The sequence below is a fragment of the Pseudomonas sp. TS_SC_3 genome, from assembly GCF_056156225.1.
The window spans coordinates 3,781,476-3,838,211 of sequence record NZ_CM149586.1 but is presented as its reverse complement, the minus strand read 5'-3'; the positions used below and the strand labels follow the sequence as shown (position 1 = coordinate 3,838,211).

The following is a 56,736-nucleotide window of genomic DNA, read 5'->3' as shown; positions in this document are numbered from 1 at the left end:
CCGCGCCGAGATACGGATACCAACTCACCTACCCGGGTGCCCGCGAGCAGCACTTCGACCGAGGTCACGTTCTTCACTTGCGCCCCCGGGCTCGCCCGCTCTGCTTGAGTTCAGCCAGAGAAACGGGCTGCGCCTGCGTAAACAACCCAGACAGTTGCTGAGCCACTCCCAGAGACGAGGCCAACAGCACCAACGCATCGAGGGTGATTTGCCCTGTCGTTTCAAAACGCTTGATGGTCGATTCTGAAATACCGGCACGCTCGGCCAGCGTCTTGCGCGAGAGATTCTGCGCCAAACGCAGCGCACGCGCGTTCTCACCAATCTGCTGGACCAGTTCACGTGGAGAGAAAAGCGTGTGGGTTAGCGCCATCGTGGATGCCTTGCTGAATAGAGCCAAACATGACCATTACAATAGATCATATTTAGCCTATTAATTACTTAAATCAAGATTAAAAGGTCTTTTATGACCCTTAATCTTCATCTTACGCAACCACCTCCATCCGACGCCCGTAGAACTCCACCCAATCCACGTCACCAAACTCCTTCTGCAGCAGCCCCTTCAGAAAGGCATGCCAGCCCTGGAGCGCTACATCCTTTTCGTCGAAGTAGGCATAGCGGTCATAGATCGCATCCACCGACAGATCTTTGTGGTTGAGGATACGACTACGCACATCCTTGCCCAACCCCTGCTTAGACATGTGCGTGGTCGCCGTACGGCGCAAGTCATGCACGGTGGGTCGCGGGTAGCCATCCGCGACGCGCAGCAAGCCCTCTTGCTCAACGCGGTCGTTGTCTTTCACATAGGTGTCGTAGAAGCGGCGCATCGCGCGGTTAAGCGAGGGCTGCGTTTGCGGCTTGGCGGGCCAACGACCCGGAAACACATAGTGTCCCGGACTGGGTCGCGTTTTGCTGCCAGCCCAACGCGCAGGGTCTGCCGCCATCACTTTCTGAATTTGCCGTTCGCGTAGGTAATTCAGAATGCTCAACGCATCATCCGAGAGCGGAATGGCAATCGGATTGTTGTTTTTCTCGAACTTGCCACTGCGATCCCAGATCCGCTCATTGAGGTCAAAGTCGACCCAGCGCATGGCCACGATGCGCCCGGAGCGCTGGGCCAGCATCAGACTCAGCAACAGGGAAAAACGCGTGTTCTGACTGAGCGAGGCGCCGGCCAATTGGTGAAGAAACCACACCAGCTCGTGGCGATTGAGGCTGCGCTCACGCGGCGTTTCCTTGGCCACCTTTTTGATCTGCACCAGGGGTGTGGCATCGAGAATCTCGCGTTCTACGCAGAAATTGAACATCTTGCGGATCACCGCCAACAGGCGGTTGGCCTGCACCGGGGCGGTCTTGGCCTTTTCATCGAGCAACGCCATGACCTGTTTACGCCTGACATCACCGATCTTGGTACGCCCGAGATGAGGCACAAACTCAGTGCGCAGCATGCGCTCATCTTCACGCCAGGATTTCTTGTTCTTTTCGGCCCAATCTAAGTAGCTGACAACAGCCTCTTCAAACGTCGGACTGGTGCGGTATTCGACCAACTCGACAATTTTCTTCTGCCCGGGATCGACCCCCTGTTTGAGCAGTTCAACGGCCTGCATGGCTTTTGCGCGCGCTTCTGCGAGAGACAAATCGGGGTAAGTGCCAAGGGTCAGGCGGCGCGGATGGTTATGAAAGCTGTAGAGCAAGATGAAACTTTTGCATGTTTTGTTGACCCGCACGCCGAACGTGCCGTGTCCGGGCATCGGGGGGTCGAGGAATTCGACACGGCCTTTCGCGGGGTCATATTTGAGCCGCTTGAGGGTGTGTTCGTTCATGGCCGTGCGCGTCGTCATACCGAAATCCTGACCGTTTCTGGGGTAGGTTTGGGGTAGGGATTATAGCGCTTGGGGTAGGGTTGGGGTAGGGGTTTGACTAAATAGTGATCAACGCCTATATTCAGCTCTGAAAGCCAGTAAATACGTTAAAAACCTTGTTATTCAGTTATTTACAAAGTGTAAATCTTGTCAATTTTCGCTATATGACCTGTGGATAAAAGGCTTTTGTTATTGTCTTTTAATCAGTAGGTCCCGGGTTCGATTTCTGGTGCCGGCACCACACAAAACGATTTAGGCTCACCGCAAGGTGGGCCTTTTTCGTTTCTGGTTCCCGATTTTCCCGCTCCCTTCGCGTTTCACTATCCCTACTCCACTTTCGTCGCTCGCCTACCACCAGACATCAGTCTTGTGCGCCACGAGCCAGTTGACCTGGGTGAATCGCCGCTAGCTTCGTAGACACCCTTAGCGCCCGCTAATCGCCGAAAGCGGCCTGTTAATACGTAAAAGAATTCTGTATGCGGGCCTAGGTTAAGCCTAACCCAGCCCCGCATACCTCAGATTACCCGCTTGATAGCGATGTAATCGCCCTCAGTGTGCAGCGTAACGGTCACAGGTTTGCTTGTGCGGTTACGCCAGAACCAGCCGTGGTTACCGTCGAAAGCTGGCTCCAGTACGCCCTGATCCTCAGGTGTGGAACGCCCCTTGATAGCCATGGTAGAACTCACGCGGTGCGTTGTATGGGTCACCGTGAGTGTCGTAATTCACCACGCCGCCATTGGCTGTCCAAAAGTAGTTCACCTGGGTGCCCTTGAGCATCTCCACCTTAATCTCGGCGCCCTGGCCGGGGGCTAGGAGAAAGCTTATTTCATGCTTCTGCACCTTCGCCTCAGACTCTACTGATGCGGCAACTGCGGGAGCTAACACGACAGGTTCAGGAGCAATCTCCACGGCAGCAGGCGTAACAGGCGGAGCGGCAGCGACAGGCGCTGCTGCATCAGCAGCAGCTTCGTCGGCCAGTTGCAGCTTGACCTCGGCCATCTGGGTTAAGCCCAACAGACGGCCGGCTCCTGTGGGGTCGATGCCGTATTCAGCCGGCATAACCACGGTTACCAGCAGCACGATGGCGGCGATCAGAGCAAGTAAGGTTGAGCGCAGCAGTTGGCGGCTGGTCGGCAACTCGCTCTGGGTTGGAAGTTGGCTATTGAACATGTTGAGAATTCCTTACTGAGAAACGATCAGGCCGGTGAGCTGGTAACCCATCAAGAGGAAACCGGCGCTCATCATGGCGACGTTGGCGGTGTAGGCATGACGCCAAAAGCTGGCGGTGCGTCGCCAGTAGCCCATGACAATCAGAATGGCGCTCAAGGCCAGCAACTGACCGATTTCTACGCCGACATTAAAGGCAATCAGGTTGGTGATCAGGCCGTCTGCCGAGATCTCGTATTCCTGGATCTTGGTCGCCAGACCAAAGCCATGCAGCAAGCCGAAGATCAGCGTGGCCCCTTTGGTATTGGGCTGATAGCCAAACCAGCGCTTGAACGCGCCCAGGTTATCCAGCGCCTTGTACACCACCGAGAAGCCGATGATGGCGTCGATCACATAGGCGCTGATGCTGATTTCTGCCAGCACGCCGAACAGTAGCGTCACGGTGTGGCCCACGGCGAACAGCGTGACGTAGAGGCCTACGTCTTTCAGGCGGTAGAGAAAGAAGATCACCCCGAAGAGGAACAGCAGGTGGTCGTAGCCGGTGACCATGTGCTTGGCGCCCATGTAGATGAACGGCAGCACCATCACCCCGGAGCTTTCCTGGATGAAGCCCTTGTCGCCTTCGGCAACTGCGTGGGCCAGCGCGTCGGGCATGCCGAGAAACAGCAATGCCGCAAGCAGCAGCAACAGTAGTAGTAGCGCGCGATTTGGGCGCACGGCAGATGCGTCCATTGCGCCCATAGATAGCGAATGCATAGTGGTGTCCTAAATTTCGGTGGTCTTGGGCCGCAAGGCGGCCTGTGTCAGAGCACGAATGGAGAGCGTGGTGGTCGCTCGATCAGAAAGATCGGACGTGGGGGAAGGGAGTAACGAAGGGCTTCTATCGGCTGCGCACGCTCTGGCAGTGTGCCGATGTTTAGCAGCGTGGTCAGGTGCGGTGTTTCATGCACATGCTCGGCTGCAAGTGAGGAATGGTAGTGGTCAGCACACGCCGCGCAGACAAATGCGCCATCGCCGTGAGCATGCGAATGTGCGCCGCCGCTGCCATTCCAGGCTGACTGACTCGACCCCATGAAGAGCGCAGACGTGTGCCCGGCCCAAGCCAACAAAATGGCGAGAGCAAGGGCAACAATCACCATGGCGCTGATGGGCTTGCTGAGCATGTCGTGATTCTTTCAATGCTTAAGCGGTTATCTTTTCTGGAGGAGTCGCTGGTTTGACCACATCCCCCCCAGGGGGATAGCATGCGAGCGTAATTCATCGACGTACGAGACTCAAGGCATGGGCGATCACGAACACGGCCACCAGCACCAAAGTCATGGCGACATCATCAAAAGGTTGAAGCGTGCGGAGGGTCATCTGCGCAGCATCGTCACCATGATCGAAGACAGTAGAGCCTGCGTTGACATCGCTCAGCAACTGCATGCCGTAGAGAAAGCGGTCTGCCAAGCCAAGCGCGTGCTTATCCAAGACCATATCGACCACTGCCTTGAGCACACAGCCGAAGCACTTGCGATGGGCGAGCGCGTATCACTCGAAGATTTCAAGCAAATCACCAAGTATCTCTAGCCCCCTCTCATGCCGCGCTTCACCGAACAGCTATAACAGGAAGTTAGTCGGCTATTTCAGGCTAAGCCTCACCGTTTTGTATGCTGCCACGCTGCTGCCTATGCAGTCGGAGACAGTGCGCGTCGGGTTACTGCTGATCGACAGCCACGCAGACTAAACATACTGGTAAGCGCTTTGCCGTTTGCGAAGACAAGCCCGTGACGCTGAATCGCCCCTAGTTTCGTAGACACCTCCAGGCCTCATAATACGGCCCATTAGGAGGTGCCATGAGCAACCCGCGTTATCCCGAAGAATTCAAAATCGAAGCAGTCAAACAGGTGACCGAGCGAGGTCTGCCGGTGGCTGAGGTAGCTGCTCGTTTGGGCATGTCTACACACAGCCTGTATGCCTGGGTGAAGCGCTACAGCAAGCCCCAAGAGCAGCGAGCGCAAGAGGACGACCAGCAAGCTGAGCTACGTCGTCTGCGTGCTGAACTCAAGCGCGTGACCGAAGAGCGAGACATCCTAAAAAAGGCCGCCGCGTACTTTGCCAAGGAGTGCGGCTGAAGTACGCCTTCATCAATCAGCTATCCGCAGACTATTCGGTTCGTCGTCTGTGCCTGACTCTGAAAGTACATGCCAGCGGTTACTACGCCTGGCTGGCTGAACCGAAGTCAGCACGAGCCAAGGATGATCAACGTCTGCTTGGTCTGATCAAGCACTCGTGGCTAGAGAGCGGTGGTGTGTACGGCTACCGCAAAATCCATGACGATCTGCGTGAGCTTGGAGAACAGTGCGGAAGGCATCGCGTTGCTCGGCTAATGCGCCAGGAAGGGCTGCGTTCGCAGACGGGGTATCGGCGGCGTCCGGGACGTTATGGTGGCAAGCCACCAGTGGCCTCGCCGAATCATCTTGAGCGTCGATTCAATGTCACCGAACCCAACAAAGTCTGGGTCACGGACATAACATACATCCGCACCTATGAGGGCTGGTTGTATTTGGCGGTGGTGCTAGACCTGTTTTCGCGGCAGGTAATCGGTTGGTCAATGAAACCGCAGATGACCTGCGACCTGGCTATTGATGCCTTGCTGATGGCGGTTTGGCGACGCAAGCCAAAGCAGGAAGTGATGATTCACTCAGACCAGGGCAGCCAGTTCAGCAGCGGCGACTGGCAGAGTTTCCTGAAAGCCAACAACTTGCTTGGCAGCATGAGTCGACGTGGCAACTGCCATGACAACGCGGTAGCAGAAAGTTTTTTCCAGCTGCTGAAGCGGGAGCGGATCAGGCGGAAGATCTACAGCACCAGGCAGGATGCCAGAGCCGATGTGTTCGATTACATCGAGATGTTCTACAACCCAAAACGCCGGCATGGTTTCAACAACCAGCTGTCACCGGTAGAGTTTGAGAAGCGACATTTACTGAGCCTGGAAAGTGTCTAGGGAATCCGGGGCGATTCACGCCTCAGCAGGTTTATCATCGTTTCGCGCAGTGGCAGCGGCTCTGTTGAGTGCCGGTTGCTAGTGAGCCGCTTACCCAGTTAACCGATGCTTTGTGCGAACCCTTCTGGAGTTTTCTGTTGATCGTTACGATGGCCAACTACTCACTGCTGGCTACGCTGCCGCTTGGGTGGCTCGGATGAGCCCGCATGTACGCGACGCTAATCTGGATCTGATCAAGTGGCTGGCGATGCTGACCATGCTGCTGGATCACCTGCGCCATCTCTGGCCTGAAGCCCATTGGCTATTCATCATCGGACGTTTAGCTTTTCCGCTGTTCTGTATAGGCATCGCAGCCAACGTCGCGCGCTCAAAATCCGGTGCGCTGTACAGCGACGGCAACACGCGTTATCTGGGTTGGATGGTCGCCTTCGCGCTCATCTCGGAGCTGCCTTATCGCCTACTGTCCAGCGACAGCAGCACGCTCAACGTCATGCCTTCGCTGTTGCTCGGTCTGCTAATCGCATGGGGCGTGCACGGCTGTGCTGATGCAGGAACGCCTAATGTATGGGATTTTCGGTGCGCTGCTGCCGGCAGCATTGTTACTCGCGATACAGCGCCCTGGTATCGCGTGGCTATTACCTGCGGCACTTTGCATGCTGGCCAACAGCCGCAACCGCTGGTACGCAGAATGGGACTTGCAGCCCAAGACCCTGCTGATTCTGCTCACTGCATTCGCAGCCCCCCTACTCGGGCTATGGCTACTGCGTCGAGCGAGCTATTTCAAAATCTGGCCCGTCACTCGCTGGGGCTATTGGTTCTACCCCGGTCATCTAGCAGCGCTGCACCTGCTTCGCACGCTCGTCTAGTACAGGTTTCTCGACTTAACGTCCGCTAGATGTTTGAAGCGCAACGGCGCTCGTACTTGAGTAATCAAGTGCCCTGTCGACGCCCCACATTTGCATACGGCTTGACCACAAGTCACAGCGATCACCCATGGCTGAATGACCCCAATAAGCCATTCCGGTCATTCAGCCCAGCTCCGAGATAACCCGTGAGCAGTGTTAATTCCTAACCAACTGCTTAACGTGATGCGTGTGATCAGCAACCGTACAGGGAAGCGCCCCATATTGAGTGCGCGCCGCTAGGCAGTGGAGGCCGCTGGGAGCACTCTTTTGAGGATGTCGGCCAGCGTTACAACACCAAGCAAGCGATCAGCGCTCACGACTAACGCAAGCTGAACGCTCGATTTGCGCATGCGTGAAAGTGCTTCATAAACCGGTGTTTTCGCGTCCAGCACAAAAGCCTCTCGCGCAAGCTCGTGCGCAGGCCGAGTCTCCGACTCAAGCAAGGTATCGCGGACGTGAACCACCGAGGGTTGGATGCCCTCGGTGCCCAACACAAGAATGCGCAGGTGCCCGGACTCAATGGCCGCAGCGCGCACATCCGCCACCGTTGCATCGCGCGTAACGTGAACCAGTGCCTCACCCTCAACCAGCAGCGCTTCGACGGGCAACGTGCCGAGGTCGATCAAGCCTGAAATCTGCTGCTGCATCTGCGGCATCAGCGTGCCGACTTTCGCCGAATGCTCAACCAGCTGGCGGATGGTCTCAATATCCTGACCACCCACAGCAGCACTTTCGACGGGCTCAACACCTGAGGCCTTGACCAAGCGGTTAGCAATTCGATTGACCCAACTCAGCAGCGGACGCAGCGGCCAGATATAAATACGCGAGACGATGCCAATCGCCAGCGCCGATCTTTCCGGGTGGGCAATGGCCCAGGATTTGGGTGCCATTTCGCCGACAACCAGGTGCAGGAACGTCACCAGGAAAAGCGCGAAACCGAACGCAGCACCACCCGCAGCCCACTCCGGCATGCCCCACGCGGTGAACACCGGGCCGAGCCAAAAGTCGACGGCAGGTTTTGTCACCGCCCCCAGGGCAAAGGTACACAGGGTGATACCCAACTGAGCGCCGGCAAGCATGAGCGTCAAATCATTCATGCCACGCAGGGCAGCACGAGCGGACGAACTGTTAACAGCCAGCTCTTCTAGGCGGTGCCGGCGAGCACCGAGCAATGCGAACTCGATGACAACAAACAGGCCGCTTAAGGCGATGAGCGCGATTGTCGCAAGTGAGACTATCAGCGGATCATTCATTGGCCTTCCTCCGCCATAGGCACTTTGACCAGCCGCACGCGAACCTCAGTCGGTACGTGCCGCTCAATACGCAATACATCCACTTCGAGTCGATACCTCACCGGCTCGTCGGAGATCAGCTCGGCAGCATCAATAGGCAGGTCAACGGTGACCGTCTCGCCTTCCGCTGGCAGTGCACCAAGCTCAGCGATCAGCATGCCGGCCACCGTCTCAACATCAACGCGCGGCAGGTCGTGACCAATAATACGCCTAACCTCGTCCAGGTGAACGTCGCCCTCCATTGTCCAAGTGTTTTCACCCTCAGACACGACGGCATCGCCGCCTTCCGCATCATGCTCATCGGTAATCTCACCGACGATTTCCATGGCGAGATCTTCAATCGTGAGCACCCCGGCGAAACCGCCGTACTCATCGATGACGCAAGCTAGCTGGTTGGTTGTTTGCACCAACTGATCAAGCGCATCGGGCAGCAGCATCAATGTCGGCAGCACCTTGGCGGGGCGCATCAACGACGCAACGGTCTCACTCCCGTTCCCCAAGTCGAGACGCGCTAGCACGTCAGCCAGGTGAACAACGCCCACAGGGGCGTCATCGTCATCAATCACCGGGTAACGGGTGTGGGCACGGGCCATCAGCCCTCGCAGCTCTTCGAGTGTCGTATCGGGTTCCACCCAGTCCACTTGAGAACGGGGCACCATCGCGTGCTCAACGTTGCGTTGGGGGAAGTCGAGGATGCGATCCATCATGAGCGAAAGCTCACGTGGCAAGTCGCCACTGTCACGCGAGTCCGCGATGATGTGCGGCAGATCGGTCGCCGAAGCGCTCACATCGAGGTCATGAATCGGCTCGATACGCAGTAACTTCAGGAGCAAGTTAGCGGACTTGTCGAAGAAACTAATTAGCCAGCCAAAAGCCGACATATAAAAGAGCGTAGAGCGGGCAAGCCCGAGCGACAGCGGCTCTGGGTTAGCAATGGCAAGGTTCTTCGGATAAAGCTCACCGACGATCATTTGGATAATCGTCGCGGCAACCAGCGCCAGCCCGGTGCCGACGGCTACCCTGGCGTCAACCGGAATACCGGTTCCTGCGAGCAGAACGCCCAGTGACTCACCGACCAAAGGCTCTGCGACGTAACCCACAAGCAGGCCTGTGACGGTAATGCCCAGTTGGGCACCCGACAGCATAAAGCTTGTACGGTTCGTGACCGCTAATGCGCGCTTTGCCGATGGATCACCCGCAGCAGCCAATGCTGCAAGCCGGGTACGGTCAACCGCCATATAGGCGAATTCTTGCGCAACAAAATAGCCATTCACCGCGATGATCGCCAGGATGACCAGGATGCCAAGAAGAAGAGTAAGGATAGGTTCGATCATTTGGCGGCACGCCAAAACTGAGAATCAGGACGGCGGCTGAGTGTAGCGGGGCTGGGGTCCACGAAGGAGTCCATGCTGATAAGGGATCGAGAGAATACGGGCGTTTGCTCCGTGTCGTCTAGCCAGAGAACCTTTTCCGTTTATGAATACCAATTCCAATCGACCGATGGTTTAGAAACTGGAAAAGCGCGGCTGGCTGCATACCAGCACAACTGCAGAACAACGCCTGTTGCTACTCGACAACGACTGCAGGAGCGTTCAAGGCTACTTGTTCCGCCAACCAGTGCCACGGGAGGAATTCGAAGAACGCGGCCATTTTTACGCCGCGTCCACATGCCGGATCATGCGAATCCCTAAAACCGCTTGTGAAGGAACGTGCGGGGCTGTTCGGCATTTGCTCGCGTTATGTTTTAAAATCACCCGTTGCCGAAAGAACCGTCATGGCCATAGCCATGAAGGGCTTTCATCATTTCCAAATACGTGTGGTGAAGATGAACAAGCCTTTCATTTCGCTGTGCCCTGAAATTACTCGGGCACACGCGCTGACGCTGATGGATTGGTTGGAGGATGAGCGCGTTACCTGCTACCTCAGCGATTCGCGTCATGTCTCTCGCTCCATCGAGCAAGCCATTGATCGGACTCAATTGCCGATCCTGACCCATCTATTCAACCGGGGAGGCCGATTCTTCATGGCCTATGATCGGCATGACGCTCCGGTGGGCTTTGTCCGCCTCATCAAAACAGGCTCGAATTGCGAGATAGTCCTGGCCATCGGAGACAGCGCCAAATGGGGCCAAAACCTTGGTGCCCGCACGATCCGCGAAGGCATGAAACTGGCCTTCCTCGACATGCGGGCCGAGAAGCTCATCGCCAAGATCCACCCAGACAATGTGCGTTCACTTAAAGCTTTCTTGCGCAGCGGCTTTCTGCTTGAGAGCGAAACGCCGACATTGAAGGCATTTTCCATGACGGCGGGGCGCTATCTCAAGTGCTTGCGCGAAGGGGCTGTTGCCGACGCCACTGGGATCTACATCACTGAAATCGACAAGGCCAGGCTTGAGAGTCTGATCGCGCTTGAGCAAGGCCCAGCCGTTGTTGAACTCGAACATGAGCTTGAGCGAGCCATTGTCGTCAAGCCGCAGCAGGTGGCGCGCAATGTCGTCACGATGAACTCTAGAGCCCTGCTGCAGTTGGACGACGAAGAGATCGAAGTGGCGTTGGTCTACCCTGAAGACGCGGACAGCAGCGTCGGCAAGCATTCCGTGTGTTCCGACATCGGCGCCGCCATCCTGGGCTATCAGGAAGGTGACGCTATCGACTGGCGAATTTCTGATCGGACCCGCCGGATTGAGATCAGGAAAGTGCTTTACCAACCGGAGGCCGCGGGCGATTTCCACCTGTAATGGCGCCTTAAACTCAGTGTTCGTTTATCAGGCGCAAAGTCCGCAAAGGACAGGGCTGCGCTTGCTGAAACCCATGAACATTTTCGACATAGCCCACGATTCACATCATGGCGAACCGGCACTTTTACCGACTTACTGGGCCCGCTCACCTAGAGAGAAAAGCGTGTGGGTTAGCGCCGTCGATGCGGGGGCTTTTTATATTCATATTGTAAAAAGCTGGTAGCTTGCCGCGTCAGATTCAGCTTGAAACACTGCAGGATAAAACCTACCGACCGTTTCGCTTAAAGAGGTGTAGGCCCGTGCGCATTTTTATCACCGGCGGTGCCGGTTTTATCGGCTCCGCGCTGATTCGTCATTTGCTGAATAACACCGAGCATCAGGTGCTCAACTTCGACAAGCTGACCTATGCCGGCAACCTCGAGTCGTTGGCCGGTGTTGCCGATCATCCGAGTTACCGTTTTCTCCAGGCCGACATTGCCGACAGCACCGCTGTTAGCCAGGCGCTGACAGAATTTCAACCGGACGCGATCATGCACCTGGCGGCGGAGTCGCATGTGGATCGCTCCATCGACGGCCCGGCGGCGTTTATCCAGACCAATATCGTCGGCACCTATGCGCTGCTCGAAGCGACCCGCAGCTACTGGTCGCAGCTTGATCCAGCGCGCAAGGCAGCGTTTCGCTTTCATCATATTTCCACTGACGAGGTGTATGGCGATTTGCATGGCGTGAAGGACTTGTTCACCGAGACCACGCCTTACGCACCCAGCTCGCCCTACTCAGCGAGCAAGGCCGCGTCGGATCATCTGGTCCGCGCCTGGCAGCGCACCTATGGCCTGCCGGTGCTCATTACTAACTGCTCGAACAATTACGGCCCCTACCACTTCCCGGAAAAGCTGATTCCGCTGGTAATTCTCAATGCTCTGGATGGCAAGCCGCTACCGGTGTACGGCAATGGCCAACAAGTGCGTGACTGGCTGTATGTAGCAGATCATGCCCGCGCGCTGTTAAAGGTTGTGAGCGAAGGAAAAGTCGGCGAAACCTACAATATTGGCGGGCACAACGAGCAGAAGAACCTGTACGTAGTAGAAAGCATCTGCGCGCTACTGGATGAGCTGAACCCACGCCAGAGCGGCTCGTATAAACAGCAGATCAGCTTCGTCAGCGACCGCCCAGGCCATGACCTGCGCTACGCCATCGATGCCAGCAAGATCGAGCGCGAACTGGGCTGGAAACCTGAAGAAACCTTCACCAGCGGACTGCGCAAAACCGTGACGTGGTATCTGGCCAACCTCGACTGGTGTCGCCGCGTACAGGATGGCAGTTACCAACGCGAACGCCTCGGCGCACTTTAAGGAGCAGCATAATGAAAGGCATCATTCTCGCAGGCGGCTCCGGCAGTCGCCTGCACCCCATCACTCTGGGCGTGTCCAAGCAACTCCTGCCGATCTATGACAAGCCGATGATCTACTACCCGATCTCGGTGCTGATGCTCGCAGGCGTGCGTGAGATCCTAATCATTTCCACTCCGCAGGACTTGCCGAACTTTCGCAAGATGCTCGGTGATGGCTGCCAGTTTGGTGTGCGTTTCGACTACATCGAACAACCCTCACCCGATGGCCTGGCCCAGGCCTTTATCCTGGGCGAAGACTTTATTGGCACGGACTCGGTGTGCCTGATCCTCGGCGACAATATCTTCCACGGCCAACACTTCACCGAGAAACTTCTGCGCGCAGCTGCCGAACCGTCTGGCGCAACGGTCTTCGGTTACTGGGTCAATGATCCGCAACGTTTCGGCGTGGTCGAGTTCGATACCCAAGGCAAAGCCATCTCCATTGAGGAGAAGCCGACAGTTCCGAAATCCAGTTACGCAGTGACCGGCCTGTACTTCTACGACAACGATGTGATTGAGATCGCCAAAGCGGTCAAACCTTCACCGCGTGGCGAGCTGGAAATCACCGATGTTAACAATGCGTACCTGCAGCGCGGCGACTTGCGTGTCGAACGCTTTGGCCGTGGTTTTGCCTGGCTCGATACCGGTACCCATGACAGCCTGCTGGAAGCCTCGCAGTACGTACAAACCATCGAACACCGCCAGGGCCTGAAAGTCGCCTGCCTGGAAGAAATCGCCTACCAACAGGGCTGGATTGATCGCCAGCAATTACTCGCACAAGCCAAGGCCTTCGGCAAAACCGGCTATGGCCAGTACCTGTTTAAACTGGCCGAGGAATAAGCATGCGCGCTATTCGCACTGATCTACCCGGCGTGATCATCCTCGAACCTAAGGTGTTTGGTGATGAGCGCGGTTTTTTCTTCGAAAGCTTCAATGCCCGCCGCTTCGCCGAGGCCACCGGCCTGCAGCATGAGTTCGTTCAGGACAACCATTCACGCTCGCAGCGCGGCGTATTACGCGGTTTGCATTACCAGGTGCAGCAGGCGCAGGGCAAACTGGTGCGGGTCACCGCTGGTGAAGTCTATGACGTAGCCGTAGACCTGCGCCGTAGTTCGCCTACTTTCGGCCGCTGGGTCGGCATGCACCTGTCTGCGGAAAACAAACGCCAGTTGTGGGTGCCGGAAGGATTTGCCCATGGTTTTGTGGTGCTTAGCGAGTTCGCCGAGTTCCTCTACAAAACCACCGACTACTACACCCCCGAACATGAGCGTTGCATACGCTGGGATGACCCCACGCTGGCCATCGATTGGCCCCTGAAAGACGCGCCACAGCTATCGACTAAAGATCAAAATGGCCTGAACTTTGTCGATGCGCAGGTTTTCCCGTGAAGATCCTCGTGCTCGGCCAGCACGGCCAAGTCAGCCAAGAACTACAGCGTAGGCTTAGCGGCACAGACGAACTGACGATACTCGGCAGCGACCAGCTGGATCTCGCCAAACCCGAGCGAATTCGCCAACACGTCCTGGCGCAGCGTCCGGAGCTGATCATCAATGCCGCGGCGCACACTGCTGTGGATCAAGCCGAGAGCGAACCGGAACGGGCCTTCGCCATCAACGCCGCAGCGCCCGGCATCCTCGCCGAAACAGCCGCTGAGCTGGGCGCTCCGCTGATCCACTACTCCACCGATTACGTATTCGATGGCAACCACGCACAGCCTTACCGAGAAAGCGACGCCACTAACCCGCTGAGCGTATACGGGCGCAGCAAACTGGCCGGCGAGCAGGCGATTCAGGCCGTAGGCGGCATGCACTTGATTCTGCGTACCAGCTGGGTCTATTCGCAGCACGGCCGTAACTTTCTGCTGACCATGCAACGCCTGCTGCAGGAACGCGAAAGCCTTTCCATCGTGGCCGATCAGATCGGCGCACCCACCTGGGCGGGCACGATTGCGCAGACCACGGCGCAGCTGATTGAACAGTGGCGCTGCGACCGTTCCGGAGCGTGGGGCGTTTATCACCTCACGGCCCTCGGTGAAACCAGCTGGTTCGGTTTTGCGAGCGCCATTGCTGCGCACCTACAAAGCCAGGGCAAACGCGTAGCGACGCTGCAAGCGATCCCCAGCAGCGCCTACCCGACCCCAGCGCAGCGCCCGCTCAACTCGCGCCTGAACTGCGAGCGCTTACAGCAGGACTGGCAGGTGCAACTGCCAGACTGGCAAACCGCGCTGGATGAGTGCCTAAACCCCACCCGCTAAACACGAAACCGCTGAATCTGCTGCTGCAAACCGGTGGCCAGTTGCGCCAGATCGCGACTGGCTAACGAGCTCTGTTCCGCACCACTGACCACCTCACCAATGCTGTCATTGAGGCTGCTGATGTTTTGGCTGATCTCATTGGCCACTGCTGTCTGCTCCTCGGTGGCAGCAGAAATTTGCACATTGCCGTCGGCGATCCCCTCAATCGCATGCGCAATGTGGTTCAGCACTTCACCCGCCTCGCGGGCATGGCTGACGCTGTTCTGCGCCTGATCACGCGATAACTGCATGGCGCTCACCGCACTTCGGGCGCCCCCTTGCAACGCATCGATCATGCCGCGAATCGACTCGGTGGCTTTCTGCGTATTGCTGGCCAGGCTGCGCACCTCATCAGCCACCACCGCAAAGCCGCGACCCGCCTCACCGGCACGCGCCGCTTCGATAGCCGCATTAAGCGCCAGCAAGTTGGTCTGCTCGGCAATGCTCTGAATAACCCCCAGCACCTTGCTGATTTCATCGCTCTGGTTGTGCAGGGTGTCGATCACTTCGCCAGCTTTTTCCACCGACACGGATAGGCTCTGAATCGATTTGAGATTGGCCTGCACCAGCTCACTGCCCTGACGCGCCTCCTTGTTGGCGTCGGCTGCATTGCCGGCGGTGGACTGCGCATTACGCGCGACCTCTTGCACCGCCACACTCATCTGATGCACGGCAGTGGCGACCATATTGGTCTGGTCGCCCTGAGCGGTGGCGGCATGGCTGACTTGAGCACTGATCGCGCTCATTTCCTCGGATGCCGCCGCCAGCTGAGTGGCAGTGTCAGTGAGGTGGCGAATCAGCGCTTGCTGGTGCTCCAGCATGGTGTTGAAAGCCCGCGCCGTATCGGACACCTCATCACGGCCGCTGACATCGGCGCGCAAGGTCAGGTTGGATGACTGCTGCACCTCGCTGATCAAGCTGCGCAAACCGGCCAGCGGGCGAATGATCGACAGACCGATCAACACCGCCGCGACCAGCACAAGAATCAGCGCCACCGCACCGATCAGCAAAAAAGTATTACGGATCGCTTGATACTGCGCCGTGGTCTGAACATTGAGTTGCTCACCCTCACTCAACTGCAGGCTGATCAGGCCCTCTAGCTCACCGCCCAACGGGTCGAACGTGTCATACAACGTACGATTGAATGGTCCCGCCTCGGCTGCCAGCAACTGACCGTTACCCAACTGCCCGAGGTATTCGTCAGCCAGTTGCTGCACGCGTTGTAGATGCGGCTTGGCACGCTCAACCCGATTGCTCTCATCCGCGCTAAGGCGTGTCGCAATGTACTTGGCCCACGCGTTGTCACCACTGCTGCGGGCGTCGCTAAAGGCCTTGCGCAGCGCAGGCTCATCGATCACGCCAGCGCGGTATTTGTGCAGCGCATCAACCATGGCCACCGCGTAGGCATCGGAAACCGTCTTGAGCTGGCTAATCGGCCGCATGCGGTCATTAAATAGCTCATCGAAACTGTGGTTAATTTTGCTGGCGTTGGACAACGCCATGCCGATGACTGCAATCAGTACCAACAGCGGCACCACTGCCAAAAGCAGTAAGCGCGCTTTTACCGTCAATTGAGCCAGCATTGGGATATCTCCGGACTAAAGCGCAGACGTCCCTGCAAGGCGCAAGCGGGACGGCACCATTACTCCAGGGTGATGCCGGGAGTTTCAGTATTGACCCACATTGGCAAGCTTGCCCACTTATTGCATAACCGCCACTCTGAACCTATCGCCCTGCCCGAGTACGCGCATGTCTACCCCCCTGCCTCACCCTCGCCGCCCACGCTGGCGCAGCCTGGCGATACTTGCCCTGCTGCTGACACCGCTGCTGTGGCCGCTGCAACAGCTGGCCGAGCGTTATTACAGTGGCGTACTGGTCGAGCAAAACCGCCAAACCCTTGATCTCTACGTGGCCAACCTGCTCGGCATCTTGCGCCGTTACGAGGTGCTGCCGCCGATTCTCGGTGACCTGCCGGCCCTGCGCCTGGTGCTGCAGCAACCCGGCGAGCCCAGCGCGCGGCACAGCGCCAACCGCCTGCTGGAACAGGTCAGCGAGCAAACGGGGGCAGATGTGATTTACCTGATGGACCCCGACGGCAACACCCTGGCAGCCTCCAACTGGGAGCAAGACGACTCCTTCGTTGACCGTAACTTCGCCTTTCGCCCCTATTTTCGCGAAGCCATCGCCGGCCGGCCTGGGCGCTTCTTCGGCTTGGGCACCACCTCGGGCAAGCGTGGCTACTACTTTGCCGCCGCCGTGCGCGATGGCGAGCGCAACCTTGGCGCACTGGTGGTGAAGGTTGACTTCGACCACACCGAAACGTTGTGGGGCAACACCCCAGAACAACTGCTGGTGACTGACGCCAACGGCGTGGTGATCCTCACCTCCAACAGCCAATGGCGGTTTACCGCCAGCCGTCCGCTGGACACCGCCGAGCGCGCCGCCATTGCCGCCAACCTGCCCTACCCGACACAAGCGCCGCCGCCAATTAAACTGGATGCGCAGAACTGGATTCGTCAGGACCGGGAAATGAAAGAGACCGGCTGGACGGTGAGCATCCTTGCCCCGCGCAGCCTGCTCGACCGCCCTGTGCGCACCGCCCTGGTCGCCGGCGGCGGCATGCTGCTGCTGCTGATGCTGCTGCTCAGCCTGTTGATGCAGCGCCGCCGTCATTACCTGGAGCGCATTGCCCTCGACACCCAAGCCCGTCAACAGCTGGAACTCAGGGTGCAAGAGCGCACCCAAGACCTGGAGCGGCTCAACAGCCGACTCAAGCAGGAAGTTCTTGAGCGCGAACAGGCGCAGCAGGAGCTGGTACAAGCGCAGGACGAACTGGTGCAGGCCAGCAAGCTCTCGGCCTTGGGCACCATGAGCGCGAGCATCAGCCATGAACTCAACCAACCGCTGGCAGCCATCCGCAGCTATGCCGACAACGCCTGCGTGCTGCTCGATCATCAGCGCAGCGAAGACGCCCGCGCCAACCTCAAGCTGATCAGCCAACTCACCGAGCGCATGGCCTCAATCATTGCGCACCTGCGCGCATTCGCCCGCCGTGACCGCCACGCCCCGGAAAGCGTGGCCCTGCAACCGGCCATTGATGATGCCCTGACACTGCTGGCCAAGCGCCGCCAGGCCATGCACGTTGAGCTGACCCGTGACCTACCGGGGGCGACGCTGTGGGTTCAGGCCGGGGAAACCCGCCTGCGCCAAGTGCTCGGTAACCTACTGGCCAACGCCCTCGACGCCTTAAGCGAAGTACCGCCGCCACGCCGCTTGTGGCTGAGCGCCGAGGTCACAGCCAATGGCGTCAACCTGTACCTGCGTGACAACGGCCCCGGTTTTAGCCAAGAAGCCGTGCAACGCGCCCGTGAACCCTTCTTCACCACCAAGACCAGCGCCCAGGGCCTTGGGCTCGGGCTGGCCATTTGCGATACCCTAATGCGCGCCCTGGGCGGCGAACTGCTGTTCGCCAACCACCCTGACGGCGGCGCCCTGTTAACCCTGCGCCTGTGCGCCGCGGACCAAGGCATCAAACCCCAGACGCCAGAGGACTTTGTCGTATGAGCATGATCGACTCTCGCACCCAGGTACTGCTGATCGACGACGACCCCCACCTGCGTCAGGCGCTGAGCCAAACCCTCGACCTGGCCGGCCTCAAAGTCAGCAGCCTGGCCGATGCCCATGGCGTCGCCGCGCGCATCGAGCGTGACTGGCCGGGCGTGGTGGTCAGCGATATCCGCATGCCGGGCATCGACGGCCTGCAATTGCTGCAGCAGTTACAGGAACAGGACCCAGAACTGCCGGTGCTGCTGATCACCGGCCACGGCGATGTGCCGCTGGCCGTGCAAGCCATGCGCGCCGGCGCTTATGACTTTCTGGAAAAACCCTTCGCCAGCGACGACCTGCTCGACAGCGTGCGCCGCGCCCTGGCCGTGCGCCGCCTGGTGCTGGATAACCGCAGCCTGCGCATGGCCCTGGCCGACCGCAATACGTTGTCGGCACGTTTAGTCGGCCAATCACCGGCGATGCTGCGCTTGCGTGAGCAGATCGGCGCCCTGGCCGGGATTAACAGCGATGTGCTGATCCTTGGCGAAACGGGTGCCGGCAAGGAAGTGGTGGCGCGTGCGCTACACGACCTGTCAAGCCGACGCGACGGCCCCTTTGTGGCAATCAACACCGGCGCCCTGGCCGAATCGGTGGTGGAAAGCGAGCTGTTCGGCCATGAACAAGGCGCCTTTACCGGCGCGCAAAAGCGCCGCATCGGCAAGTTCGAATTCGCCAATGGCGGCACGTTGTTTCTTGATGAAATCGAAAGCATGAGCCTGGAAGTCCAGGTCAAACTGCTGCGCCTGCTGCAAGAGCGGGTGGTTGAGCGCCTCGGTGGCAACCAGCTGATCCCCCTGGATATCCGGGTGATCGCGGCGACCAAGGAAGACCTGCGCCAAGCCGCCGACCAGGGACGCTTCCGCGCCGACCTGTATTACCGCCTAAACGTTGCACCGCTGCGCATCCCCGCTCTACGCGAGCGCGACGATGATGTTCTGCTGCTGTTCCAGCACTTTGCTGCCGCCGCCAGCAGCCGCTACGCATTGCCCGAGCGTCACCTGCAGCCTGGCCAGCGCGCGGCCTTGCTGCGCCACGCCTGGCCAGGCAACGTACGCGAATTGCAAAACGCCGCCGAGCGTTTTGCCCTCGGCCTGGAACTGGACCTCGACCTGCAAACTCAGGCCCCCCCGGCCCTCGACGAAGAAGGCAACGGCGGTGGTCTGAATGCTCAGGTGGAAGCCTTCGAGCGCAGCCTGATCAGCGCCGAACTAAGCCGTCCGCACAGCTCACTGCGCAGCCTGGCCGAAGCCCTGGGTGTGCCGCGCAAAACCCTGCACGACAAACTGCGTAAACATGGGCTGAGCGTGGCAGACACTGGCGGAAGCTCGCCAGACAGCCCTGACTGACTGGCGGTTTTCCGCCAAAAACAGCGCACACCCCAGCAGCAGCGACCGCCCCAACCTACCGCCCAAAGCCGCCAGGCCCTGCTAACACTGGGTTACAGCGCGCTAAAAGCCAGCACACCAGAGCCTGGCATGGCGGTTGCTCTAGCCTTGCCCAGGCGACTCACCCACGCACAACGCCAGGCTATTGCTGCCCAGCCCCGTCATTTTCTGACAGGCCGCCTAGACTTGAGCGTGTTCGCCCGACTTGCCGCGCTGCGGCGCATCACGTGATACAAAAACAAGAGGAAAGACTCCATGTTCAAACTGACTGCCAAGGCGCTCGCATGCGCCCTGTCGCTGAGCATCGCCGGTATGGCCCACGCGGCCGATCCGATCGTGATCAAATTCTCCCACGTGGTCGCCGACCACACCCCTAAAGGTCAGGGTGCCGCGCTGTTCAAGAAGCTCGCCGAAGAGCGTCTGGGCGACAAGATCAAGGTTGAGGTTTACCCGAACTCCTCACTGTTCGGTGATGGCAAGGAAATGGAAGCGCTGTTGCTCGGTGACGTGCAGCTGATCGCCCCATCGCTGGCCAAGTTCGAGCATTACACCAAGCAAATCCAGATTTTCGACCTACCGTTCCTGTTCAACGACATGGCCGCCGTTGACCGCTTCCAGCTGAGCCCGGAAGGTCAGGCGCTGCTGAAATCCATGGAAGAGAAAAACATCACCGGCCTGGCCTACTGGCACAACGGCCTCAAGCAGCTGTCCGCCAACAAGGCGCTGCGTGAGCCGAAAGACGCCCGCGGCCTGAAATTCCGCGTACAGGCTTCTGCCGTACTGGAAGAGCAGTTCAAGGCTGTGCGCGCCAACCCGCGCAAAATGAGCTTCGCCGAGGTTTACCAAGGCCTGCAGACTGGCGTGGTCAACGGTGCCGAGAACCCCTACTCGAACATCTACAGCCAGAAGATGCATGAAGTGCAGAAGTTCATCACCGAATCCAACCACGGTGTTCTGGACTACATGCTGATCACCAACACCAAGTTCTGGAACGGCCTGCCTGCCGATGTTCGCAGCGAGCTGGACAAGATCATCGTGGAAGTGACCGCCGAAGTGAACAAGCAGGCTGACGCCCTCAACGAAGGCGACAAGCAGCGCATCCTCGAAGCCAAAACCACCGAGATCATTACCCTGACCCCAGAGCAGCGTAATGAATGGCGCGATGCCATGAAGCCGGTGTGGAGCAAGTTCGAAGCGGAAATCGGTGCCGACCTGATCAAGGCCGCTGACGCAGCCAACCAGTAAGGCGGAGCAGGCCGCGGCCTGCACCCAACTACAGCGCAGCCCTGCCGCTGCGCGATTGGCCGAATACCCAGGCAACCCTCGCAGGTAGCCTGGGTACGCCGCCCCTTAACCACTGGAGACTTTATCGATGAACGCCTTGCGGCGCGTCTGGGAGCACTTCGAAGAAGGCTTTATCGCCTTTCTGCTGGCTGCCATGACGCTGATCACGTTCGTCTACGTGATCCTCAACAACTTCTACACCCTGTTCTATTGGCTGGGTGACTACTTCGGTGGCAACGAGGCCCTGCTCGCCATTGGCGACTTCATCCTCGAACTCGCCCAAGCGATGACTTGGAGCAACGCCCTGACCAAGGCCTTGTTCGGCTGGTTAATCTTCTTCGGCCTGGCTTATGGCGTGCGCACCGCTGGGCATATCGGTGTCGATGCGCTGGTGAAGCTGGCCAGCAAACCCGTACAACGCCTGATTGGCATCATTGCCTGCCTGGCCTGCCTGGGCTACGCAGGGCTGATTGCCGTCGCCAGTTTCGACTGGGTACACACCCTATTCAATGCCGGTATCGGCGCGGAAGACCTCGGCCACTTCGGGATTATGCAGTGGCACATCACCCTAATCGTACCGTTCGGCTACGCCATGGTATTTGTCCGCTTCTTTGAAATCTTCGTCCGTATTCTGCGCAACCAGCAGACCGGCCTAGGCCTGGCTGATGAAGCGGCCGACGCGCTGAAGATCAACGAACACGAGGAGCGTAAGTAATGACCATTTTGTTCCTCTTTATTCTGCTGTTCCTGCTGATGTTTATCGGCGTGCCGATTGCCGCCTCGCTGGGCCTGGCCGGCTCGGTGACCATCATGCTGTTCAGCCCGGATTCGGTGCGCTCGCTGGCGATTAAGCTGTTCGAAACCTCTGAGCACTACACCCTGCTGGCCATTCCATTCTTCTTGCTGTCCGGTGCGTTTATGACCACTGGCGGCGTGGCCAAGCGCCTGATCGATTTTGCCAACGCCTGCGTCGGCCATATCCGTGGTGGTCTGGCGATTTCGGCGGTGTTGGCGTGCATGCTGTTCGCCGCGCTGTCCGGCTCATCCCCTGCTACCGTCGCCGCCGTTGGCTCGATTGCCATCGCTGGCATGGTGCGCTCGGGTTATCCGCAGGCGTTCGGCGCCGGCATCGTCTGTAACGCCGGCACCCTGGGCATCCTGATTCCACCGTCGATCGTGATGGTGGTCTACGCCGCCGCAACCGAGCAGTCAGTGGGCAAGCTGTTTATGGCCGGCGTGATACCAGGCCTGATGCTGGGCGTGGCGCTGATGGTGGCGATCTATATCGTCGCCCGGAAGATGAACCTGCCGGCCATGCCGCGCGCCACCTTCCGCGAGTTCATCAGCGCTGCCCGCAAAGCCGTGTGGGGCCTGTTGCTGATGGTGATCATCCTCGGCGGCATCTACACCGGCATGTTCACCCCGACTGAAGCGGCCGCTGTGGCGGCGGTCTATGCCGGCTTCGTCGCGCTGTTCGTGTACAAGGACCTGACGATCCGCGAGTGCCCGAAGGTGCTGCTGGATTCCGGCAAGCTGACCATCATGCTGATGTTCATCATCGCCAACGCCATGCTCTTCGCCCACGTGCTGACCACTGAGCAGATCCCGCAAACGATCACCGCATGGGTAATCGAGATGGGCCTGCAGCCTTGGCAGTTCCTGTTGGTGGTGAACATCGTGCTGCTGGTGGCCGGCGCCTTTATGGAACCGTCTGCGATCATCCTGATCCTCGCGCCGATCCTGTTCCCGATTGCCGTGCAGCTGGGCATCGACCCGATCCACCTGGGCATCATCATGGTGGTGAACATGGAAATCGGACTGATCACCCCGCCCGTGGGGCTCAACCTGTTTGTCACCTCAGCGGTGACCGGCATGCCGCTCACCGCCGTGGTCAAGGCCGCCTGGCCGTGGCTGATGCTGCTGCTTGGCTTCCTGATGGTCATCACCTACGTGCCGGCCGTTTCCATGGCGCTGCCGAACTGGCTGGGCATGACCTGATAGCGACTCTGCGTGTATTGACCTGCACACAGTTAGCCCGGCCTTAGCGCCGGGCTTTTTTGCATGTGGATTTATAGGGTGAGTTGGCCGCGCACCACCATTGCCAGCCAGTACGCCACACGGGACGCGGCGTGACCCCACCCTAGGCGTAAGGCCCATCACTGGGTTAGACCGTTAAACCCGCGCCAACTCTGGCAGGTCACCGGACAAGCCTAACGCCTGACGCACGAACAGCGCCTTGGCTTCAGGCAGGCTATTGACCCAATTCAACCCGCTGTTACGCAGCAAACGCAGCGGCAATGGGTCGGCCTGGAACAAGCGCTCAAAACCCTCCATGGCCGCCATCATCGCCAGGTTGTGCGGCATACGCCGGCGCTCGTAACGGCTGAGCACCTTGGCATCACTCAGGCGCTCACCGCGTTGCGCGGCGTGCAGCAACACCTCAGCCAATACCGCGACATCAAGAAAACCCAGGTTGACGCCCTGCCCGGCCAGCGGATGGATGCTGTGGGCGGCATCGCCGATCAGCGCCAGGCCGTCTTCGACATAACGCTTGGCGTGGCGCTGACGCAGTGGAATGCACAAGCGCGCATCCGCGTGCAGCACCTCGCCCAAGCGATGCTCGAAGGCAAAGCCCAGGGCGCGGCAGAACCCGGCATCGTCCAACGCCATCAACCGCTCAGCCTCCGTGGGCGTGGTGGACCAAACAATCGAGCACCAGTACTCGCCCGCCGGGCCGGCCAGCGGCAGAAAGGCCAACGGGCCATCGTCGGTAAAGCGCTGCCAAGCGGTGGCCTGGTGCGGCTGGCTGCAACGCACACTGGTGACAATGGCGTGGTGCAGATAATCCCATTCGCGGGTGGCGCAACCGGCCAAGCGCCGCACCGCCGAGTTGGCCCCGTCGGCGGCAATCAGCAGCGGTGCACGCAGCTCACGACCGTCATTCAAGCTCAGTAACCAGCCATCACCGGAGCGGCGCAGCTGTTCGACTCGGGCATTGGCCAGCAAGCCAACCGAACTGTCGTGCAGGCGTTCGAGCAGCGCATCCTGCACCACGCGGTTCTCAACGATGTGGCCTAGCGACTCAGCATGCACGCTGGCCGCACTGAAATGAATCTGCCCGGTGCCGGAGCCATCCCACACCTGCATCTCGCCATAGGGACAGGCGCGCCGCGCGGCGATGCCGTCCCACACGCCAAGGCGGTCAAGAATGCGCTGGCTGGCAACTGACAATGCACTAACTCGCGGTTCGAAGGCGACTTGCGGGTCAAAGGGTTTGACGCTCAGCGGACCGCCATCGACCAGCAGAATTTCCAGCCCCTGATCCTGCAGGGCCAGCGCCAGGGCGCTGCCCACCATGCCTGCGCCAACAATGATCAGATCCGCTTGCATCACATATTCCTTGTTCAGGCTGCCTGCCGAGCGCGCGGTTTCAACCGCACATAAAGCGTTTTGTGCACCCGCGCCACCAGCGTGCCACTGCCATCGCGCACTTCTACGTGCAACTCTGGGTGGTATTTTTCACCCTCTGCCGTGTGCTGGCGAATGTCGCTGAGCAGTTGCTCGTCGATGCTGAAATCGGCGTACACCGGGCCTTTACCCGGGGCGATAAAGTCGATGCGCGCGGCCTTATCCCAGACGATAAATTCACGCCCGAGGTTTTCCATGATCATCAGCATGAAGAACGGGTCGGTCATCGAATACAGGCTGCCGCCGAACTGGGTGCCCACATAGTTGCGGTTATACCAGCCCAGACCCATCTTGACCTGCACCTGGCGGAAGTCCGCGCTGATCTGCCGCACCCGCACGCCAGCACCCAGATAGGGCGGATACAGGTTCATCGCCCAGCGCAGCAGCCGCGCCTTGCGCGCCAATTTTTTAGCCGACATACCTCAGTGCTCCGCGCGCGTGCCCAGGCCCATGGCCTGGCGCGCAAACCAGCGTTTCGCTGGAGGCAATAGATCCAGGCCGAGCAGGCCAAGATTACGCCCAGCAGCCAACAGCGGCTGGCCGGTGCTGAACAGCCGGGTGACTTGGTCGGAAAAGCCGACGGTCAACTGCTGGTCCAGCTGCTGACTACTCAGATAACGCTGCAAGGTCGCCAGATCGCCCAATGGCGTGCGACTGGCCAGCAGGGTTTCGGCCAGCACCGCTGTATCGCGCAGGGATAAGTTGTAGCCCTGCCCAGCAATCGGATGCAGGCTATGGGCGGCATTGCCGAGCACCACCAGATGCTGGCGCACCTGCTCCTTGGCGGAGGTCAGCGCCAGCGGATAAAGATGTCGCGCACCGACCTGATGTAGGCTGCCCAAGCGATAGCCGAAGGCCAGCTGCAGCTCGGCGAGAAACGCCGCATCATCCAGTGCCGATAAGCGTTCGGCTTCCAGGGTGGCGCGAGTCCAAACCAGCGCGCAACGATTGTCCCCCAGCGGCAACATGGCCATCGGCCCTTCTTCGGTGAAGCGCTCGAAAGCCAGACCGTTGTGCGCCTCCTGCGGGCTGACGTTAGCAATCAGTGCGCTCTGGCCATAAGGCAGGCTGCTGACGGCAATACCCAGTTGCTCGCGCAAACCGGAGCGGCCGCCCTCGGCGAGAATCGCCAGGTTGCATTCAAGCTCACTGCCATCGTCCAGGCTCAAGCGGTAGCCATCGGCCAGGGCCTGCATGCGCATCACTTGCGCCGGGCTGCGCCAGCTCACCACTTGCTGGTCCAGCGCGTGCCACAGGCACTCGCCAAGCCAGGCGTTTTCCACCACATAACCGAGCGCCGGTACGCCTTCATCTTCGGCGCTTAGGCGCGCAGCGGCGAAACGGCCACGGTCGGAGACATGAATCTGCTTGATCGACTCGGCGCGCTGGCTAATTGATTGCCACAGGCCGAGACGCTGATAAATCTGCTGCGAACCAAACGACAGCGCAGTCGAACGTGCGTCGTAGCTAGGCTGATAACCGTTGCCCGGGGTGAACGGCTCGATCAGGCAAATGCGCCAGCCGCGCTGCTTGGCTTCGGCCTGCAAGGCCACGGCCAAGCTGGCACCGACCAGGCCGCCGCCGATAATTGCGATGTCGACGCGTGACATGCTCTACGCAGCCACGCTGCGCGCGGCAGTCATCAACGCTTCGATCTCGGCGACGGTTTTTGGTACGCCGCTGGTGAGAATCTCGCAACCGGTCTTGGTCACCACCACGTCGTCCTCAATGCGCACACCAATGCCGCGCCACTTCTTGGCCACGTCCTGATTGTCTACGGCGATGTAGATACCCGGTTCAACGGTCATGGCCATGCCCACTTCCAGCTCGCGCCATTCGCCGCCGACCTTGTACTCGCCAACGTCGTGCACATCCATGCCCAGCCAGTGGCCGGCGCGGTGCATATAGAAAGGCTTGTAAGCCTCAGTGGCGATCAGCTCGGCCACATCACCCTGCAGCAGACCGAGCTCCACCAAGCCAGCAGTGATGACTTGCACCGTGGCTTCATGGGCCTGATTCCAGTGTTTACCTGGGCCGATTTCCTTGAACGCAGCTTCCTGGGAAGCCAGCACCAGCTCGTAGATGGCCTTCTGTTCGGGGGAGAATTTGCCGCTAACCGGAAAGGTGCGGGTGATGTCACTGGCGTAGCAGTCGATTTCACAGCCGGCGTCGATCAACACCAAGTCGCCGTCTTTGAGCAGCGCGTCGTTCTCGCGGTAATGCAGGATGCAGGCATTCTTGCCCGCCGCGACGATGCTGCCGTAGGCCGGCATCTTCGCACCGCCCTTGCGGAACTCGTAATCCAGCTCGGCTTCCAGGTGGTACTCGAACAACCCGGCGCGGCTGGCCTGCATGGCGCGCACATGGGCGCGGCTGGAGATGTCCGCCGCTTCCTTCATGACTTTGACTTCGGCCGCCGACTTGTATAAGCGCAGGTCATGCAGCAAGTGTTCAAGGGTGACGAACTCATTGGGCGGCGTGGCGCCTTGGCGCGCCTTGGAGCGGATCACGTTGATCCACTCCATCAGCTGGCGGTCGAACTCATGGTTAGTGCCCATGGAGGAATAAACCCGGTCACGGCCCTCGATCAGCCCCGGCAGGATGTCGTCGATGTCACCAATCGGGAAGGCGTCATCGGCGCCGTACTGGCTGATTGCTCCGTCCTGGCCGGCGCGCAGGCCGTCCCACAGCTCACGCAGTGGATCACGCTCGCGGCAGAACAAGACGTACTCGCCATGCTCGCGCCCCGGAATCAGCGCGATTACCGCCTCCGGCTCGGGGAAGCCAGAGAGGTACTGGAAGTCGCTGTCCTGACGGTAGATATGCTCAACATCGCGGTTGCGGATATACACCGGCGCCGCCGGCAGAATCGCAATGCTGTTGGGTTCCATCTGCGCCATCAGCGCCTTGCGCCGACGGGCGTATTCCGACTTGGGGATGCTGATCATGGGCAGATTGAGTCCACTTCTGGTTACCTGAAAACAGGTGACATGAAAATCAATGCAGCGACGGTTTGGCCGCAGCAACCACTGGCTTGGCGCACTCGCTGAACAGCAGCAGCGGCGCCACGCGCAGGTACTCCATCACTTCCATGTAATCGTTCTCGCCATCATCGGATTCCTCCAGAGCATTTTGCACCTGGGCAATGGCCGAGAGGTCCTGCAGCACTTCCATGGCTTCGGCGCTCAGGGCGCTGTCGCGGGCGGTCAAACCGAAGCCGCCGAGGAAGCCTTGGCACCATTGTCCCAGAGCGACAGCGCGCTCGCTAAGCGGCGCATCGTCGCTAGGCAATAACAGCACCACGGTGACATCGTTGCTGGTCAGCTCATTTTTGACCATTTCCTGCAGGCCGATCAGCGCTTGGCGCACGGTATCTTCCGGCGCGCTGCCGAGCAGCTCGGCGGCATCCACCAGCCAGGAGTCGATCTCAAAGCCTGCACCCGCGCAGCTGCGGCCAAGCAACAGGCCATGCAATTCGGCAGGGGAAACAGTGTGGCCGCTGCTGGTAAGTAGCGCGGCAAAAGCGGAATACGGCGAATTTGAAGTTGGCATAGATAACTAGGCGCAAAGCTGCGCAATCACTAGAATGGAGGCCCTGTATCCTAGCACCGGCAAGCGTACCAAGACTATGCGAGCGGCTCGACGGAGCACGCATCCGTCCGCACGAACCATGGCGAGAATAAACGCGCCCTACACCGCCGGTGAAACACATCAACCCCTGGCGTGCCCATCTGCCCCACACTGGCAACCGTGTAACCACAGCACCGCGTATCACCCGGCATTGTTGAAGGTGCCACTAAGACGCTATTTTTCACCTGCCAGCCCACTCACCCAGTACGAGTAGAGAACCATGGAAGACGTCGACCTGCAGGCTCTTGCGACCAAGTTGGACTTGCTGATCCAGCGTGTCGAGCAGCTTAAGGTGCAAAACCGACACCTTCTGGCGAGCGAAAAAGCCTGGCGCGAAGAGCGTGCCCATCTAATCGAAAAGAACGAAATGGCCCGGCATAAGGTCGAATCCATGATTTCACGCCTTAAAGCCCTGGAGCAGGATTAATGACCCAGCCAACTACCTTGACCGTCCAAATTCTCGACAAAGAATATTGCATCGCCTGCCCGACCGATGAACGCAGCAATCTGGAGAGCGCCGCGCGCTACCTCGATGGCAAGATGCGGGATATCCGCGCAAGCGGCAAAGTGATCGGTGCCGACCGCGTAGCCGTGATGGCCGCGCTGAACATCGCCCACGACCTGCTACACAAACAGCAACGCCACGATCAGCAGGCTTCAAGCAACCGTGAACAGATGCGCACCCTACTTGAGCGCGCTAACAGCGCGTTAGCCAAAGACAACGATGAGCAAGGCAGCTGATTGCGCGCCGGCAGTTTCGGGTATACTGGCCACCGCTCCCTGGAGTGTGCGCCAGTTGGTGATGTCCCTGAGCCGATTCGCACAACCCCGGAGGTTGCACGTTGAGACCGGTGTGCATGTCCGCTTGACGGAAAGCCTTAACGTCTCCTGCAACATCCACCTTGAACTTTCGGGTTCAAGGGCTAAGCCGACAGCGGCACGTCGGGGAGTCTTTTTTTCCAGCCGGTTGCCCGTCCGCGGCAACCGCTCCAGTTTCAGCCCATGCTCGACACCACAGCCCTAAGCCGCGCCCAGCTACGTCGCCACTTGCGCATGCAGCGCCGCGCACTCAGCCGCCATGCCCAGCGGCAAGCGGCCCAAGACTTGTACAAACAGCTGGCGCAACGTCCACAGTTCCGCCGCGCCCAGCATGTTGCGTTGTACTTGCCCAACGACGGTGAAATTGACCCACGGCCATTACTGCGCGCCGCGCAAAAACGCGGCAAAGCGACCTACCTGCCTGTGCTCAGCCCCTGGCCCCGCAGCAAAATGGTGTTCCAGCGCATCCGTGCCGGCGAACCGATGCGCAAAAATCGCTTCGGCATTTACGAGCCACGGCGCAACAGCAAACTGCAACGTAAACTCTGGGCACTGGATCTCGTATTGCTGCCGCTGGTGGGTTTCGACCGCCATGGCGCACGCCTGGGTATGGGTGGCGGCTTTTATGACCGCAGCCTGGCCTACCGCAGCCTGCGCAAAAATTGGCACAAACCGACCTTGCTCGGCCTGGCGCATGAATGTCAGCGGGTTGAACGGCTGGCCGTAGCCAACTGGGACGTGCCACTGCAAGGCACAGTGACAGACAAGGCATGGTATTAACGGATAAGCGGGTACCGCATCCCTGCGGTTATAACCTGTCAGCCAACCACGCTAGGCTGCGTAACCGGCTCAGGCTGGCGCTCCCACAGGCTCTGGGTGTAACCCGTGGTGACCACGCCCAGGCTGAACAGAATCACCAATAGCCACAATACATCGGGTTTACGTTTCATTCGGGCCTCCCCCTCAAGGCACAGCCGGCGGTGTAACCGCGGCATTTATTCTTATCGATCCAGCAACGACCACCGTCCGCGCAGCTGGTGTGATTACAAACACTCAGCCGACCGCCGATGACCGTTAAAGGACTGAAACGCAGGAGCAAAGTTCATGCCTTATTGGCTGATGAAATCAGAACCCGACGAACTCTCCATCCATGACCTGCAGCGCCTGGAACAAACGCGCTGGGATGGCGTGCGCAATTACCAGGCGCGCAATTTCCTGCGCAGCATGCAGCCGGGGGATCTGTTCTTTTTCTATCACTCCAGCTGCCCGGAGCCCGGCATTGCCGGCATTGCCCGCATCGTCTGCGCGGCCTACCCGGACCCCACGGCGCTGGAACCTGACAGCCCTTATTTCGATGCCAAAGCCAGCGCCGCCAAGAACCCTTGGAGCGCAGTTGACGTGGCATTCGTCGAGGCGTTCAAGCGCGTCATCCCCCTGGCACAACTGAAAACCCAGAGTGCCATGCTGGAGTTACCTCTGGTGCAAAAGGGCAGCCGCCTTTCGGTAATGCCGGTCAGCGCCGAGCACTGGGCTGCGATTCTCGCCCTGCGCTAAAACGGTGCATTTAACTTCTGTGCAAGCCTGCTGTCCAAGTCGTACGCCGAAAAACCCGCGATACAAAGCCTTTTGACTCACATCAAAAGCCTCTACTCAGCCAGACCGCACAATGGCTCGGTCTGATCCGCCGGGCCCAGTCGACAGCGCCGCAACCGGTGGAGCAAGACCGCTCACCGATATCACATTCTCTGCACCCATGGATGAACCGCCAATGAGCAAAAAGTGGCTGTACCCGACCCTCGGCATTGCAGCCGTGGCGATCATTGCCGGCATGCTCTGGTACACCCTGCGCCCCAGCGGGCTTGGCGAAGGCTTCGCCAGTGGCAACGGGCGCATTGAAGCTACCGACGTCGACGTGGCCAGCAAGTTACCCGGGCGCATTGCCAGCATCGAGGTCGAAGAAGGCCAATTCGTCCAGCCGGGGCAAATCATTGCGCGCATGGACACCCAAGGCCTTGAGGCTCAGCTAGCCCAGGCACAAGCGCAGATGCGTCAGGCGCAGAACAGCCAGCTCACCGCCAGCGCCCAAGTCCGCCTACGCGAAAGCGAAAAAACCACCGCCCAAGCCATCGTCCGCCAGCGCCAGGCGGAAGTGTCTGCCGCGCAAAAGCGCCATGCTCGCAGCGCCATCTTGGTCAAACGTAACGCCATGGCTCAACAGCAGTTGGACGACGACCTCGCTCGGCTGCAAAGCACCCAGGCCGCTTTGGCTGCAGCGCAGTCGCAAGTGATCTCAGCCGAAGCAGGGATTGCAGCGGGGCAGTCGCAGGTTATTGAGGCGCAGTCCGCCGTGGAAGCGACCCAAGCCAGCGTCGAGCGCTTGCAGATCGACATTGAAGACAGCCAACTTAAAGCCCCTCGCACCGGGCGCGTGCAATACCGCGTGGCCGAGCCCGGCGAGGTGATCGGCGCAGGCGGCAAGGTGCTCAACCTGGTTGACCTGAGCGATGTGTACATGACCTTCTTCCTGCCCGAGCAGCAGGTAGGTCGGGTTGCCCTGGGCGCCGAGGTGCGCCTGGTGATAGATGCCGTGCCGCAGTATGTGATCCCGGCCAAGGTCAGCTATGTGGCCAGCGTCGCCCAGTTCACGCCAAAAACCGTGGAAACCGCCAGCGAGCGGACCAAGCTGATGTTCCGGGTCAAAGCACGGATTGACCCGCAATTGCTGCAGCGCCACCTGACCCAAGTGAAAACCGGTGTGCCCGGCGTCGCTTACCTGCGCCTAGACCCTCAGGCCGAATGGCCTGAACACTTGGCGATCAAGGTTCCGCAGTGAGCGCGGCCGCCGCAGCTGTCGCGCAGCTGCATGGGGTCAGCCTGCAGTACGGCAAAACCTGCGCGCTTGACGCGATCAACCTGGAAATCCCGGCGCAGCGCATGGTCGGGTTGATTGGCCCGGACGGCGTTGGTAAATCGAGCCTGCTGGCGCTGATTGCCGGCGCCCGCAAAATCCAGAGCGGTGAGGTCGAGGTACTCGGCGGTGACATGGCCAGCCGCGAACACCGCCGCCAGGTCTGTCCGCACATTGCCTACATGCCCCAAGGGCTGGGTAAGAACCTCTACCCGACGCTCTCGGTGATCGAGAATCTGGATTTCTTCGCCCGCCTGTTCGGCCAGGAGCAGGCCGAACGCAAAACGCGGATTGACGAGTTACTGCGCAGCACCGGTCTCAGCGCATTTGGCGAGCGCCCTGCGGGCAAACTCTCCGGCGGCATGAAGCAGAAACTCGGGCTGTGTTGCGCGCTGATCCACGACCCTGACCTGCTGATCCTTGACGAACCCACTACCGGCGTCGACCCGCTCTCACGCAACCAGTTCTGGGAGCTGATTGAGCGCATTCGCGTCCAGCGCCCACAAATGAGTGTGCTGGTGGCCACCGCATACATGGAAGAAGCCGAGCGTTTCGATCACTTGATTGCCATGGATGATGGCGCCGTACTGGCCACCGGCAGCCCGGCCGAGCTGCTGGCACAGACTGCATGCACTAACCTGGAGCAGGCCTTTATTGCGCTCTTGCCGCCGGCAAAGCGCAGCGGCCACAACGCGCTGGTGATGACCCCACGAGCAAGCGGCCACGAAGAAATCGCCATCGAGGCGCGCGGCCTGACCATGCGCTTTGGCGATTTTGTGGCGGTTGACCACGTCGACTTTCGCATCGAGCGCGGGGAAATCTTTGGTTTTCTTGGCTCCAATGGCTGCGGCAAAACCACCACCATGAAAATGCTCACCGGCCTGATGCCAGCCAGCTCGGGAGAAGCCCTGCTGTTCGGTCAAACGGTGGACGCCAAGGACATGGCGACACGCAAGCGCGTCGGCTACATGTCACAGTCCTTCTCGCTGTACGCCGAATTGAGCGTGCGGCAGAACCTGGTGTTACACGCGCAGCTCTTTCACGTACCCGCCACGGAAATACAGGCGCGGGTGACGGCAATGGCCGAGCGTTTCAACCTGGGCAGCGTGATGGAAGAGTTGCCCGAGCGCCTGCCGCTGGGCATTCGCCAGCGCCTATCATTGGCCGTGGCGATGATCCATAAGCCGGAAATCCTTATCCTCGATGAGCCCACCTCAGGCGTCGACCCGATTGCCCGCGATGTGTTCTGGCAGCTGATGCTGGACCTGTCACGCCAGGACGGCGTGACCATTTTCATCTCCACCCATTTTATGAACGAGGCACAGCGCTGCGACCGCATCTCCTTGATGCATGCCGGTAAGGTGCTCGACAGCGATACGCCGCAGGCGCTGATCGCTAAACGCGGCCTACCCACGCTAGAAGCGACCTTTATCGCCTATTTGCAAGATGCCGTCGGCGCGCCGGCGCAACCGGCAACACCCGCCGCAACCACTGCTGCGCCTGAAGCAGAGGCAAAGGCAGGCGCGGCGCCACGTAAACGCTTCAGCCTGCTGCGCCTGTTCAGCTATACCCGTCGTGAAACCCTGGAACTGCGCCGTGACCCGATCCGCGGCAGCATGGCCCTGCTCGGCAGCCTGCTGCTGTTATTTATCATCGGCTACGGCATCAGCCTGGACGTCGAGGATCTCACCTACGCGGTGCTCGACCGCGACCAAACCACAACCAGCCAGGCTTATGCACTCAACCTGGCCGGCTCGCGTTACTTTATCGAACAGCCGCCCCTGCACGATTACGACGATTTAGAGCGGCGCATGCGCAGTGGCGAAATAAGCCTGGCGGTAGAAATCCCGCCCAACTACGGCCGCGACCTCAAGCGCGGCGCCGTGCCGCAGATTGGCATGTGGCTCGACGGCGCCATGCCCATGCGCGCGGAAACCATCAGAGGCTATGTGACGGGCCTGCACGCCAGTTACTTGCAGGAGCTGGCCCGCAAAAACAGCGCGGCGAGCACCAGCCGCCTGCCAACCCTGGAAGTGCGCTACCGCTACAACCCAGATGTGGAAAGCCTCAACGCCATGGTGCCGGCGGTAATTCCGCTGTTGTTGATGCTGATCCCGGCCATGCTCACCGCGCTTGGCGTGGTGCGCGAAAAAGAGCTGGGTTCGATCATCAACCTGTATGTAACCCCGGTTACCCGCCTGGAGTTTCTGCTCGGCAAGCAGTTGCCCTATATCGCCTTGGGCATGCTCAATTTTGTGCTGCTGGTGATCGCTGCGGTCTTTGTCTTTGACGTGCCCCTTAAAGGCAGCCTGCTGGCCCTGCTCACCGGCGGGCTGCTTTATATCAGCTGCGCCACGGCTATGGGCCTGCTGATGTCGACCTTCACCCGCAGCCAGATCGCCGCGGTATTCGGCACCGCCATCGTCACCCTGATTCCAGCCATCCAGTTTTCCGGGCTGATCTACCCCGTGGCGTCACTGGAGGGCTTTGGCGCTTTGGTCGGTCAGATTTACCCCACCTCGCACTTTCTGATTATCAGCCGCGGGGTGTTTTCCAAGGCGCTCGGCTTCGTCGAGCTTTACGGCTACTTCATCCCCCTGCTGATCACCATTCCAGTGCTTCTGGCGCTGTGCACCAGCCTATTGAAGAAGCAGGAGGCCTGACATGGAACAACTGGCCAATATCTTCCACCTGGGGCTCAAGGAGCTGCGCAGCCTGCAACGCGACCCGGCGCTGCTGCTGTTGATTGTCTGGGCCTTCACCCTGGGCATCATCACGGCAGCCACGAGCATGCCAGAGAGCCTGCACAATGCCTCAATCGCCGTGGTCGATGAAGACCGCTCCCCGCTCTCGGCGCGCCTGATTGACGCCTTCCAGCCGCCGTTTTTCCGGCCGCCGCAACGCATCCAACTGAGTGAAATGGACCACGGCATGGACTCCGGGCGGTTCACCTTCACCCTGAATATTCCACCGGACTTCCAGCGTGATGTACTCGCCGGACGCAGCCCCTCGATCCAGCTTAACGTTGATGCCACTCAGGTCAGCATGGCCTTCACCGGGGCTGGCTATATCCAGGCGATTGGTGCCGAGGAAATCAGCGCGTTCTTACGCCACTACCGGGCCGACTTGCCGCAGCAGGCCGAGCTGGCTATCCGCATCGCATTCAACCCGAACCTGACGCGCAGCTGGTTCGGCTCGGTGATGGAGGTCATTAACCAGATCACCATGCTGTCGATCATTCTCACCGGCGCGGCCCTGATCCGCGAGCGCGAACACGGCACCATTGAGCACCTGCTGGTGATGCCTGTGACGCCGCACGAGATCATGCTGGCCAAGGTCTGGTCGATGGGGTTGGTGGTCTTAGTGGCAACGGCGTTGTCGTTGCTTTTGGTGGTGCAAGGCTGGCTGCAGGTGCCGATTGCCGGATCGTTGCCGCTGTTTTTGTGTGGCGCGCTGCTGCACCTGTTTGCCACCACCTCGATGGGCATCTTCTTCGGCACCGTTGCGCGTTCAATGCCGCAACTGGGCCTGCTGATCATCCTAGTGCTGATCCCGCTGCAGATCCTCTCCGGCGGCACCACACCGCGCGAGAGCATGCCCGAGGCGGTGCAGCAGATCATGCTGCTGGCACCGACTACGCACTTCGTCGATCTGGCTCAGGCAATTCTCTACCGCGGCGCGGGCTTCGCCACCGTTTGGCCGCAGTTTCTGGCCATCCTGGTCATTGGTGCGGTGTTTTTCAGTGGTGCACTGCTGCGCTTTCGCAAAACCTTGGCGCAGATGGGCTAGCCCCAGCAGCGCGCAAACACACCCCATGCCCAGCCTGCACTGGCTGAGCGAGGGGTCAGCGCTATTGAATAATCAGATTGTTGAACAGCAGGTCTTCCACCAGCGGTTTGCCTTCTTCCTGCGTGAGCACGTCCTGCACCTGCTTGAGGGCTTCGGCGCGCAGCGTTTCCCGTGCGCCTGCCGCCGCCATACCTTCATTCGTCTGCTGGGAAAACAACATGACCAGCTGATTGCGAATCAGCGGTTCATGGTGTTTGACCTTTTCTTCGACATCCTTGCCGGTCACCCGCAGAGACAAGTCGGCCTTAAAGAACTTGAGCTTGGGACCGTCGCCAAAATTCCCCACCAGGGCCGGCACCAGCGTGACATAAGAGATCACGGGCGCAGCGCCTTCTTCACCCTCCGCCTCGTCCTTACTTTCCGAAGCCTGAGCCATCAAGGGCAGGGACAGAGCCAATAGCAGTGCAATCCAGACGTTCACAGGCGGTATTCCTCAAGAGTTCAGTCCCTAGCATAGCCACTGTCAGGCGGCGGCCCAAGCCCCAGGCTTATGCATGACCATCAAGTACAAGCATGCTCGTTGACCGGGCAGCGCTCACACCTACACTGCATGACCATCACACGCAGAGGAAAGCCCGATGAAAGCCGTGCTGTGCAAAGCCTTCGGCCCTGCCGAAACCCTGGTACTGGAAGAAATCGCCAGCCCCGAAGCGAAGAAAAACGAAGTGTTGCTGCAGGTGCATGCGGCCGGGGTCAACTTTCCCGACACGCTGATCATTGAGGGTAAATACCAGTTCAAACCGCCGTTCCCGTTCTCACCGGGGGGCGAAGCCGCCGGCGTAGTGACCGCCGTGGGTGAAAAAGTCAGCCACCTAAAAGTGGGCGACCGCGTAATGGCCCTAACCGGTTGGGGCAGCTTTGCCGAAGAGGTGGCGGTGCCCGGCTACAACGTGATGCCAATCCCGGCGAGCATGGATTTCGCCAGCGCCGCCGCGTTCGGCATGACCTATGGCACCTCGATGCACGCCCTCAAGCAGCGCGCCAACCTGCAACCGGGTGAAACCTTGCTGGTACTCGGCGCCTCCGGCGGCGTTGGTTTGGCGGCGGTGGAAATCGGTAAGGCCATGGGGGCCAAGGTCATTGCGGCGGCGAGCAGCGCCGAGAAACTTGAAGTGGCCAAAGCAGCCGGCGCCGATGAGCTGATCAACTACAGCGAAAGCAGCCTGAAAGACGAAGTGAAGCGCCTGACCGGCGGCCAGGGTGCTGACGTGATCTACGACCCCGTAGGTGGCGACCTGTTCGATGCCGCCATCCGCTCAATCGCCTGGAACGGTCGTTTGTTAGTGGTGGGCTTTGCCAGTGGGCGTATTCCGGAGCTGCCCGTCAACCTGGCGCTACTCAAAGGCGCGGCGGTAGTGGGGGTGTTCTGGGGCTCCTTCGCCCAGCGGCAACCGCAGGACAATGCCGCCAACTTCCAGCAGCTCTTTGCCTGGCATGCCGAGGGCCAGCTCAAGCCACTGGTGTCGCAGACTTTCCCACTGGAACAAGCCGCCGACGCGATCAACCTGCTTGGCCAACGCAAGGCCGTGGGCAAAGTCGTGGTGCAGGTGCGTTAAATGTAGGGGGTTAGCCCAGCAAAAGGCCGCCCATCAGGCGGCCTTTTTTAGGCGCGGATTTTAGCCGCGCGGCGCGTAAGCGAACACGTCGGCACGCATCTGGTGAGCATCCATCCCCGCTGCCACCAGCGCATCAAGCGTGGCGTAGATCATGGCTGGAGAACCGCTGGCATAGACGTGCAACGCGTTGAGGTCAGCAAAATCCTCGCACACCGCCTCATGCAATAAACCGCAACGCCCCTGCCAGCCGCATTGCTCGCTGACCACCTGATGCAGGAACAAATTCGGCACCTGCTGCCACTGCGCCCAGTGTTCCAACGCGTAGAAATCCTCAGGACGACGCGCGCCCCAGTACAGGTGCACGGGATGGGCGAAGCCACTGGCGCGGCAGTGCTCGATCAAGCTGTGCATTTGCGACATGCCAGTGCCGGCCGCGATCAGCACCAGCGGCCCGTCCGGCAGCTCAGCCAAGTGAGTATCCCCAAAGGGCATTTTCACCCGCACCAACCCCGAGTCCCGCAATTGCTTCACCAGGGCGATAGTGGCCTCGTCACGGGCCAGCACATGCAACTCCAATTCACGGCCACAGTGAGGAGCTGACGCCAGTGAGAACGCTGCGTAATCATCACCGTCACGCTGCAGCAACAGGTATTGCCCGGCGTGATAACGCGGGACCTTGCCGGCCGGCGCGCTGAGGCGCAAGCGAAACACATCACCGCCCAGGTCATCACACGCCACCACCTGGCAGGCCAGCTCGCACACGGGCAGCTCGCCGGGCGCCAGCACGCCATCCCAATGCAGCACACAGTCTTCCAGCGGCTCAGCCAGGCAGGTGAACAGATCACCTTCGGTCAGTTCAAGCCCATTCTGCTGCACACGCCCCTCAACCAGCAGCGCCGCACAAATATGGCAATTGCCATTGCGGCAGCTTTGCGGGCAGTCGTAGCCCAGACGCCGCGCGGCATCAAGGATGCGCTCGCGGGGCTGTACTTCAAGTACGGCACCTGAAGGATTCAGGGTGACTTTCATCAATCAATTCCCAACTCAGACCAAAGCGCATCGACGCGCTGCTTGACCGCTTCATCCTGAACGATAGCGCGGCCCCACTCGCGGCTGGTTTCACCTGGCCACTTGTGGGTGGCGTCCAGGCCCATCTTCGAGCCGAGGCCAGAGATCGGCGAGGCGAAGTCCAGATAGTCGATCGGCGTATTGTCGATCATCACCGTATCGCGCTTGGGATCCATGCGCGTAGTAATGGCCCAAATCACGTCGTTCCAGTCCCGCGCGTTGATGTCGTCGTCGGTGACGATCACAAACTTGGTGTACATAAACTGGCGCAGGAAGCTCCACACCCCGAGCATCACGCGCTTGGCGTGGCCGGGGTACTGCTTTTTGATGGTCACCACCGCCATGCGGTAGGAGCAGCCTTCAGGCGGCAGGTAGAAGTCGATGATCTCGGGGTACTGCTTTTGCAGAATCGGCACAAACACTTCGTTCAGCGCCACCCCCAGAATCGCCGGTTCATCCGGCGGCCGCCCGGTGTAGGTGCTGTGGTAGATCGGCTTTTGCCGGCGGGTGATGCGCTCAACGGTAAACACCGGGAAGCTATCGACCTCGTTGTAGTAACCGGTGTGATCGCCATACGGACCTTCTGGGGCCATCTCGCCAGGGTGGATCACCCCTTCAAGGACGATCTCGGCGCTTGCCGGTACCTGCAAATCACTGCCGCGACACTTGACCAACTCAGTTCGGTTACCGCGCAACAAGCCCGCAAAAGCATATTCGGACAAAGTGTCCGGCACCGGTGTAACCGCGCCGAGAATGGTTGCGGGGTCAGCCCCCAACGCCACCGCCACCGGGTAGGGACGGTCTGGGTATTTCTGGCACCAGTCACGGAAATCCAGGGCGCCGCCGCGGTGGCTGAGCCAGCGCATGATCAGCTTGTTGCGCCCGATCACTTGCTGGCGGTAGATGCCGAGGTTCTGCCGCTCTTTATTTGGCCCTTTGGTGATGGTCAGGCCCCAGGTAATCAGCGGCCCCACATCGCCCGGCCAGCAGGTTTGCACCGGTAGCTTGCCGAGGTCGACATCATCGCCCTCTTCGATCACTTCCTGGCACGGCGCATCTTTCAGCACCTTGGGCGCCATGCTCAGCACCTTCTTGAAGATCGGCAACTTACTCCAGGCATCCTTGAGGCCTTTCGGCGGCTCAGGTTCCTTGAGAAAGGCCAGCAGCTTGCCGATTTCACGCAGCTCGCTGACTTCTTCCGCGCCCATGCCCAAGGCCACACGCTTGGGTGTACCAAACAGGTTACCGAGCACCGGCATATCGAAGCCGGTGGGGTTTTCGAAAAGCAGCGCCGGACCACCTTTACGCAGGGTGCGGTCGCAGATTTCGGTCATGTCCAGCACCGGAGAGACCGGCGTGTGGATGCGCTTGAGTTCACCACGCGCTTCAAGACCGCGGATAAAGTCGCGCAGGTCGCGATACTGCATGTTCGTGCCTCGTGTTAGGCGAACCGGAATAGGGGAGCAAAGTTTAGCGCTGAACTGGGTCTTTCAGAAGAGAAAGGCAATAGGCAGGAACACAAAAGCCGGGCTTACCCGGCTTTTGTTGTAGGGCGAAGAACGCCTTACTTACGCTTCATCGACTGGAAGAACTCTTCGTTGGTCTTGGTCGCTTTCAGCTTGTCGGTGAGAAACTCGATGGCGGCAATTTCATCCATCGGGTGCAGCAGCTTGCGCAGAATCCACATGCGCTGCAGTTCATCCTCAGCGGTCAACAGTTCTTCGCGACGGGTACCGGCGCGGTTGATGTTGATGGCCGGGAACACGCGCTTCTCAGCGATACGACGGTCCAGCGGCAGTTCCATGTTGCCGGTGCCTTTGAACTCTTCGTAGATCACTTCATCCATCTTCGAGCCGGTTTCAACCAGCGCGGTGGCGATGATGGTCAGCGAACCGCCTTCCTCGATGTTACGCGCCGCACCAAAGAAGCGTTTCGGCTTCTCAAGCGCGTGAGCATCGACACCACCGGTGAGCACCTTGCCGGAGCTTGGGATCACGGTGTTGTAGGCACGCGCCAGACGGGTGATGGAGTCGAGCAGGATGACCACATCCTTCTTGTGCTCGACCAGGCGCTTGGCCTTCTCGATGACCATTTCGGCCACCTGCACGTGGCGGGTTGGCGGCTCATCGAAGGTCGAGGCAACCACTTCGCCGCGCACGGTGCGCTGCATCTCGGTCACTTCTTCCGGGCGCTCATCGATCAACAGCACGATGAGGTGGCACTCGGGGTTGTTGCGCGCGATGTTGGCGGCGATGTTCTGCAGCATGATGGTCTTACCGGCTTTCGGCGGTGCGACGATCAGGCCGCGCTGGCCTTTACCGATCGGGGCGCAGAGGTCGATCACCCGGCCGGTGATGTCCTCGGTGGAGCCGTTACCGGCTTCCATGACCAGACGCTTGGTGGGAAACAGCGGCGTCAGGTTCTCGAACAGAATTTTGTTCTTGGCGTTTTCCGGGCGGTCGTAGTTGATCGTGTCAACTTTGAGCAGCGCGAAGTAACGCTCGCCTTCTTTCGGCGGGCGAATCTTGCCGACGATGGTATCGCCAGTACGCAAGTTGAAGCGGCGGATCTGGCTCGGCGAGACATAGATGTCATCGGGGCCAGCGAGGTACGAGGCATCCGCAGAGCGGAGAAAGCCGAAACCGTCCTGGAGAATCTCCAGCACGCCATCACCGGAGATTTCCTCACCGCTTTTAGCGTGTTTCTTCAACAGGGAGAAAATCACGTCCTGCTTGCGCGAACGGGCCATGTTTTCTAGGCCTTGTTGTTCAGCGAGTTCCAGCAGTTCGGTAATCGGCTTTTGCTTGAGTTCGGTCAGATTCATAGGAATGACGTAATTCATGAAGGAGGGGAAATAAGCTGTTTAGCTTGGGAGCCCGCGCCGCTGAGAAGGCGAGTTGATCGCCTGCTTATGTATCGAAGGATTCGGATAGGAATGCGTCGGCGACGGCTTGCAGGGGGCTGCATAGGAAATACAGCGAGGCCGAATGTAACACCGGTTTTATTCGTACGTCTAGCGCCCAGGCAGAAAAAAGCCCCGCAATGGGCGGGGCTTTTAGGGCTTGTTGCCAGCTCAGCGCAACTTAGATGTTGCTGTCGAGGAAGGCCGCCAGTTGTGACTTGGACAGCGCGCCAACCTTGGTGGCTTCGACGTTGCCGTTTTTGAACAGCATCAGCGTCGGGATGCCACGCACGCCAAACTTCGGCGGAGTGTCCTGGTTTTCATCGATGTTCAGCTTGCAGACTTTCAGTTTGCCCTGATAGGTCTGGGCGATCTCATCGAGCACCGGCGCGATCATTTTGCACGGGCCGCACCACTCAGCCCAGTAGTCGACCAGCACCGGCCCTTCGGCCTGCAGGACATCTTGGTCGAAGCTGGCATCGCTGACATTGGTGATGAATTCGCTCATGGAAAGTCTCCGTGTTCGGAAGCAAAAGATGGCCGACATCATAGCCCGGCTTTCCCCACACAGGAAGGCGGCGGCAATTGAGCTTCTCTATGGTGTAAGCGCAAACCCGCCGTACTAAGGCTGTGCGGCAGGTTATTCAGACGGCCGGCAAGCCCAGCGCTGCCACTGCATGGGCTGCCGTGCGACAACCTTGCTGCGCGCATGCGACATCAGTATGCGTTGGCGGAGCCTGGCTATCGTGGCACGATGACGCGATCCGCATTGAGATGATTCCGCCATGCCGCATACCCCTGCCGAGTCTTTCCCTTTGATTGCAGCTATCGATCTGGGCTCCAACAGCTTTCATATGGTGTTGGCCAAAGCCGATCACGGCGAAATTCGTATCCTCGAACGCCTCGGCGAAAAGGTCCAGCTGGCCGCTGGCATTGATGAGCAGCGCCTGCTCAGTGAAGAAGCCATGCAGCGCGGCCTCGACTGCCTGCGCCGTTTCGCCCAGCTGACCGCCAGCCTGCCGGAAGGCGCGGTGCGTGTGGTGGGCACCAATGCCTTGCGTGAAGCGCGCAACCGCAGCGAATTTATCCGCCGCGCCGAAGAGATTCTTGGCCACCCGGTTGAGGTGATTTCCGGTCGGGAAGAAGCCCGCCTGATCTACCTCGGCGTGTCACACAGCATTGCTGACACCCCCGGCAAGCGCCTGGTCGCCGATATTGGCGGCGGCAGTACCGAATTTATCATCGGCCAACGCTTCGAGCCGCTGCTGCGCGAAAGCCTGCAGATGGGCTGCGTCAGCTTTACTCAGCGCTTCTTCAAAGACGGCAAGATCACCCCGGCACGCTACGCCCAGGCTTATACGGCGGCGCGGCTAGAGATCATGGGCATTGAGCACGCCTTGCGCCGCCTCGGCTGGGAAGACGCGGTGGGCGCTTCAGGCACCATCAAGGCCATCGGCCTGACCATTCAGGCAGCCGGTTTGGGCGCTGGTGAGGTCAATGCCGAAGGGTTGGCCTGGCTGAAACGTAAGGTGTTTAAAGCCGGGGAAGTGGAGAAGCTGGAACTCGATGGCATCAAGCCGGATCGCCGGGGGATTTTCCCAGCGGGCCTGGCGATTCTTGAAGCGATCTTCGATGCCTGTGACATCCAGCGCATGAGCCACTCCGAAGGCGCGCTACGCGAAGGCGTGCTCTATGACTTGCTGGGCCGCCATCAGCACGAGGATGTGCGTGAGCGCACCCTCAGCTCGTTGATGGAGCGTTATCACGTCGACCTGGACCAGGCCATACGGGTAGAAAGCAAAGCACTGTCGGCGCTGAGCAAAGTGGCTGATGACTGGCAGCTGCAAGATGACTGGCACCGCGAGCTGCTCAGCTGGGCGGCCAAAGTGCATGAAGTGGGCCTGGATATTGCCCACTATCAGTACCACAAACATGGCGCCTACTTGGTCGAGCACTCCGACCTGTCTGGTTTTTCACGCCAGGACCAGCAGATGCTCGCGCTGTTGGTGCGCGGCCATCGCCGCAATATTCCCAAAGATAAATTCGCCGAATTCGGCGCGGAAGGCATCAAGCTGATGCGCCTGTGTGTGCTGCTGCGCTTTGCCATCCTGTTCCACCACATCCGTGGCAACCAAGAGATGCCTGAAGTGCAACTCAAGGCCCGCGAGCAAAGCCTGGAGATTCACTTCCCCGACGGCTGGCTGGAAAACAACCCGCTAACCCAGGCGGATTTCACCCAGGAAGCCGAGTGGCTGAAACGTATTGGTGTTGAACTGTACGTGCACTGAAGCTGCGCCAGCGCGGCGCAGCCCCAGCACCGATCAACGCGGGATGATCAGCGGCGCCGTTAACTTATCCAGCAAGCCTGCCTGCGCACTGCGCGGGTTCTGGTTGCCACTCGGGCTGCAGCGCACATAGCGTCCATCCGGCTGCAGCACCCAAGCCTGGGTGTTGTCGGTCAGGTAACTTTCCAGCTCCTTCTTGACCCGCAGAATCAGCTTCTTGCCTTCCACTGGGAAGCAGGTCTCGACGCGCTTGTCGAGGTTGCGCTCCATCCAGTCAGCACTCGACAGGTAGATCTGCTCTTCACCGCCATTGAGGAAGTAGAACACCCGCGTGTGCTCGAGGAAGCGGCCAATAATCGAGCGCACCTGGATATTGTGCGACACCCCGATAATGCCCGGGCGTAGGCAGCACATGCCGCGCACCACCAGATCAATCTTCACCCCGGCCTGGCTGGCCTTGTACAACGCGCGGATGATTTTGGCGTCAGTCAGCGAGTTGAACTTGGCCATGATGTGCGCCGGCTTGCCTTCAGCCGCCTGCGCGGCCTCGCGAGCAATCATGTCGAGCAGGGTCTTTTTCAGGGTGAAAGGCGCGTGCAGCAGCTTTTTCATGCGCAGGGTTTTACCCATACCAATCAGCTGACTGAACAGTTTGGAGACGTCCTCACACAGCGCTACATCGGCCGTCAGCAAGCTGTAGTCGGTGTACAGCTTGGCGTTGCCGGCGTGGTAGTTACCGGTGCCGAGGTGCGCATAGCGAACAATGTCGCCACTCTCACGGCGCAGAATCAGCATCATTTTGGCGTGGGTCTTGAAACCGACCACACCGTAGATCACCACCGCACCGGCCGCCTGCAGACGGCTGGCCAGCGCCAAGTTGGATTCTTCATCGAAGCGCGCACGCAACTCGATTACGGCGGTGACTTCCTTGCCGTTACGCGCAGCGTCCACCAGCGCATCGACGATCTCCGAGTTGGCCCCGGAGCGATACAGGGTTTGTTTGATGGCCAGCACGTGAGGGTCTTTCGCCGCCTGACGCAGCAGATCGACCACCGGGGTAAACGACTCAAAGGGGTGCAGCAGCAGAATGTCCTGCTTACTGACCACACTGAAAATGTTCTCAGCGTTCTGCAGCAGCTTGGGGATCACCGGGGTGAAGGGCTTGTACTGCAGCTCCGGGTGGCTTTCCAGACCCGTGATGCTGAACAACCGCGTCAGGTTGACCGGGCCATTAACCCGGTACAACTCGGCCTCGGTCAGGCTGAATTGCTTGAGCAGGTAGTCCAGCAGCGGCTGTGGGCAGGTGTCGACCACCTCCAGGCGCACCGCATCGCCGTAACGGCGGCTAAACAGCTCGCCACGCAGGGCGCGGGCCAGGTCTTCGACGTCCTCGGTGTCCACCGACAGGTCGGCGTTACGGGTCAGGCGGAACTGGTAGCAGCCCTTGACCTTCATGCCCTGGAACAGGTCATCGGCGTGGGCGTGGATCATCGACGACAAGAACACGAAGTTGTCGCCAGGACCGCCCACCTCTTCCGGCACCTTGATGATGCGCGGCAGCAAGCGCGGCGCCGGGATGATCGCCAAACCGGAATCGCGGCCGAAGGCGTCGATGCCTTCCAACTCAACGATAAAGTTCAGGCTTTTGTTCACCAACAGCGGGAACGGATGCGTTGGATCGAGGCCGATCGGGGTGATGATCGGCGCAATCTCATCGCGGAAATAGCGGCGTACCCAGGCTTTGTGCTTGGCCGTCCAGAAGCGCCGACGGATAAAGTTGACGTTGTGCTTGGCCAGCGCCGGGAACAGGGTGTCGTTGAGGATGGCGTACTGCCGCTCTACCTGCTCGTGCACCAGCTCGGCAATTCGCGCCAGTGCCTGATGCGGTTGCAAGCCGTCAGCACCGGCCTGCTCGCGGGCGAAGTTGATCTGCTTCTTCAGCCCGGCCACGCGAATTTCAAAGAACTCGTCGAGGTTGCTGGAGAAGATCAGCAAAAACTTCAGCCGCTCCAGCAACGGATAGGACTCATCCAGCGCCTGTTCCAGCACGCGGATATTGAATTGGAGCTGCGACAGCTCGCGGTGGATATACAGGCTGCTGTCATCCAGGTTATGCACCACCACAGGCGCCGGGGCTGCCGGCACAGGGGCTTCGATGACAGGCGTTTCCACGGCTACAACCTCGTCGACGACGACTGGCTGGGAGTCTGCCAATTCAGGGGTACTGAGTCCTTCGGTGTTCATTGAAAAGTCCTGGAGGGGCTTATTGCCCCTGTTTCAGTAGTTCTGCCGCGCGCACGGCGAAATAAGTCAGGATGCCATCGGCACCGGCACGTTTGAAGGCCGTCAGTGACTCAACAATCACCGCCTCGCTCAACCAACCATTCTGGATAGCCGCCATATGCATGGCGTACTCGCCGCTGACCTGATAAACAAAGGTCGGCACTTTGAATTCCGCTTTAACCCGCCAGAGGATATCCAGGTAAGGCATGCCTGGTTTAACCATGACCATATCCGCGCCTTCGGCCAAGTCAGCGGCCACTTCATGCAGCGCCTCCTCGCTATTTGCCGGGTCCATCTGGTAGCTGGCTTTGTTAGCTTTACCCAGATTGGCGGCCGAACCCACCGCATCGCGGAACGGGCCGTAGTAGGCGCTGGCGTACTTGGCCGAGTAGGCCATGATCCGCACATTGCTATGATCGGCCAGCTCCAGCGCCTCGCGGATCGCCTGCACACGGCCATCCATCATGTCCGAGGGCGCTACCACCTGGGCCCCGGCAGCGGCATGCGACAGCGCCTGCTTGACCAAGGCATCGACGGTGATGTCGTTCTGCACATAGCCGTCGGCATCGAGAATGCCGTCCTGACCATGGGTGGTGAACGGGTCGAGGGCCACATCGCTGATCACCCCCAGCTCGGGGAATTTCGCGCGCAGGGCACGAATCGCACGCTGAGCAATGCCGTCTGGGTTCCAGGCTTCTTCGCCCAGCAGGGATTTCTTCTCCAGCGGCGTCACCGGAAACAGCGCCAGCGCCGGAATGCCCAAGGCGACCCAGTGCTCGGCTTCCTTGAGCAACAGGTCAATGGACAGACGCTCAACGCCCGGCATCGAGGCAATCGCTTCGCGGCGGTTTTCGCCGTCGAGGACGAAAACCGGCAGGATCAGGTCATCCACACTCAGGCGGTTTTCACGCACCAGACGCCGGGAGAAATCATCACGGCGGTTACGACGCAGGCGGGTCGCGGGAAACAGGCGATTGGCGGGGGTAAAGCTCACGGCAGGCTCCGAAGCCCGTAGCAACGGGCAAGTGTGACAGTTATAAGCGGTCATTATGACCAAAGTATGACAACCAACGACAGCGCTGCGACTGCTTGCCGCAATCCTCACCAGCATAGCGCCGTGACTATTGCGAAGATATGTTGCAAACGTATTGGCTAGGCCCACTTTATAGCGCCTGCACGCCGCCTTTTGAGCGCTGGCGTGTGCCTACACCACTGGGTTTGACTTCACGTTTTTGCCGTTCAGGCGGGCAGAGGATTATGCCCACGCGGTATCGACAACACGGCCACCAGGCTAAGCAGGCTGTAACCGAGCAAGAGCGCCCAGAGCAGAGGCTGGGCAGGCAACATCCCCAACTGCAGCGCCAGCCAGGCAGCCGGTAGGTTCAATAGCAAACGCAGCACTTCCAGACGCTTGGCGCTGGGGCGGTTCTCCAACCACACGCCAAGCACGTATAAACCCACCGCCATCCAAGCCACGCCCAAGAGCATCTGCGCCAGGCTTAGCTCATTGCCCACGCCGAGCAAAAGAGTGCCACCGGCCACGTACAGGCTGAACTGCACAGCGGCATAGACTTGCTGCGCGCGGCTCAGTAGTACATCAAATTTGAGGAACTGGCTAAGGTCCGTCTTGCTCTGCGGGTATTTGGCCGCCACATCGGCCGGGCGCCAGCCGGTTGGCATAAACCAGATGCGCAGCTTGTCCCACCAGGCTTCGGCACGCATGGCATCGCGCCACAACGCCACGTAGAACTGCGCATTGGCCCACAGCGGGTTCCAGCTGGCAAGCGGCGTGGTTACGCCAAACACCACCGGAACTTCGTCCAACTCTTGCTGAAAGGTACCGAACAAACGATCCCAAATAATAAACACGCCACCATAGTTACGATCCATGTACACAGCATTCTGCGCATGGTGCACGCGGTGATTGGAGGGGGTGATAAACGCCCACTCAAACCAGCCCAGCTTGGGAATATGCCGGGTGTGCACCCAAAACTGATAAAGCAGGTTGAGCGCCGCCACCGTGAGAAACACCAGCGGCGGCACGCCAGCCACCGCCATCGGCAGGTAGAAGAGCCAGCCGAAGATAAACCCGGTGCTGGTCTGGCGCAGCGCTGTGGAGAGGTTGTAGTCCTCGCTCTGGTGATGCACCGAATGCGCCGCCCAAAGCACATTGCGCTCGTGACCCAGACGGTGGTTCCAGTAGTAACAAAAGTCATAAAAAACGAAAGCGAACAGCCAGACCCACAGGCTGCTGGCCGACAGGTCGAACAGCGCTAGCTGTTGCCAGGCCAAGGTGTAGGTGAGCACCCCTACGGTCTTGGTCAGCAGGCCAACAGTGGTCGACAATACCCCGGCGCTGAGGCTGTTGACGGCATCAGAGAAGCGGTAAGTGCTGACACCGCGCCAACGGTCGAGCAGCAACTCCAGCGCAATCAGCGCAAAGAAAAACGGGATGGCGAAGAGGATGTAATTCATGGCGTCACCAATTGCATTGCAGCGTCATATCGCGGCTGGGGGCTAACCGCTAGGATGGCTGCATAAATCTTAGCCCAGCGGCACACGCCCCTTGCGGCACACCGTGCCAAACTGGGTAGCAGATGGCGACAACCGTACGCGGGCCAGATCGATCACAACTCAGCCCATTCCAGCTGGCAACCCAGGAGAACTTGATGAACAAGAAAGTCGCGGTGATTCTTTCCGGCTGTGGCGTCTATGACGGCGCGGAAATCCATGAAAGCGTGATCACCCTGCTGCGCCTTGATCAGCGCGGCGCCCAGGTGCAGTGTTTTGCGCCCAATGTGCCGCAGCTGCATGTGGTCGATCACTACAGCGGCGATGAGATGGACGACACCCGCAACGTGCTCGTCGAGTCGGCGCGTATTGCCCGCGGCAATATCAAAGACGTCAAAGAGCTGCATGTCGGCGACTTCGATGCGCTAATCCTGCCGGGCGGTTTTGGCGTGGCGAAAAACCTCTCCGACTTCGCCATCAGCGGCGCCAACTGCACCGTGCAGCCTGATGTACTGAGCGTTGCCCAGGCCTTCGTCAAGGCCGGTAAACCCGTGGGCCTGATGTGCATCGCCCCGGCGCTGGCGGCGAAAATCTTCGGCGCGGGGGTGATCTGCACCATCGGCAACGACCATGAAACCGCCGCTGCCGTGGTGCAGATGGGCGCGGAGCATCATGAGTGCGACGTCAGCGAGATTGTTGAAGATGCCGAGCGCAAGCTGGTGACGACGCCGGCTTATATGGTCGCCCAGTCGATCAGCGAAGCCGCCTCAGGGATCAACAAGCTGGTGGATCGCGTACTGGAACTCAGCCACCCAGCCTGAGTAATCCGAGGCCAATCACGCCAATGCGCGCGGCACACCCGCCGCGCCACTGGTCAGGCGGGCATGAGTACGGCAGTTTGCTCAGACTCCCGACCAGGCGACAGCCCAATGAGCCACCCTCCGTTCGAACTCACCGCAGAACTGCAGCAAGCGGTCAGCAGCTTCTTTCAGCGTATCCCCTTCAACCAAATGCTCGGCATTGAGCTGGATGAGCTGAGCACTCAACGCGTGACCATGCACCTGCCGATGAAGCCCGAACTGATCGGCAACTTTATGCACGGCATTTTGCATGGCGGGGTGATCTCTTCACTGCTCGATGTGGCCGGTGGCGCCATGGCGCTGATCGGCGCATTCGATAAACACCAACACCTGTCCAGCGCTGAGCGTATGGCGCGGCTGTCGAAACTCGGCACCATCGACCTGCGCATCGACTACCTGCGCCCCGGCCGCGGCCAGCGCTTTACTGCCAGTGCCGTGCTGCTGCGCAGCGGCAATAAGGTCGCCGTGGTGCGCAGTGAGCTGCACAGCGATGACGGCACCCTGGTGGCGGTGGGTACTGGCACTTATCTGTGCGGGTAAAGGCTAACCGCGCTGCAAGCGAGTCAGAATACGGTCCAGGCCGTTAGCGAAGGCTTGTTTGTCGCGCTCGCTGTAAGGCGCCTGCCCGCCGCCAACCTGGCCGGCCTCACGCAATTCGGTAAACAGGTTACGCACCGCCAGTTTGTCACCCATGTTGCGCTCATCAAACTCACGGCCGCGCGGGTCAAGCACTGATACGCCCTTTTTCACCAGGCGGTCGGCCAAGGGCACATCGCTGCAGATCACCAACTCGCCCGGCACGGCGTGCTCCACCAGGTAATCATCAGCGGCATCCGGACCGCTGGGCACCACGATCAGCCGCACACAGTGGTATGCCGGTTTGATTTGCGCCTGCCCCGCCACCAGCAGTACCTCGAAGCCCCGCTTCAGGGCGAATTTCACCACCTGATCCTTGGCCGCCCTGGGACAGGCATCGGCATCAATCCAGACTTGCATCACCCAGCACCCTCCACAAACAGCAAAGCCGGCATGTTAAGCCATGCCGGCTGTTGCGTCCTCAGACTGCCAAGCGCCGACGCTCGCCCAACCAGCTACGCCCATACAGCAGCGCAATCGCCACCAGCGCCGTGGCCTGGGCCGCAAGGCTGTAGGCGTCATCGTGAATGCCCAGCCAGTCGAACTCGAAGAATGCCACCGGTCGGGTGCCGAGCACTCCAGCTTCCTGCAGTGCCGCCACGCCATGGCCGGCGAATACCACCGAGAGCACACAGAGCAGCACGGCATTAACGCCGAAGAAGGTCGCCAGCGGGAGTTTGCGTGAACCGCGCAGAATCACCCAGGCCAAGCCCAGAAGCACAACCAGCGCCGTCGCCGCGCCTGCCAGGACCATGCCGTGGCCTTGCGGGCCGGCCTGCAGCCAGAGGGTTTCATAGAACAGGATGACTTCGAACAGCTCGCGGTACACCGAGAAGAATGCCAGTACGGCAAAGCCGAAACGACCACCGCCGCCGACCAGGCTGCTCTTGATGTAATCCTGCCAGGCGGCGGCATGCCGGCGGTCATGCATCCACACCCCGAGCCAGAGCACCATCACACTGGCAAACAGCGCAGTCACGCCCTCCAGCAGTTCACGCTGCGCGCCACTGACATCAATCAAATACGCCGCCAACGCCCAGGTGCCAGCCCCAGCCAGCAGCGCCAGGCCCCAGCCGATATGCACGCTGCGCACCGCCTGTTGCTGGCCGGTGTTACGCAGAAAAGCGAGAATCGCCGCCAGTACCAGAATCGCCTCCAGCCCTTCACGCAGCAAAATCAGCAGGCTGGAGAAGAAGCTCAGCGAACTCGACAGGCCATCGCTGTCAAGCAACTCAGCCGACTTCGCCAGCTCGGCTTTGGCCTGCTCCAGGCGCTGCGCCACCTGCGGTACGGACAGGCCGTCCTGCAACGCCTGGCGGTACGCCATCAGCGCGCGCTCGGTGGTCTTGCGCTGCAATGAGTCAAGGTTATCCAGGGCGCTTTCGACCAGCTCGAAACCTTCCAGATAGGCGCCGACTGAAAGGTCATAGGCCTGCTCGTGATCACCGGCGCGGTAGGCCGCCAGGCTCTGCTCCAGGGTCGCGCGGGTGTGCTCAATCAACTGCTGTGGGCCACGTTGCTGCGCCGGCGGTTGCGCACGTTGGGCGCGGAAGCGTGCAGCCGCCTCATCACCCTGTGCTGCTGTCACTTCAGCCGGGGTCGTACCCGCCAACGCCGCCAAGCTGAACGGCTCGCCTACGGCAACAGACTCAGCGCTGAAGCCGGCGATATAGCTGGCTAAATCCCAGCGCTGGCGCTCATCCAGCTGATCGGCAAAGGCCGCCATATCAGTGCCGTCGATGCCCAGACCGAGGGTGTTGAACAGGTCATACAGGCTCAACCGATCAAGCCGCACCGCGTCGCGCAGGTTGGCCGGCGGCGGCTCCAGGCCAATGCCCGCCGGCCCATCACCGGCGCCGCTGTCGCCGTGGCACACGCTGCAATGCTGGGCAAACAGCGGCGCGCCACGGCTAGGGTCTGGGTTGATGGCTGGGGTTTGGCTGACGTTATAGGCCGCGGCCAAAGTCGCAGCCAACTGCCGCGCCTGCTGGGCAATCTGGCCGCCCTCAACACGCTGCTCAATGCCCTGGCGCAGGCTGGCCACGCCTTGCTCCAGCGCGGCCTGTTCGCTGCGCGCCGGCAGCGCAACGATCAATCCTTGCAGTACAGTAAGAAACTCCAGCTGTTCGCGGTATTCACTGGTGTCGATAACCTCACCATTGGCCACGGTAGCCGGGTAGTCTGCCCCCAGGTAACCGAGCAGATGCAGGGCCTGCGCCGCGCCCTCGATGGGCTCGGCCATAACAGTCAGGCTGCACAGCGCCAACACGGGCACCAGCAACCAACTGCAGAAACGCAACACGGAAGTCATATAGGAGTCGATCCCAAATACGAATGAATGACATTGGATTGTTACCCTCCTAACGATTTTCCTCAACCACTGATCGACCATAGCCCGCGACGGATCGTCGCAACGGCGCAGGAGTGATGCGATGAGTTTTTGGCAACGCGTGGAAGAACCGTCTTATGCCGTGGTCTGCGGCGCCAGCCGAGGCATCGGTTTGGCACTGACCACACAGCTGCTGGCACGCGCGGATGTAGCCGAGGTTTGGGCCATTGCCCGCCATGCCAGCCAAGCCCCTGAACTGCAAGCGCTGGCCGCGCAACATACGCAGCGGTTGCACTGCCTGGACGTGGATGTATGCGATGAACAGGCATTGAGTGAGCTGGCCACACAGCTACGCGCCGCCATCCCGCGCCTGCATTTACTGCTCTGCACCGTGGGTGTGCTGCAGGAGGGTGCTGCAAAAGCTGAAAAGGGTTTGGCTCAGCTCAACCTTGAAGGGCTGTTGACGACCTTCCAGCGCAACAGCTTTGCGCCCATTTTGCTGCTCAAGCACCTGTTGCCACTATTACGTGGTCAGCACCCGTGCACGGTGGCGGCGCTGTCAGCGCGGGTGGGCTCGATTGGAGATAACCGCCTGGGCGGCTGGTACAGCTACCGCGCCAGCAAGGCGGCGCTGAACCAGCTGCTGCACACCGCCAGCATCGAGTTGAGCCGGCTCAACCCCAACAGCTGCGTGCTCAGCCTGCACCCTGGCACCACTGACACCGAACTCTCAAAACCCTTCCAAGCCAATGTGCCGGCAGACAAGCTGTTTACCCCGAGCTATTCAGCCGAGTGCCTGCTGGCGCAGATCGAACAGCACGGACCGGCGCAGACGGGCACGTTCTGGGGTTGGGACGGTCAGCCAATCCCCTGGTAGCTCTACCGGTGCAGCTCAGATAGGCGCGCGGCGTACGCTGGCCAGCAGTGCCGCCGCGCCGACGAACAGCGCGCCGAAGGTGCGGTTCATCAGCTTCTGCTGGCGTGGCGAGCGCAACGCACCGAGCACCCGCGCGGCCAGGCCGGTGTAGCCGGCCATGACGATCAGGTCGACGCAGATCATGGTCACGCCCATCACCAGGTACTGAGTCAGCAGCGGCGCTTGCGGATTAAGGAACTGCGGCAACACCGCGAGCATGAACACAATCGCCTTGGGGTTGCTGAAGTTGACCAGAAAACCACGCAACACCAAGGTCAGCGGCCGGCCGATGGGGCGCTCGGTCTGCGCGGTCATATCACTGGGCAGCGCCTGCCACTGGCGATAACCGAGGTAAACCAAGTACACCACGCCGAACCATTTGATCAGGCTGAAGGCCAGTTCCGATGCGGCCAGAATCGCCCCGACACCCGCCGCCACAATGGCAATCTGCAGCGCCAGGCCTAGCTGCAACCCCAGGGCATTCCAGTAACCGCGCAAAAACCCATACTGCAAACCGGCGGACATCGACGCAATCGCCCCGGCGCCCGGCGACAGGCTGATGACCCAACAGGCCACAAAGAACGCAAGCCAGGTTTCCAGTGCCACGGCAGATACCTCAAACAGAAAATAAAAAAGGAATGGACCATTTTTTAACGTCGCATCGCGACGGCCCTCAGGGTGGCCGCCCGGAATGGCAGCCATAAAAAAGGGGCAGGCCGCTAGCCTACCCCTTGTTGGGTTACTCGCCCAGCCGGCTCATGAACTAGTCCGGCGTACCCTTGCGCAGCTGCACCGGCTCCAGCTCTTCCTTGCGAGCGCGGGCGCGGGCCGTGCGCAGGCGGATGTTGATGGCTTCCACCGCCAGCGAGAAGGCCATGGCGAAGTACACATAACCCTTCGGCACGTGCACGTCGAAGGCTTCGGCAATCAGCACGGTACCGACCACGATCAGAAACGACAGGGCAAGCACCTTCAGGCTCGGATGCTTGTCGATAAAGTCGCTGATGGTGCCCGCCGAGAGCATCATCACGATCACCGAAATCACGATGGCCGCCACCATCACCGGCACGTTGTCGACCAGGCCGACCGCCGTAATCACCGAATCCAGGGAGAAGATGATGTCGATGATCGCGATCTGCACGATGATGCCCATAAAGCCGTAAACCTTACCGCCGCCCGCCTGACCGTCCTCTTCACCCTCGAGGCTGTGGTAGATCTCGGTGGTGCTCTTAAACAGCAGAAACAACCCGCCGAAGAACAGAATCAGATCACGACCGGAGAACCCTTCACCGAATAGATGGAACAGGTCCGTGGTCAGGCGCATCACCCAGCTGATCGACAGCAGCAGCAGAATCCGCGTACCCATCGCCAGCGCCAGGCCGAAGAAACGCGCCTTGGGCTGCTGATGCTTGGGCAGGCGGCTGACCAGAATTGAGATAAAGATGATGTTGTCGATGCCCAGAACAATTTCCAGGGCGGTCAGGGTCAGAAACGCGACCCAGAGTTCAGGGCTGGCCAGCCATTCCATAAATGCTTAAACCTCGGTATTACGCGGTGTGGGGAGTTCGCCATGACGCCAACGGCGCACGGCTTTTTGGAAAAACAGGCTGTTGGGGATCTGCACCCAGGCGCCAGGGGCATCGCCACTGAGGTCTTCGAGGGTGGTGTAAAACAAATTTATCGCCAGTACGCGCCCACGCACCCCTGGTTTATCGGCACTTTCCAGCACTTCGACGCAATCGCCAATGCGGAACGGCCCCATGGCGAAGATCAGCAGCGCACAGAACATGTTGGACAACACGCTCCAGATCGCGAAAAACGCGACCGCCGCCACCGCGGCAAAGCCGGTGAGCGCCGTCCACAGCACCTGCGCAGAAACACCCAGGCGTTCGAGCACCAGCATGAAAGCGCTGCCAAGAATCAACCAACGTATCAGGCCGCGCAGCGGCATCAGCAGCTCGGCCGGCAACTGCGGGTAACGATTGCCCAAACGGGTGACGCCACGGGTGAGAATGCGCTGGATCAGCCAGGCCAGCAGCACAATCAAAACAATCTGACCGGCCCCCAGTAACGGCGCACGCCAGGCCAACAGCCACTCCAGGGTGGGCAAGGTGATGTTCAACTGGCGGCCTCCAACTCGGCCTGCAAGGCTTCGAGGGTTTCCAGGGCCGTCATCCAGCGCTCTTCCAGATCGGCCTCACGGCTTTTCAGCGTCGCCTGCTCGGCCAGGGCATCACGCAGTGCATCTTTTTGCCCCGCGTCATAAATCTCGCTGTCGCCCAGGCGGGCTTCCACAGCGGCCAGTTTCTCGTGCAACTGGCCCAGTTCTTTTTCCAGCTTGTCGGCTTCGCGCTTGTGCGGAGCCAACTGCTGGCGCAGCGCGGCAGCAGCCTGACGCTGTACGCGCTTGTCGGTTTTATCCGGATTGCTCTCGCTGCTGCTGGCCGGCGCCTGACGCACGCGGTAATCGACTAGCCAGCGGGCGTAGTCTTCCAGATCACCGTCGAAGGGCAGCACCTGCCCATCCGCCACCAGCAGGAATTCGTCGGTGGTGCTTTTCAGCAAATGACGGTCGTGCGACACCACCACCACCGCGCCGCTGAACTCTTGCAGGGCCATGGTCAGCGCCAGGCGCATTTCCAAGTCGAGGTGGTTGGTCGGTTCATCCAGCAGCAGCAGGTTGGGCTTGCCCCAAGCGATCAGCGCCAAGGCCAGACGGGCTTTCTCACCACCGGAGAAATTCAGCACCGGCTCGTCGCAACGCGGGCCGCGGAAGTCGAAACCGCCAAGGAAGTCGCGCAGAGTCTGCTCACGCTCGGTGGGTGCCAGACGCTGGAAGTGCAGCAGCGGGCTGGCTTTATCGTCCAGCGCATCGAGTTGATGCTGGGCGAAATAGCCGACCACCAGATTCTCGCCGCGCTGCAGATGACCGCTGATGGGCTGCAGTTCGTTCGAGAGGTTTTTGATCAGGGTCGACTTGCCCGCACCGTTCGGTCCGAGCAAGCCGATGCGAGCACCGGGTGCCAGGCTGAGCTTGACCTTTTCCAGCACCACCTTGTCGCCATAGCCAAGGCGACCTTCACTCAGACTGAGCAGTGGGCTGGAGATTTTATCGGCTTCACGGAAGCTGAAATCAAACGGCGAATCGACATGCGCCGCCGACAGCTCCTCCATGCGCTCCAGCGCCTTGATCCGGCTCTGTGCCTGGCGCGCTTTGGTGGCTTGAGCCTTAAAGCGGGCGATGTACTTTTCCATGTGCGCGCGCTGCACTTGCTGCTTTTCGTACGCCTGTTGCTGCTGCGCCAGACGCTCAGCACGGGTGCGTTCAAAAGCTGAATAGCCGCCACGGTAGAGTGTCAGCTTCTGCTGATCGAGGTGCGCCACATGATCGACCACGGCATCGAGAAAGTCGCGGTCGTGAGAGATCAGTAACAGGGTGCCGGGGTAGCTTTTCAGCCAGCCTTCCAGCCAAAGAATCGCATCGAGGTCGAGGTGGTTGGTCGGCTCATCGAGCAGCAACAGGTCGGACGGGCACATCAGTGCCTGCGCCAGGTTCAAGCGCATGCGCCAGCCACCGGAGAAGTCGCCGACACGGCGGTCCATCTGCGCACTGCCAAAGCCCAAGCCGGCGAGCAACTTGCGCGCACGGGCATCGGCACTGTAACCGTCGAGGGTGTCAAGTTCGGTGTGCAAGCGCGCCACGGCAGCGCCGTCATGCGCAGCTTCGGCCACGGCCAGTTCGGCCTGCACCCGGCGCAGCTTGACGTCGCCATCAAGCACATAATCAACGGCCTGGCGTTCGACGGCGTCGA

The 56,736-nt window shown here is 60.0% G+C and carries 51 protein-coding genes, 1 other RNA gene and 4 pseudogenes (2 of these 56 running past the window's edge); 26 read left to right on the top strand and 30 right to left on the bottom strand.

Annotated elements, in window-relative coordinates; genetic code table 11:
• The 6 genes and pseudogenes from AC0J6G_RS18060 to AC0J6G_RS18035 all read right to left on the bottom strand — a co-directional run.
• Positions 1-77, bottom strand: the beginning of a protein-coding gene (locus AC0J6G_RS18060; protein ID WP_475250115.1) for a type II toxin-antitoxin system HipA family toxin. Its footprint begins 1,165 nt before the window's first position; the window shows 77 of its 1,242 coding nt (coding positions 1-77); its start codon is at positions 75-77; the stop codon falls past the left edge of the window.
• Complete coding sequence (locus AC0J6G_RS18055) at positions 74-370, bottom strand: helix-turn-helix domain-containing protein (protein WP_475250113.1); 297 nt, start codon at positions 368-370, stop codon at positions 74-76. The genes AC0J6G_RS18060 and AC0J6G_RS18055 overlap by 4 nt, the downstream gene beginning before the upstream one ends.
• A 112-nt stretch (positions 371-482) precedes the next feature.
• Positions 483-1,838 (bottom strand): tyrosine-type recombinase/integrase, encoded by a 1,356-nt coding sequence (locus tag AC0J6G_RS18050; RefSeq protein WP_475250111.1) that lies wholly within the window; start codon positions 1,836-1,838, stop codon positions 483-485.
• Positions 1,839-2,374: 536 nt separating this feature from the next.
• Positions 2,375-3,029 (bottom strand): annotated as a pseudogene (locus AC0J6G_RS18045) (transmembrane anchor protein).
• Between the two features lie 12 nt (positions 3,030-3,041).
• The gene (locus tag AC0J6G_RS18040; protein ID WP_475250109.1) at positions 3,042-3,782 is read right to left on the bottom strand and encodes a HupE/UreJ family protein; all 741 of its coding nucleotides are present in this window, start codon (positions 3,780-3,782) and stop codon (positions 3,042-3,044) included.
• A gap of 47 nt (positions 3,783-3,829) precedes the next feature.
• Positions 3,830-4,189 carry a hypothetical protein gene (locus tag AC0J6G_RS18035; protein ID WP_475250107.1) on the bottom strand — a complete coding sequence of 120 codons (360 nt, stop codon included), beginning with the start codon at positions 4,187-4,189 and terminating at the stop codon, positions 3,830-3,832.
• A gap of 118 nt (positions 4,190-4,307) precedes the next feature.
• On the opposite strand from AC0J6G_RS18035, the gene AC0J6G_RS18030 reads away from it, so the two are divergent.
• The 3 genes and pseudogenes from AC0J6G_RS18030 (at position 4,308) to AC0J6G_RS18020 (ending at position 6,878) form a co-directional block, all read left to right on the top strand.
• Positions 4,308-4,595 carry a metal-sensing transcriptional repressor gene (locus AC0J6G_RS18030; protein ID WP_475250105.1) on the top strand — a complete coding sequence of 96 codons (288 nt, stop codon included), beginning with the start codon at positions 4,308-4,310 and terminating at the stop codon, positions 4,593-4,595.
• Between the two features lie 266 nt (positions 4,596-4,861).
• A protein-coding gene (locus AC0J6G_RS18025; protein ID WP_475249676.1) for an IS3 family transposase occupies positions 4,862-6,012 on the top strand; the annotation gives its coding sequence in 2 pieces (ribosomal slippage) (positions 4,862-5,105 and positions 5,105-6,012; 1,152 coding nt in all).
• A gap of 196 nt (positions 6,013-6,208) precedes the next feature.
• Positions 6,209-6,878 (top strand): annotated as a pseudogene (locus AC0J6G_RS18020) (TraX family protein).
• Between the two features lie 275 nt (positions 6,879-7,153).
• Here the strand turns inward: AC0J6G_RS18020 and AC0J6G_RS18015 are convergent.
• Together AC0J6G_RS18015 and AC0J6G_RS18010 are read right to left on the bottom strand one after the other, a co-directional pair.
• Positions 7,154-8,170: a CNNM domain-containing protein gene (locus tag AC0J6G_RS18015; RefSeq protein ID WP_475250103.1), complete on the bottom strand. Its 1,017-nt coding sequence runs from the start codon at positions 8,168-8,170 to the stop codon at positions 7,154-7,156.
• Positions 8,167-9,543, bottom strand: coding sequence for a hemolysin family protein (locus tag AC0J6G_RS18010; RefSeq protein ID WP_475250101.1), 1,377 nt, complete (start codon positions 9,541-9,543; stop codon positions 8,167-8,169). The genes AC0J6G_RS18015 and AC0J6G_RS18010 overlap by 4 nt, the downstream gene beginning before the upstream one ends.
• A 440-nt stretch (positions 9,544-9,983) precedes the next feature.
• Between AC0J6G_RS18010 and AC0J6G_RS18005 the strand changes: the two genes are divergently transcribed.
• The 5 genes from AC0J6G_RS18005 to rfbD all read left to right on the top strand — a co-directional run bounded on the left by AC0J6G_RS18005 (position 9,984) and on the right by rfbD (position 14,590).
• Positions 9,984-10,946 carry a bifunctional GNAT family N-acetyltransferase/nucleoside diphosphate kinase regulator gene (locus tag AC0J6G_RS18005; protein WP_475250099.1) on the top strand — a complete coding sequence of 321 codons (963 nt, stop codon included), beginning with the start codon at positions 9,984-9,986 and terminating at the stop codon, positions 10,944-10,946.
• 299 nt (positions 10,947-11,245) lie between these two features.
• The gene (rfbB, locus tag AC0J6G_RS18000; protein WP_475250097.1) at positions 11,246-12,298 is read left to right on the top strand and encodes a dTDP-glucose 4,6-dehydratase; all 1,053 of its coding nucleotides are present in this window, start codon (positions 11,246-11,248) and stop codon (positions 12,296-12,298) included.
• Positions 12,299-12,309: 11 nt separating this feature from the next.
• Positions 12,310-13,176 (top strand): glucose-1-phosphate thymidylyltransferase RfbA, encoded by an 867-nt coding sequence (gene rfbA, locus AC0J6G_RS17995; protein ID WP_475250095.1) that lies wholly within the window; start codon positions 12,310-12,312, stop codon positions 13,174-13,176.
• A 2-nt stretch (positions 13,177-13,178) separates the two neighbouring features.
• On the top strand, positions 13,179-13,724 hold the full coding sequence (rfbC, locus tag AC0J6G_RS17990) for a dTDP-4-dehydrorhamnose 3,5-epimerase (protein ID WP_475250093.1): 546 nt from the start codon (positions 13,179-13,181) through the stop codon (positions 13,722-13,724).
• A complete protein-coding gene (rfbD, locus tag AC0J6G_RS17985) occupies positions 13,721-14,590 on the top strand; it encodes a dTDP-4-dehydrorhamnose reductase (RefSeq protein WP_475250091.1) in 870 nt (289 codons plus the stop codon). Before rfbC ends, rfbD begins: the two co-directional genes overlap by 4 nt.
• Here rfbD and AC0J6G_RS17980 read toward each other — a convergent pair.
• Positions 14,587-15,180 (bottom strand): annotated as a pseudogene (locus AC0J6G_RS17980) (methyl-accepting chemotaxis protein); the annotation flags it as partial. The gene rfbD and the pseudogene AC0J6G_RS17980 overlap by 4 nt on opposite strands.
• A gap of 270 nt (positions 15,181-15,450) precedes the next feature.
• Positions 15,451-16,212 (bottom strand): annotated as a pseudogene (locus AC0J6G_RS17975) (MCP four helix bundle domain-containing protein); the annotation flags it as partial.
• A 166-nt stretch (positions 16,213-16,378) separates the two neighbouring features.
• Between AC0J6G_RS17975 and AC0J6G_RS17970 the strand changes: the two are divergent.
• The 5 genes from AC0J6G_RS17970 (at position 16,379) to dctM (ending at position 22,902) form a co-directional block, all read left to right on the top strand.
• Positions 16,379-18,193: a sensor histidine kinase gene (locus AC0J6G_RS17970; protein ID WP_475250089.1), complete on the top strand. Its 1,815-nt coding sequence runs from the start codon at positions 16,379-16,381 to the stop codon at positions 18,191-18,193.
• Complete coding sequence (locus AC0J6G_RS17965) at positions 18,190-19,581, top strand: sigma-54-dependent transcriptional regulator (RefSeq protein ID WP_475250087.1); 1,392 nt, start codon at positions 18,190-18,192, stop codon at positions 19,579-19,581. Before AC0J6G_RS17970 ends, AC0J6G_RS17965 begins: the two co-directional genes overlap by 4 nt.
• Before the next feature lie 294 nt (positions 19,582-19,875).
• The gene (dctP, locus tag AC0J6G_RS17960) at positions 19,876-20,865 is read left to right on the top strand and encodes a C4-dicarboxylate TRAP substrate-binding protein DctP (RefSeq protein WP_475250085.1); all 990 of its coding nucleotides are present in this window, start codon (positions 19,876-19,878) and stop codon (positions 20,863-20,865) included.
• A 127-nt stretch (positions 20,866-20,992) separates the two neighbouring features.
• Positions 20,993-21,619 carry a TRAP transporter small permease gene (locus tag AC0J6G_RS17955; protein WP_475250083.1) on the top strand — a complete coding sequence of 209 codons (627 nt, stop codon included), beginning with the start codon at positions 20,993-20,995 and terminating at the stop codon, positions 21,617-21,619.
• Positions 21,619-22,902, top strand: coding sequence for a C4-dicarboxylate TRAP transporter large permease protein DctM (dctM, locus tag AC0J6G_RS17950; RefSeq protein ID WP_475250081.1), 1,284 nt, complete (start codon positions 21,619-21,621; stop codon positions 22,900-22,902). Before AC0J6G_RS17955 ends, dctM begins: the two co-directional genes overlap by 1 nt.
• 174 nt (positions 22,903-23,076) lie before the next feature.
• Here dctM and AC0J6G_RS17945 read toward each other — a convergent pair whose 3' ends face one another.
• Genes AC0J6G_RS17945 through AC0J6G_RS17925 form a run of 5 tightly spaced genes read right to left on the bottom strand, consistent with a single transcriptional unit; the run spans position 23,077 to position 27,924 of the window.
• Complete coding sequence (locus AC0J6G_RS17945; RefSeq protein ID WP_475250079.1) at positions 23,077-24,294, bottom strand: 2-octaprenyl-3-methyl-6-methoxy-1,4-benzoquinol hydroxylase; 1,218 nt, start codon at positions 24,292-24,294, stop codon at positions 23,077-23,079.
• A 14-nt stretch (positions 24,295-24,308) separates the two neighbouring features.
• Positions 24,309-24,791, bottom strand: coding sequence for a DUF4442 domain-containing protein (locus AC0J6G_RS17940; protein WP_475250077.1), 483 nt, complete (start codon positions 24,789-24,791; stop codon positions 24,309-24,311).
• A 3-nt stretch (positions 24,792-24,794) separates the two neighbouring features.
• Complete coding sequence (gene ubiH, locus AC0J6G_RS17935) at positions 24,795-25,982, bottom strand: 2-octaprenyl-6-methoxyphenyl hydroxylase (protein WP_475250075.1); 1,188 nt, start codon at positions 25,980-25,982, stop codon at positions 24,795-24,797.
• A gap of 3 nt (positions 25,983-25,985) precedes the next feature.
• Positions 25,986-27,320 (bottom strand): Xaa-Pro aminopeptidase, encoded by a 1,335-nt coding sequence (gene pepP / locus AC0J6G_RS17930; protein WP_475250073.1) that lies wholly within the window; start codon positions 27,318-27,320, stop codon positions 25,986-25,988.
• Between the two features lie 49 nt (positions 27,321-27,369).
• Entirely contained in the window at positions 27,370-27,924 is a 555-nt protein-coding gene (locus AC0J6G_RS17925; protein WP_475250071.1) for a YecA/YgfB family protein, read from the bottom strand.
• 298 nt (positions 27,925-28,222) lie between these two features.
• Here AC0J6G_RS17925 and AC0J6G_RS17920 point away from each other — a divergent pair, with 298 nt between their 5' ends.
• The 4 genes from AC0J6G_RS17920 (at position 28,223) to AC0J6G_RS17905 (ending at position 29,601) form a co-directional block, all read left to right on the top strand.
• Positions 28,223-28,429 (top strand): TIGR02449 family protein, encoded by a 207-nt coding sequence (locus tag AC0J6G_RS17920; RefSeq protein ID WP_475250069.1) that lies wholly within the window; start codon positions 28,223-28,225, stop codon positions 28,427-28,429.
• Entirely contained in the window at positions 28,429-28,743 is a 315-nt protein-coding gene (locus tag AC0J6G_RS17915) for a cell division protein ZapA (protein ID WP_475250067.1), read from the top strand. The genes AC0J6G_RS17920 and AC0J6G_RS17915 overlap by 1 nt, the downstream gene beginning before the upstream one ends.
• A gap of 33 nt (positions 28,744-28,776) precedes the next feature.
• Positions 28,777-28,955, top strand: a non-coding RNA gene (gene ssrS, locus AC0J6G_RS17910) — 6S RNA.
• A 49-nt stretch (positions 28,956-29,004) separates the two neighbouring features.
• Entirely contained in the window at positions 29,005-29,601 is a 597-nt protein-coding gene (locus tag AC0J6G_RS17905) for a 5-formyltetrahydrofolate cyclo-ligase (protein WP_475250065.1), read from the top strand.
• A 38-nt stretch (positions 29,602-29,639) separates the two neighbouring features.
• Here AC0J6G_RS17905 and AC0J6G_RS17900 read toward each other — a convergent pair whose 3' ends face one another.
• Positions 29,640-29,771: a hypothetical protein gene (locus AC0J6G_RS17900; protein ID WP_475250063.1), complete on the bottom strand. Its 132-nt coding sequence runs from the start codon at positions 29,769-29,771 to the stop codon at positions 29,640-29,642.
• A 154-nt stretch (positions 29,772-29,925) separates the two neighbouring features.
• On the opposite strand from AC0J6G_RS17900, the gene AC0J6G_RS17895 reads away from it, so the two are divergent.
• From AC0J6G_RS17895 to AC0J6G_RS17880, 4 genes are all read left to right on the top strand, one after another.
• Positions 29,926-30,375: an EVE domain-containing protein gene (locus AC0J6G_RS17895; protein ID WP_475250061.1), complete on the top strand. Its 450-nt coding sequence runs from the start codon at positions 29,926-29,928 to the stop codon at positions 30,373-30,375.
• A 214-nt stretch (positions 30,376-30,589) separates the two neighbouring features.
• Positions 30,590-31,654 carry an HlyD family secretion protein gene (locus tag AC0J6G_RS17890; RefSeq protein WP_475250059.1) on the top strand — a complete coding sequence of 355 codons (1,065 nt, stop codon included), beginning with the start codon at positions 30,590-30,592 and terminating at the stop codon, positions 31,652-31,654.
• Entirely contained in the window at positions 31,651-34,392 is a 2,742-nt protein-coding gene (rbbA, locus tag AC0J6G_RS17885) for a ribosome-associated ATPase/putative transporter RbbA (RefSeq protein WP_475250057.1), read from the top strand. Before AC0J6G_RS17890 ends, rbbA begins: the two co-directional genes overlap by 4 nt.
• 1 nt (position 34,393) lies before the next feature.
• On the top strand, positions 34,394-35,518 hold the full coding sequence (locus AC0J6G_RS17880; RefSeq protein ID WP_475250055.1) for an ABC transporter permease: 1,125 nt from the start codon (positions 34,394-34,396) through the stop codon (positions 35,516-35,518).
• 61 nt (positions 35,519-35,579) lie between these two features.
• Here the strand turns inward: AC0J6G_RS17880 and AC0J6G_RS17875 are convergent, their stop codons facing one another.
• Positions 35,580-35,999: a flagellar basal body-associated FliL family protein gene (locus AC0J6G_RS17875; protein ID WP_475250053.1), complete on the bottom strand. Its 420-nt coding sequence runs from the start codon at positions 35,997-35,999 to the stop codon at positions 35,580-35,582.
• 157 nt (positions 36,000-36,156) lie between these two features.
• On the opposite strand from AC0J6G_RS17875, the gene AC0J6G_RS17870 reads away from it, so the two are divergent.
• Positions 36,157-37,134: an NADPH:quinone oxidoreductase family protein gene (locus tag AC0J6G_RS17870; protein WP_475250050.1), complete on the top strand. Its 978-nt coding sequence runs from the start codon at positions 36,157-36,159 to the stop codon at positions 37,132-37,134.
• Positions 37,135-37,194: 60 nt separating this feature from the next.
• Here AC0J6G_RS17870 and AC0J6G_RS17865 read toward each other — a convergent pair whose 3' ends face one another.
• The 4 genes from AC0J6G_RS17865 to trxA all read right to left on the bottom strand — a co-directional run bounded on the left by AC0J6G_RS17865 (position 37,195) and on the right by trxA (position 41,612).
• Positions 37,195-38,163, bottom strand: a complete 969-nt coding sequence (locus tag AC0J6G_RS17865; RefSeq protein ID WP_475250048.1) for a CDP-6-deoxy-delta-3,4-glucoseen reductase — start codon at positions 38,161-38,163, stop codon at positions 37,195-37,197.
• Complete coding sequence (ubiD, locus tag AC0J6G_RS17860; protein ID WP_475250046.1) at positions 38,163-39,629, bottom strand: 4-hydroxy-3-polyprenylbenzoate decarboxylase; 1,467 nt, start codon at positions 39,627-39,629, stop codon at positions 38,163-38,165. The genes AC0J6G_RS17865 and ubiD overlap by 1 nt, the downstream gene beginning before the upstream one ends.
• Before the next feature lie 137 nt (positions 39,630-39,766).
• Positions 39,767-41,026 carry a transcription termination factor Rho gene (gene rho / locus AC0J6G_RS17855; RefSeq protein WP_475250044.1) on the bottom strand — a complete coding sequence of 420 codons (1,260 nt, stop codon included), beginning with the start codon at positions 41,024-41,026 and terminating at the stop codon, positions 39,767-39,769.
• Positions 41,027-41,285: 259 nt separating this feature from the next.
• Entirely contained in the window at positions 41,286-41,612 is a 327-nt protein-coding gene (trxA, locus tag AC0J6G_RS17850; protein ID WP_090241426.1) for a thioredoxin TrxA, read from the bottom strand.
• Between the two features lie 277 nt (positions 41,613-41,889).
• On the opposite strand from trxA, the gene ppx reads away from it, so the two are divergent.
• The gene (ppx, locus tag AC0J6G_RS17845) at positions 41,890-43,392 is read left to right on the top strand and encodes an exopolyphosphatase (RefSeq protein WP_475250042.1); all 1,503 of its coding nucleotides are present in this window, start codon (positions 41,890-41,892) and stop codon (positions 43,390-43,392) included.
• 33 nt (positions 43,393-43,425) lie between these two features.
• Here the strand turns inward: ppx and ppk1 are convergent, their stop codons facing one another.
• The 3 genes from ppk1 to AC0J6G_RS17830 form a co-directional block, all read right to left on the bottom strand.
• Positions 43,426-45,633 carry a polyphosphate kinase 1 gene (gene ppk1, locus AC0J6G_RS17840; RefSeq protein WP_475250040.1) on the bottom strand — a complete coding sequence of 736 codons (2,208 nt, stop codon included), beginning with the start codon at positions 45,631-45,633 and terminating at the stop codon, positions 43,426-43,428.
• 19 nt (positions 45,634-45,652) lie between these two features.
• Positions 45,653-46,666 (bottom strand): porphobilinogen synthase, encoded by a 1,014-nt coding sequence (gene hemB, locus AC0J6G_RS17835; RefSeq protein ID WP_475250038.1) that lies wholly within the window; start codon positions 46,664-46,666, stop codon positions 45,653-45,655.
• Positions 46,667-46,911: 245 nt separating this feature from the next.
• Complete coding sequence (locus AC0J6G_RS17830; protein WP_475250036.1) at positions 46,912-48,147, bottom strand: sterol desaturase family protein; 1,236 nt, start codon at positions 48,145-48,147, stop codon at positions 46,912-46,914.
• Positions 48,148-48,341: 194 nt separating this feature from the next.
• Here AC0J6G_RS17830 and elbB point away from each other — a divergent pair, with 194 nt between their 5' ends.
• Positions 48,342-49,004: an isoprenoid biosynthesis glyoxalase ElbB gene (elbB, locus tag AC0J6G_RS17825; RefSeq protein ID WP_475250034.1), complete on the top strand. Its 663-nt coding sequence runs from the start codon at positions 48,342-48,344 to the stop codon at positions 49,002-49,004.
• 108 nt (positions 49,005-49,112) lie between these two features.
• Positions 49,113-49,583, top strand: a complete 471-nt coding sequence (locus AC0J6G_RS17820) for a thioesterase family protein (RefSeq protein WP_475250032.1) — start codon at positions 49,113-49,115, stop codon at positions 49,581-49,583.
• Between the two features lie 3 nt (positions 49,584-49,586).
• Here AC0J6G_RS17820 and AC0J6G_RS17815 read toward each other — a convergent pair whose 3' ends face one another.
• Together AC0J6G_RS17815 and AC0J6G_RS17810 are read right to left on the bottom strand one after the other, a co-directional pair.
• Positions 49,587-50,039, bottom strand: coding sequence for a YaiI/YqxD family protein (locus AC0J6G_RS17815; protein ID WP_475250030.1), 453 nt, complete (start codon positions 50,037-50,039; stop codon positions 49,587-49,589).
• A 61-nt stretch (positions 50,040-50,100) separates the two neighbouring features.
• Positions 50,101-51,990, bottom strand: a complete 1,890-nt coding sequence (locus AC0J6G_RS17810) for an FTR1 family protein (protein ID WP_475250028.1) — start codon at positions 51,988-51,990, stop codon at positions 50,101-50,103.
• Positions 51,991-52,111: 121 nt separating this feature from the next.
• On the opposite strand from AC0J6G_RS17810, the gene AC0J6G_RS17805 reads away from it, so the two are divergent.
• Positions 52,112-52,885: an SDR family NAD(P)-dependent oxidoreductase gene (locus AC0J6G_RS17805; RefSeq protein WP_475250026.1), complete on the top strand. Its 774-nt coding sequence runs from the start codon at positions 52,112-52,114 to the stop codon at positions 52,883-52,885.
• A 15-nt stretch (positions 52,886-52,900) separates the two neighbouring features.
• Here AC0J6G_RS17805 and rhtB read toward each other — a convergent pair whose 3' ends face one another.
• The 4 genes from rhtB to AC0J6G_RS17785 form a co-directional block, all read right to left on the bottom strand.
• Positions 52,901-53,530 (bottom strand): homoserine/homoserine lactone efflux protein, encoded by a 630-nt coding sequence (gene rhtB / locus AC0J6G_RS17800; RefSeq protein WP_475250024.1) that lies wholly within the window; start codon positions 53,528-53,530, stop codon positions 52,901-52,903.
• 157 nt (positions 53,531-53,687) lie between these two features.
• Positions 53,688-54,452 carry a TerC family protein gene (locus AC0J6G_RS17795; RefSeq protein WP_475250022.1) on the bottom strand — a complete coding sequence of 255 codons (765 nt, stop codon included), beginning with the start codon at positions 54,450-54,452 and terminating at the stop codon, positions 53,688-53,690.
• Between the two features lie 6 nt (positions 54,453-54,458).
• Complete coding sequence (locus tag AC0J6G_RS17790) at positions 54,459-55,034, bottom strand: mechanosensitive ion channel domain-containing protein (RefSeq protein ID WP_475253817.1); 576 nt, start codon at positions 55,032-55,034, stop codon at positions 54,459-54,461.
• A gap of 8 nt (positions 55,035-55,042) precedes the next feature.
• On the bottom strand, positions 55,043-56,736 hold the 3' portion of the coding sequence (locus tag AC0J6G_RS17785) for an ATP-binding cassette domain-containing protein (protein ID WP_475250020.1). 217 nt of this gene lie beyond the right edge of the window; 1,694 of the gene's 1,911 nt are visible here — the last part of the coding sequence; its start codon lies off the right edge, out of view; the stop codon is at positions 55,043-55,045.

Bases quoted from the DNA above. Each gene is read 5' to 3' on its own strand.
- AC0J6G_RS18055 (WP_475250113.1), bottom strand. From the start codon at position 370: ATGGCGCTAACCCACACGCTTTTCTCTCCACGTGAACTGGTCCAGCAG.
- AC0J6G_RS18050 (WP_475250111.1), bottom strand. From the start codon at position 1,838: ATGACGACGCGCACGGCCATGAACGAACACACCCTCAAGCGGCTCAAA.
- AC0J6G_RS18040 (WP_475250109.1), bottom strand. From the start codon at position 3,782: ATGCATTCGCTATCTATGGGCGCAATGGACGCATCTGCCGTGCGCCCA.
- AC0J6G_RS18035 (WP_475250107.1), bottom strand. From the start codon at position 4,189: ATGCTCAGCAAGCCCATCAGCGCCATGGTGATTGTTGCCCTTGCTCTC.
- AC0J6G_RS18030 (WP_475250105.1), top strand. From the start codon at position 4,308: ATGGGCGATCACGAACACGGCCACCAGCACCAAAGTCATGGCGACATC.
- AC0J6G_RS18015 (WP_475250103.1), bottom strand. From the start codon at position 8,170: ATGAATGATCCGCTGATAGTCTCACTTGCGACAATCGCGCTCATCGCC.
- AC0J6G_RS18010 (WP_475250101.1), bottom strand. From the start codon at position 9,543: ATGATCGAACCTATCCTTACTCTTCTTCTTGGCATCCTGGTCATCCTG.
- AC0J6G_RS18005 (WP_475250099.1), top strand. From the start codon at position 9,984: ATGGCCATAGCCATGAAGGGCTTTCATCATTTCCAAATACGTGTGGTG.
- rfbA (WP_475250095.1), top strand. From the start codon at position 12,310: ATGAAAGGCATCATTCTCGCAGGCGGCTCCGGCAGTCGCCTGCACCCC.
- rfbC (WP_475250093.1), top strand. From the start codon at position 13,179: ATGCGCGCTATTCGCACTGATCTACCCGGCGTGATCATCCTCGAACCT.
- AC0J6G_RS17970 (WP_475250089.1), top strand. From the start codon at position 16,379: ATGTCTACCCCCCTGCCTCACCCTCGCCGCCCACGCTGGCGCAGCCTG.
- AC0J6G_RS17965 (WP_475250087.1), top strand. From the start codon at position 18,190: ATGAGCATGATCGACTCTCGCACCCAGGTACTGCTGATCGACGACGAC.
- dctP (WP_475250085.1), top strand. From the start codon at position 19,876: ATGTTCAAACTGACTGCCAAGGCGCTCGCATGCGCCCTGTCGCTGAGC.
- AC0J6G_RS17955 (WP_475250083.1), top strand. From the start codon at position 20,993: ATGAACGCCTTGCGGCGCGTCTGGGAGCACTTCGAAGAAGGCTTTATC.
- dctM (WP_475250081.1), top strand. From the start codon at position 21,619: ATGACCATTTTGTTCCTCTTTATTCTGCTGTTCCTGCTGATGTTTATC.
- AC0J6G_RS17945 (WP_475250079.1), bottom strand. From the start codon at position 24,294: ATGCAAGCGGATCTGATCATTGTTGGCGCAGGCATGGTGGGCAGCGCC.
- AC0J6G_RS17940 (WP_475250077.1), bottom strand. From the start codon at position 24,791: ATGTCGGCTAAAAAATTGGCGCGCAAGGCGCGGCTGCTGCGCTGGGCG.
- ubiH (WP_475250075.1), bottom strand. From the start codon at position 25,982: ATGTCACGCGTCGACATCGCAATTATCGGCGGCGGCCTGGTCGGTGCC.
- pepP (WP_475250073.1), bottom strand. From the start codon at position 27,320: ATGATCAGCATCCCCAAGTCGGAATACGCCCGTCGGCGCAAGGCGCTG.
- AC0J6G_RS17925 (WP_475250071.1), bottom strand. From the start codon at position 27,924: ATGCCAACTTCAAATTCGCCGTATTCCGCTTTTGCCGCGCTACTTACC.
- AC0J6G_RS17920 (WP_475250069.1), top strand. From the start codon at position 28,223: ATGGAAGACGTCGACCTGCAGGCTCTTGCGACCAAGTTGGACTTGCTG.
- AC0J6G_RS17915 (WP_475250067.1), top strand. From the start codon at position 28,429: ATGACCCAGCCAACTACCTTGACCGTCCAAATTCTCGACAAAGAATAT.
- AC0J6G_RS17905 (WP_475250065.1), top strand. From the start codon at position 29,005: ATGCTCGACACCACAGCCCTAAGCCGCGCCCAGCTACGTCGCCACTTG.
- AC0J6G_RS17900 (WP_475250063.1), bottom strand. From the start codon at position 29,771: ATGAAACGTAAACCCGATGTATTGTGGCTATTGGTGATTCTGTTCAGC.
- AC0J6G_RS17895 (WP_475250061.1), top strand. From the start codon at position 29,926: ATGCCTTATTGGCTGATGAAATCAGAACCCGACGAACTCTCCATCCAT.
- AC0J6G_RS17890 (WP_475250059.1), top strand. From the start codon at position 30,590: ATGAGCAAAAAGTGGCTGTACCCGACCCTCGGCATTGCAGCCGTGGCG.
- AC0J6G_RS17880 (WP_475250055.1), top strand. From the start codon at position 34,394: ATGGAACAACTGGCCAATATCTTCCACCTGGGGCTCAAGGAGCTGCGC.
- AC0J6G_RS17870 (WP_475250050.1), top strand. From the start codon at position 36,157: ATGAAAGCCGTGCTGTGCAAAGCCTTCGGCCCTGCCGAAACCCTGGTA.
- AC0J6G_RS17865 (WP_475250048.1), bottom strand. From the start codon at position 38,163: ATGAAAGTCACCCTGAATCCTTCAGGTGCCGTACTTGAAGTACAGCCC.
- ubiD (WP_475250046.1), bottom strand. From the start codon at position 39,629: ATGCAGTATCGCGACCTGCGCGACTTTATCCGCGGTCTTGAAGCGCGT.
- rho (WP_475250044.1), bottom strand. From the start codon at position 41,026: ATGAATCTGACCGAACTCAAGCAAAAGCCGATTACCGAACTGCTGGAA.
- trxA (WP_090241426.1), bottom strand. From the start codon at position 41,612: ATGAGCGAATTCATCACCAATGTCAGCGATGCCAGCTTCGACCAAGAT.
- ppx (WP_475250042.1), top strand. From the start codon at position 41,890: ATGCCGCATACCCCTGCCGAGTCTTTCCCTTTGATTGCAGCTATCGAT.
- ppk1 (WP_475250040.1), bottom strand. From the start codon at position 45,633: ATGAACACCGAAGGACTCAGTACCCCTGAATTGGCAGACTCCCAGCCA.
- AC0J6G_RS17830 (WP_475250036.1), bottom strand. From the start codon at position 48,147: ATGAATTACATCCTCTTCGCCATCCCGTTTTTCTTTGCGCTGATTGCG.
- elbB (WP_475250034.1), top strand. From the start codon at position 48,342: ATGAACAAGAAAGTCGCGGTGATTCTTTCCGGCTGTGGCGTCTATGAC.
- AC0J6G_RS17820 (WP_475250032.1), top strand. From the start codon at position 49,113: ATGAGCCACCCTCCGTTCGAACTCACCGCAGAACTGCAGCAAGCGGTC.
- AC0J6G_RS17815 (WP_475250030.1), bottom strand. From the start codon at position 50,039: ATGCAAGTCTGGATTGATGCCGATGCCTGTCCCAGGGCGGCCAAGGAT.
- AC0J6G_RS17810 (WP_475250028.1), bottom strand. From the start codon at position 51,990: ATGACTTCCGTGTTGCGTTTCTGCAGTTGGTTGCTGGTGCCCGTGTTG.
- AC0J6G_RS17805 (WP_475250026.1), top strand. From the start codon at position 52,112: ATGAGTTTTTGGCAACGCGTGGAAGAACCGTCTTATGCCGTGGTCTGC.
- AC0J6G_RS17795 (WP_475250022.1), bottom strand. From the start codon at position 54,452: ATGGAATGGCTGGCCAGCCCTGAACTCTGGGTCGCGTTTCTGACCCTG.